Origin of the sequence: Flagellimonas iocasae, assembly GCF_042682725.1 — a bacterium.
In the GTDB taxonomy this organism is placed as follows: Bacteria; Bacteroidota; Bacteroidia; order Flavobacteriales; family Flavobacteriaceae; genus Flagellimonas; species Flagellimonas iocasae.
In genome coordinates this window covers 519,044-576,714 of sequence record NZ_JBHUHU010000005.1, presented here as the reverse complement: position 1 = coordinate 576,714, position 57,671 = coordinate 519,044, and the positions used below count along the sequence as shown (strand labels likewise).

Genomic DNA, 57,671 nt, shown 5'->3' with positions numbered 1-57,671 from the left:
GTATTGACCATAAAGCGATCCTTAAAGAAACCCAGTTCCAGACCTCCTTCCAACTTTTGGTTCTCTTCCCAGCCGAACTGCGGATTGAAGATACCTGTGGGCTGCACGGTGGTGACCCCATCATAATCATTTCCTGTGACCGTATAGGTATCCAAGAACCGATAGTCCCCGATGTTATCGCTTCCCGTGGTTCCATAACTGCCCCTTAGCTTTCCGAAGCTCAGCCAGGATCCTTCCCCAAAAATGGGTTCTTCGGAAAACAGCCATGCTACGCCAACAGCCCCAAAATTTCCGAACTGCCTGCCTGGCCCGAATCTGGAGGAACCGTCCCTTCGACCGGTCACGTTTAGGATATACCGGTCTTGGAATTTCAGGTTAATACGACCGAAAAAGGCGTTGTACTTATATTCGCCATAAGTATCGGAAATGACCTCGATCCCACTGGCAGCTGCCATGTTCTCGATTAATCCGTTATTGGGAAATCCAATCCCCCGTAACACCAATTGTTGGGTAGTTTCCTCTTGGAAGGTGGTGCCCAAAAGCACATCCATGGAAAACACGCTCCAATCTTTTTTCCAGTTCAGTTGGGGCTCCATGATCCATGACTCCCTTTGAGAGGCATTGGTATTCAAATTGGAATAGCTTTGGGGGGTGAGACCAAGGCCTGGGTTCCGTGCAGAACTGGGCATGGTCCTGTAGGTGTCCAACTGATAATTGGTGTACCCCAAACTGGACCTGAACTCTAGATTGGGCATTAGCTGATAAGATAAAACAACATTGGAAACTAAAGTGTTGGATAAGGCCACATACCGTTCGTCCAATGCGGCCAAGGGGTTGTCCCAAGTATTGTTCTCCCAATTGATGTTTCCCTCATCGTCAAAAAGTCGAGGGGCATTAGGTTCCAAGGTGTAGGCTTCGGTTGTAAAATCGGTCGCTGGCAGCGTATTGTCTTCGAGGGTATATCCGATGGAAAAATTCAACGTAAAACGTCCATTTTCCGAGCGATGTGACACGTTACTGTGCATATTGGCCCTTTGGTAATTGCTGTCCCCGGGAAAGACCGTGGTCTCTTTCAAAAAGGTCCCACTGACCAAGAACTGGGTACGATCACTGCCCCCGGATACTGACAATTGCGCATTGTTACGATAGGAGGTGCCTCCGATCAGTTCCCTTTGCCAATCGGTATAGCGACTGTTGTCCCAGGATTTGATATCGGGCCAGACAAAATCGAAGTCTGGGTTTTCCAAAAAGGCGCCGAATCCATCATTGATAATGCCTTCCCGTCTTGTTTCCAGATATTGCTGAGTGTTCATAAGCTCCAGAAAATTGGATACCTTACCAAAGGTTGTGGTTAGGTGTGCATCAAACCGTGTTTTTCCAGCTCTTCCTTTTTTGGTGGTGATCAATACCACTCCATTGGCCCCTCGGGAGCCATAGATGGCCGTAGCATCCGCATCCTTCAATACCTCAATGCTTTCAATGTCATTGGGATTGATGGCGTTGAGTGGACTGATGTTCCCGCCAACAATCTGGTTGGATACCTGTGAGGAACCCAAGGATTGGGAACCAAAGGGCACTCCATCCACAATAAATAAGGGTTCTGTGGTACCACTAAGAAAGTTACGACCCCGTACTTCAACGGTGAATCCGCCCCCAGGTACTCCGGTATTCTGGACAATGTTGACCCCAGATAGTTGTCCTTGCATGGCTGCTAAGGGATTGCCCACGGGCTGTTTTTCCATCACAGAGGCCTTGACGGTGGCAATGTTTCCGGTACGTTCCTTTTCGGAAACCGTATAATAGCCAGCATTGAGCACCACTTCCCCTAACTGGGTGATATCTTCCTCCATTTGGACATTAATGATATTTCTTCCATCGATGGGCACTTCCAAGGTCCTAAAGCCTACAATGGAAAAGACCAATAGGCCATTTGAACCAGCTTGAATGCTATAGGCCCCGTCCATATCGGAAATGGTTCCTCGGTTGGTGGATGGTACCACGACATTGACCCCGCCCAAGGGTAGACCATTCATATCGGTAATGGTACCTGATATGGTGCTCTGTGGTGGGGCAATTGTTGCCCCGGCCACCAGCTTTTGGTGGAGTAGTGGAGCTAATAGGAGATATAAGAACAGGAACAGTTTGGTCCTGTTTAGGTGTATTGATGAGTTCTTCATTGTTTTGAGTTCTTTTGATGAAAGTGTTTGTTAACACTGCATTGCCCTGTGGCAATCATTAAATAGCCACGGGTTTTTAGCCACACTGCCCAAAAAGTCAGGATAAAGCAGTAACTTCCTTGAGGGCATTAAGGTTCGGACATAGGCCACCCAGTCCAAGTAGCAAAGGCAATTGGAAATAGGATTCCTAGATGTAAAATGACTAAGATTTCGTGATTGGGCCGGTTGCCCTTAAAATGAATGTGTAAGCTATGGGACAGAAGATATCGTGAACCGGAAAAAGTGTTTCGTGTATCCCTTAACTATCGTCAAGAATGAATCAAATGGGGTTCTTGGGCTTTTTCTTAAAGAGAATGTCAAATAGGGTCAGGCCCATTCTAGAATTGGAACTGACCGATGATGAAATCTCTGCTAAAAAAACAAGCCTTTTGTTTCCCATAAACCATTGGTTGGACGATGCCTCGAAAAGCAAAAGAAATCAAACGCTAAGAAAAAGTTGAAGAAAAAACCAATCACCAAAAAAGGCGCGGAACTCAACTTATCTGATAGAGGTACTGGTATACCGTGCAACGATAAGCGAGCCCACGCCCGGGTCGTGAGCTGTCTACTTATTGTCTCGTTGCAAAAATTACCAGTTTTCTATCAGAGACTCTAAGCGAAAGCTTCAAATATTTTCTAAACGAAGAATCGCAAAAATAATCCTTTAACAAAGAAGGATGTTCAAATATATTCAAAACATTTCAACGACACAAACGTCGTTGATGAAATTTTAATTTATAGCGTCTTTTGGTGTAATGATTGAGGAAGAAGACATTTTACATTTTACCACTTCTATAGAAATGGTCCTAAAGGAGCTTCGTATGGAGAAAGGTGTTTCTCAGGGTAAGCCAACTGGATTATCTCAATCAGATGTTAATATTGAATTTGCCAACAAATACAAGATTACAATAAACATGGGGCGGATAGAATCAAAGCCCAGTTTTGGGGTAACAAAACTTTTTCTATTATGTGACTATTTTGATATTTCTATACCTCAATTTTTTGAAAGGGTCTTGGATAAAAAAAAAGTAGATATAGTCTCTTTTTTAAAAGATAAAGAATCGAAAAGAATAAAAAAATCAAAATTTAATAAGAAGGATTAAACATGTTTTAAAAAGATCTTAGTTTAATTAAAATCATTTGGAAAGTTCGTTGTTTTTTCTGGCTAATATTCAGCAACTATAAAAAATTTTCCTGCCTACACATTAGTTGGAATCATTTATTTTAATGATTAGATTATTGAAAAGTTTGCTGTTCTTTTGCTGAAATTGTAAAATTTGATTTTGAGAGTTTGCGGATAACTTTATAGGTAAGTTCTTCTGGTAGTTTTTCTCAAATTCTGGTAATTGGGTAACCAAATCTCTTAATCCTAGTTGATATGGATTCATGAAATGTTGATTAATTTTATATTTAGCATTAGTCACGTTCAATAAATCATTTAGTTTAATATTCATTAGCTTAAACCAAGGCGGAATCGATTGAGGTTTAAGTTCATTCTTATACAATTTATTGAGAATGCTTTGATACTCAACCCTGATGTCTTTGATTTCATTGATTAAGTGATCCTTGAGAACCCTTTTGTTGGTCAATTTATTTTGAACTGTTCTAACAATCCAAATAGCCAATAAAGAATTAATTAAAATAGATATAATTTCTATCCAGTCGCCAGTTTCCATTTTTTCAACGAGTTTAATAAAAGAATGGTGTAATGCCATCATCTTGAAACCATTATAATCTTGTTGTTATCCCACCTATACCATTGTTCATGTTTCCCTGTTTTTTTTGGAGCCTCTTTTTTTACACGTCGATTTTCCCATTGAGGATATGTTTCAGTTTTCAATTTATGAATCCAATCCGGTTCCTCATCAGATTTAATATTTAAAATTTGTTTTACCTTGTCCAAGGAAAAATCGTAAACTAAATTTCCAATTGCTTCATCTAAAAAAGATGGGGCATAACCAGCTGTGAAATCTAAGTCTATGAGTAAACTCTCATTTTTTTCAAGAGCTTCATAGAATTTTTTGTTCAAAATCTTATGGTAGAATTCTTCTCCTGAGTCATCACTGACACTACAATGTCTTAGACCAGGGTATTCAGAAAAATCCAATACTTTAACAGTTATCATATTAACCTTTGTTTAATGATTCGGCAGTTACAACCCACCTATATAACGTTCCTTGAAATTCTTTACCACCATTCATTACTTTGGATAAAGTATCATCGTCATAATGAAGGATAACTTGATTCGTCAGGACTTTCAAATTTTTTAATAACCCAATGTCAAAACCATTTTTAATCGCAGGTAGTCCTTTGTTTCGATTCTCTTTTTGTGAACTCGAACCATATTTTTTAATGAATGCACCTTTTAAAATTTCATCATCCGATTTTCCTTGAAAAAAATCTTTAAATTTTGCTTTAAATTTTCGGTTAAGTGATTTGATTATACCTTTGCCAACATCAGTAATGGTAAAAATAACTCTATCATCCTCGTATTTTATACCTAATAGCCATTGGCGGTTTTTCGTGCCTCCCCATTCAATTGAATTACCACAAATCTCTAACAATATCGTTCTTAGTTTTTTACAATGTTTTCTTTGGCCTGTTAAATGTTCGTTAACCTTCGATACTGTATTACTTATTCTGATATTATCATGTTTTGTAAGCTTTTTGGTCCCTTTTTCAATAAATAGTAACTCGGATCGAATGGATTTTTCGTATGGATTTCCAGAACTATCGTACATTGAGTTTAATAAACCGGAATCAATAATATCTTTTTTGCATTTCTCATCTTTTGGAAAGTTACCTCTTATATGAATACCTTTGGATTTTAAATCTCCAATAATAGCAAGTAGTACGCATGTAGTGCTATAGTCAATTTCCGTAACATCTGACAAAGAGATTCCAACAAAACATCTTTTCCCTTCCTTACTAATATTATTTTCCCTTCTTAATTTCTTAAAAAAATCAATACAATCCTCGGTTTTTTTCATTAAGCACAAGTTTGAAGGGGCATTAATTGGAGGGCGATCTATATATTCTATTACATTGTTGTTATATATTGTTGTTCTTGGCCTCCTATTTAGATCATAAGGCTTTCTGTTTTTGTTAAGTCGCTTTTGCTTCCTAATTCTTTTTTGGGTGTATTTTTTTTGTTTTTTGGATTGGTAAAGCTTCTTCATTTAAAAATATTCTCCGGAATTCAAATGATTTCTCTCAATTGAAAGTAAGAAAGTTATATGAAATTATGTTAATGAAATTTAATATAAATAGGACTTTAAATATTACAGTGTGTTGGGTTTTCATCTAAATTCAAAGTGTAAAATTTTGTTCAAAGAACTTTGTTAGTGTCAAATGGACTTCGCAAACTCCTATATGGAAGGGTTATTTGTTAATTTTTCCATATCGTCCGAAAATTTACTGTCCAATACCTAGGCATAGATTAGAGTGGTCTCCAAAGAAAGTAGGTCCCAGCATTTTGCTCACAGACTTATTCCGTACCCCCATTAGAAAGTGTTGCCTTAGAGGCAAAAGTATGTCTAGTCAAGTGGTTGTCAATGTCTTTATTGTCCTGCATTCCGATCTAATTTCCTTCAAATAGGAACTGGTGCGCTGATTGGCATCGAACTATAACTTTTCAACTCTGTCTATACTTTGATTGTCTAAAACTTCCTTCAACGCAGCCATATCTTCACCAACCTTCCTATCAATTATCTTGGCATAATGCTGAGTGGTACGAAGGTTTTTATGTCCCAGCATTTGCCCTACGGTTTCAATGGAAACACCATTGGAAAGCGTTACCGTAGTGGCAAAAGTATGTCGGGCCAAATGGGTGGTCAAATTCTTTTTAATCCCGCAGAGATCTGCAATTTCCTTTAAATAGGCGTTGGACTTTTGATTGCTCAGTACGGGTAAAACACAGTCTCCATTGATAACTTTAGGGTGTTCTTTATATTTTTCGATAATTGCCAATGCTGTTGGGAGTAGGGGAATGCCCAATCTGGATTTGGTCTTTGTCCGTTTGGATTTTATCCAAAGGCTTCCATCAATATGTGTTACTATGTTGTCTGGATGTAGTTTCTGAACATCAATATACGAGAGGCCAGTATAACAGCAGAATACGAACATATCCCGTACAACATTGAGGCGTTCGCCCCTAATTTTCTTGTCTACCAGAGTCTGTAATTCCTCTTTGGAAAGGAATTCCCTTTCCACAGTTTTGAATTTTACTTTGTAGTTGTAGAAGGGGTCTTTACTAATCCATTCGTGGGCAACTGCCATTCGAATGATCTTCTTGAAATTGTTGATGTATTTCAAAGCCGAGTTATGGTTACATTCTTTGGTTGTTTTTAAGAAGTATTCAAATCCTTTAATGAATTTTAAATCCACATCTCGGACCGGGATATCTGATTTTCTCAGTTCAGTTTTGATAAATTCGGCGACATGATTTCTGGTGGTATGGTATCGCTTATAGGTTCCAAGGGCAAATTCAATGTCAATCAGTTTCTTCATTTGTTGGTTATGCTCATCAAAGAGCTCTAAGAGCATTTTTACTCTTTTGTCGTTGCCTAAAAACTTATCCTTTACATCATGCACTGTGAAAAATTCTCCTTCTTCTACTAACTCATGGTGAATCTTATTAATCTTATGGCGTACAGTAGCCATGAATCGATTCAATTCTTCTGCTTCAATTCCCTTTCCTTTCAATTTGTTCATTCTAGAATCCCATTTTTCAGGGTCGATCTTTCTATGAAGGCTAATTGCAGAGCGTTGGCCATTTACCGTCAATCTTAGGTATAGTCCAGCTTTTTCGTTCTTGTCGAGGCGTTTGTCTTTAAGGTAAAATAAGACTGCAAAGGAATTTGACATATTTTGGGTATCGATTTATGTCAATAAAGGTATAAAAAATAACTCATTGGAGTTTTGTAAATTATTAAAAAAGAATTAATTACAGAGAAATCGATACCTTTTTTTAATTTTTAAAATGGGTATCGATTTGGTGCCTTTAAAATTGATTTCAATTGAATTTAAATGAAACCAAATAAAATAAAAAAACCTGTAAATCAGTAATTTACAGGTTCATTGTTTTGTTTTGACGGTGTTTTAGTGGAGCCGGAGGGATTCGAACCCTCGTCCAAACAAGCAATAACCATGCTTTCTACATGCTTAGTATCTGCTTAGTTTTCGATGCACACCTGACCAGATACGGCCCAATATGCACTTAGCTTTTTTAGGTTTTAGAGGTGTCGCCAAAGCGAGCGGGCACCCTTGTGTTGACTTTTTTGGTGCCCCTAAAAAGGTCGCCGTCAACAAGGGCTACCAAGGGACATCTCGCTTCCCTACCTTGTAGGGACGAGGCTAATCCTACTATAATTCAGATTATGCGGCAAGAGCGTAATTATTATCGCCAATTAAAAGTTTGAAACATGAGATTAACGAGCTGTATCCCAGCGCTCGGCATGCTTACATCGCCATTGGTCTTGCTGTCAAAACCGGTCGGCCCCATAAATCAAAGAACTTAGCCTGCACTGAGCGCCCGCCAGAACTTAAGTCGGGCTGGCAGTCGAAGTGTGGGCGTTTCCCCCGAATGCTCGGGCTATCGGCCGTACAAGGTACTTGCCTCTATCCCTAACGCGGTCGGCAAAGGTAACCATATCCATCAAAAGATAAAAAGTTTGCGCCATCTGCCCAATACCCTTATTTTGGTCAACAATTATACCAAATCGGTTTTATGAAATTCGGAATCATCAGGGAGCGTAAAAACCCGCCAGACCGCAGAGTGGTGCTATCTCCGGCGGAATGTCAAAATGTCCATTCCACATTTCCCAAAGCGGAAATTTTGGTCGAGACTTCCCCTATTCGGGTATTTTCAGATGAAGAATACCAAGAGAAAGGCATTCCAGTAGTGGAAAACGTGGAAAATTGTGATGTGCTCCTCGGGGTAAAAGAAGTCCCTATCGATGCGCTCATTCCCAATAAGAAATACTTCTTCTTTTCCCATACCATAAAAAAGCAACCCTATAATCGTGACTTGTTGCGAGCCATTTTGGCCAAAAATATTGAGCTATACGACCATGAAGTGATAACAGCTTCCAATGGGCAACGCTTGGTGGCCTTTGGTCGTTATGCAGGAATTGTAGGCGCCTATAATGGCATGCGAACCTATGGCCTAAAATATGACCTTTTCCAATTGCCCAAAGCTGAAGCATTGAAAGACCAGCAAGCTTTGATTGCCGAGCTAAGAAAGATACAATTGCCCAATATCAAGATTCTCCTTACAGGAAAGGGTAGGGTAGGCAATGGGGCCAAAGAAATGTTGGATGCCATGGGATTGAAAAAAGTAAATGTGGCTGACTATTTAAAAGAGAAATTTTCCGAACCGGTCTATTGCCAAATTGATGCCTCCGAATACAACAAACGAAGGGACGGGGTTCGCGGGAACAAAGCCGATTTTTTTCAGAACCCACACGAGTACAAATCCAACTTTTTTCGTTTTGCCCAAGTGACGGATTTTTACATAGCCGGACATTTTTATGGAGATGGAGCCCCGTATCTGTACACCCGGGAAGATGCCAAACAACCTGATTTCAAAATAAAGGTAGTTGCGGATATCAGTTGCGATATAGACGGCCCGGTTGCGACGACCATTAGACCCTCTACCATTGCCGACCCTATTTATGGTTATGATCCGGTCACTGAACAAGAAACAGATTATAAAAAAAGCAATGCCATTGCGGTCATGGCCGTGGACAATCTTCCGTGTGAATTGCCTCGTGATGCCAGTATTGGGTTTGGTGAAGCTTTCACAAAATATGTGATCCCAGCCTTTTTCAATAAGGACGAAGATGGCATATTGGAACGAGCCCGAATGACAAAAAATGGTAAGTTGACCAAACGTTTTGCCTACTTGCAACCCTATGTAAATGGGGATGAATAGCTCAAATAACCGATGTGGATAACTTAAATGTTATCAACAGGTTATTTTTAGTATATTGTTCATCCTATTCTTGTTGCAAGTGAAATTCAATTGGGTAATTTCTGGAGAAAATGACCAAGCCGTCCAAAAGGCCTGCATTGATATGGAATATCGATTACGCCCTAAAATCACCAAGTTTCTTCTTAAAAAATTGGACAGTGATTTCAGTGGTGATTTTTCAATTTTCCATTTTGACGTGGATGTGAAAAACCATTGGGTCTGGATATCAAATAAAACACCCCAACGTTTTATCGAGAAAATCAAGGCTGATTTCGACCAAGAAATCAATGGAGGGTCAACCTTGTTCTCGGTAGCTTAACCCTATTCTTCCAACTTAAGATTCCAAGTAACAATAGGATGTTCTTTTGGAGCAATGTAGGCTCCCAAAGCTTTAAGTTTGATGGGTAAGTCTATCGCCTTTTCCAAAACCTTTATTTTCAATGTCTTTGTCCCTTGAGCAGGAACCGTAAAAACGGGAGAGCTGGAATAGAAAGTGAACGGCATTTGATTTTCAAAAATCAAATCACTACTGGTTACATTCTTTAAGGTGACTTCCAAAATGGTAGTATTGTCTATGTACTTGGCTTTTTTAAATTTGATTGAGGCATTAAGCAAAGGCAATAGATTTTCTTCTTTTCCTACCAAAAGTGAATTGAAAACGGCCACCGTACGTCCAGCGAACAAGGCTTCTTTCAAAGAAGCCTCGGTTTTTTCTTTGGCAAAAACTAATGTGATAGGGCGGTCATGCCCATGCTCAACATAATCCCAATCAATAAGTCCGTGAATATCACTGGTGCCCATAATGGTCAAATTGTTTTCCAAGGCAATCGCCAAAGATTCTTCGGCATAATCTCCAGTATTAATGACCTCGATACCATGCAATTCTCCATTTTTGATGCGTTCTTTTTGAAAATCACTTAGAATTGGTGTCCCTTTGGGTGATTGTGCGTACCATGCGGGATGGTTCCAGAAGATAAAACCACCTTGTTTTTTTGCTTCGGCAAATGTGGTTTCGGCTTTGTCATTCAAAAGCTTATTGGCGTCTTGGATAAAAACAGCATTGTTGTGGCCAATAGGTTCTCCTCGGGTAATTTCAGAACCATGTACAATTAAAAGTTCATGGTCTTTGGCTTCGGCAAGGGCCAAATTAAAAGAACGGTTCCGATCAGGGTGGGGGATATCTGCCGCGTGGGGCTGATATTCCAAATGTTCCGTAAGTGATATCACATCCAAATTATCCCGTAATGCCTCCATAACTCGAATGGTAGGCCAGACATTTCCATCCGAAAAAACAGTATGCTGGTGTAGATCGGTCTTTAGGGTTTTATATCCAGGGACATCGGGAAATGCTATGGTTCTGGAACTTGTATGCGAATGTTCCTGGGCAAAAATGAGGCTAGGGACAAAAAACAGGAGGAGAAACGGTTGGAATTTCATGGTTGCGGTTTTTTCAAATGTATGAAACCCGCCAAAACGGTTGATTAAGAAAAGGTAAACCTTAAAAGAAGTTACTGCCCCAGATTGCCCGGGGCAGTATTATAGGTTTAAATCTCCTGCGGTCCAGACCAATCAATTTTTCTTGAAGTAAACATGATGGTGGATAGAATTACGAATAATCCAATGCTTCCCACCAAAAGGGCGTAATCTTCAAGTTGAATGATGACAAAAATAAAGGAATACAATCCCAACATAGAACCCAAAATCAACAAGGTGAATTTGGTGTTTTTTAGAATAGATCTGGAGTAAATTGTTATCAGTGTTACTACCGAAATTCCCGAAACCAGATAGGCGAACAGGTAATTTTTATGTTCGGAGATTGAAATCAACAGCGTATAGAACAACACCAAGGCCAGCCCGATCATTAAATATTGAAAGGGATGAATGGCAATTTTACTGCTGATTTGAATCAGGAGGAATACCAAAAGAGTAAGTCCTATGATCATAAAACCATATTTACTGGTGCGCTCTGTTTTTTGGTAGTCATCCACGGGAACCAGAAAAGCGGTTCCGAAGGCAAACTCGGATAGGTCTGGGAGTTGGTCAAAAAAAGTTTGCCCAAATCGCCTATTGGTTTCCAAAACTTTCCATTTAGCCGAAAACCCTTGGTCGGTAATTTCCTTTCCTTCTGTATCCGGCAGGTAATTGCCGTTAAAACTGGGGGAGTGCCAGTTGGATTGCATGGAGACCAATGTTTCCTTGCCAATAGGGATAAACTGCAGCGTATTGCTGCCATTAATGGTAAGGTTAGATTGAAAATCCATGGGGCTATTTTGTATTTCCTCAAGGTTTTCAATAAAACCGGACTCCAAGGTATTCATGTAATTGTTGTCAAATTTAGGATTGAGTACATAGTCTTCCCCACCAAGATTAACGTTCACGGTGTTTCGGATACCTTTAAGATTACTTACTTGAAAAAGAACCGTGGCCTTTTCCCATAAAATATCTTCATCCGCAACCTCTTTTTCCGAAAAATCAGGATTTGTAAAGACTCCTTGAACTTTGGATTCAGAGCTAAAGACAACAGATTCATAAATACCTCTTTCCAAAGACTGGGTTGTGGTCTTTGATTGAATATTTAATTTCTTTGGAAAGAAATAGGCATCTCGCCGAACGGCTTTTTTCGTTTTTAGATACGTTTTGGTCTCTTCGTTGAAAACGGTCTCTTCCATATATTCCTGATATGGAATCTTGAGTATGGGTCCATTTATGATGACCGGGCCACCCCATTTGGAATTGATTTCCTGCACTACTTCGTATTGTCTAGCCTCTCGCTCCCGAATCAAATCCTTGATGAATGCCAAAGGGATTAATAAAATCAAGATTAAAAATCCGACCGTGATCATTTTTACTGAGATGGAATTCCGTAGCCAGTTTCCGAATTTTTGTTTTTGTATTGACATAGTATTTTATTTTAAAGTACTTTGAAATTCAAAGTGAATGGATAAAAAAATTATTCTTGGGATTTAATAAGATGCTCCAGGGCATCAATATGTTTTTTGAAGGCTTGTTTTCCACTTTGGGTGATCGCGTACCTTGTATTTGGTTTTTTTCCAATAAATGACTTCTGAATCGTAATGTATTTGGCTTTTTCCAAGGTTTTGGAATGACTGGATAGATTTCCGTCGGTAACATCCAAGAGCTCCTTGAGTTGGTTAAAGTCAACCTCGTCATTGACCATGAGAATGGACATAATGCCCAAACGTATTCGATGGTCGAACAACTTGTTTATGTTATCAATAAGCCCCATGTTATGCTTTTCGTTCCTTCAAATGCATCATGCTTCCGTAGATGATGTGCAAAATACCGAAACCTACTACCCAAAACCAAAATCCATACCCAGGAAAAGCAGCACAAATAAGTCCCAATATGATTTGGGCATATCCCAGATATTTTACATTTCCAATGGTATATTTTGAGGCATTGACCAACGCCAGACCGTAGAAAATGAGCATTAGGGAAGCGGTGAGTCCGTACTGTTGGCTCGTTAGTTTAATGAGGATATAAATACCTCCGGTGACTAGGGGCACAAAAAAATTCACCAAAAGCCGTTTTGTGGTCTCATCCCAAATTTTCTCGTCGTTTTTTTTCGCTTTTTGTGTGGTGAGCATGTAAGCCGTTACAAAACTGAGCACGGCTACGGCAATAAGGATGGCAACCAAAACTTTAAAGTTCCAGCTGTGCAGGGTGATATATTCATTGGGTTCTGGGCGAAGAAAAAAGTAGGCGACACTGGCACCTGTAATGGCATATACTCCGGCTAATATTCCCGAAAGACCACTTAGCGAGATAAAACGGGAAGAACGATTCATCAAATCTTTGATTTGGGAAATATCGTCCAAGTATTTTTTTGAATCCATTTTAAAGTACTTTGAAATTCAAAGTTAAATTATTTTTCGAATCAACCTAACTTTTTTCGTGCAAATGGATTTATTTTAGGGGTATCTATGAATCCGGCTGAAGAATACATCCTAAATCAGAGAGAACCTTTTAGGAGCATATTGTTGCACCTGAGAGCTGTCATCGAAGCGGTTGTTCCCAAGGTGGATATGAAATACAAATGGGGCATTCCATGTTTTTATGAGGGAAAACAACCTCTCTGCTATTTAAATGTTTCCCAAAAAAAGGGATATGTGGATATCGCTTTTTGGAGTTCGGCGCATTTGACCGTTCATTTGGACAAGATGACCACCGAGAATAGAAAAGTGGTCAAATCACTGCGCTATCGCACTTTGGAAGAAATTGACGATGCCGTACTTGTTGATGTGTTAAAGGAGGCTTACTCATTTCGGGACAAAGGGTTTTACAAACATTAGCCGTTGGTAGGAGCGAGTTCACTCCGAGTCGTTTTAAGCTTGAAGAAAGCTATCCAGAGAGAAACCAGACCCAAAATCAACCAGAGCAAATCCACCAAAAGAATGTGTTGGTATCCATTTTGATAAGCGACCCACACCCAATTGCCGGTTGCAACGCCGTTGGCGATTGGCACCAATAATCCCAAAATACCTCCCGAGATCAAGGTCCATTTGTTGGTGAAGGCAATATCCTTTTTAAGGATAAAGAACACTGTGGTCACCAACCAAATCGGGAAATAGGTTTGGTATAGGAAGGACATGTTCACAATTGGGGCAAACTTTACGATGATAAATTCCAAAGCGGTAACAGGAAGCAGTGTTAAGCAGATAGCCATATACCAATTAGCCACCTGCTGATTGAACTTTCGGCGCTTTTCCGGAATGTTTTTCTTATCCCGAGCCACCAACCATATCATGATACCTGAAAGGATTACAAAACAGGAAACCAATCCAAGGATGAAGGAAATCACACGAAGACCATAACCCGCATAATCTCCAAAATGAAGGCGAAACATCATATTTTTTACCCCATCCAAATATGATGTGTTGGTAACGGGTACTTTCTCTTGGGCAATGGAGCCATCGGCAATTTTGTAGATGCGGTAGCCCAAACCGTTAAGTTTGGTGTCATAACCCATGTAACCACTTATGGCAGCATGCATATTTTTATCACCGTAGTTAAAAATATGGGTCTCGGTTACCCGAAAATCGCCCCATTCTTTTTTGGTTTGATTGATCAATTCATCAAGATGGATGTCGGTTTTCAATTTTTGGTTTTGGAATTCGTAAACCGGATGATTGTACTCCAAATCTTCATATAATTCATTTGCATCGCCCTCGTACAATCCCATAACCAATGGAAATACCAAGATGCCTTTCAACAAAAAGAAAGCCCCGGTAACGGCATACACAAATTGGAACGGAAACCCAATCACACCAAGTGCGGTATGGGCATCGGTCCACATGGTTTTGAGTTTAGCCCAAGGTCTGAAGGTGTAAAAATTGGAAACAATCTTATCCCAATGCACCAAAATTCCAGTGAAAATGGCAAACAGGAAAAAGAAGGCCACCAATCCCGCCAAAGTCCGTCCGTAGGGGTAGGGGATTTGGTCCAAAAAATGGAGGCGGTACAAAAATTCACCCAGATTATAATTGCTCGCGTAGTCCTTAGTTTTGGTCTTGGCTTCAGGGTCCAAATAGAAAAAGACGGGAGCTTTGTCGGCTTCAACCGCCAAGGAATCTTGCGAAGCACCCAAATTCACAGAAATACTCCGCTCGTTATAATAATGGCGTAGTTCCACATCCCGTCCGTACAGGTTGTATTCCTTGGAAAGATTGTTGAGGTAACTGTCCACACTGCCTGGTAAAGCGTCTTCCTGACTAACGGAATGCCCACGTTGCCAATTGGCAATTTCATCCCTGAAAAAGGAAAAGGAGCCTGTAAAGAAAATTACATAAAGTGCAACGCTGATCACAATACCGCTAACGGTATGCGTATGGAACAAAATATTGTAGATGCGGTTTCCCATGGTTTAAACAAGTGGGTTGATTTGGTTTCCAAAATAATAGATGACACCGAGGAACAGACTTGCCAAAAGATAAATACCCCAAACCTTCCACCCGTTTTTGCCCAAAAAGGCAACGACCATCAAAGCGGCCCAAAGAACAAAGGCTGAAAAGGTGCTGGTGATGATGACCGCGACATGATTGAACCAGCTGGCCAAAGCCATGTGAAACATCACGGCAACAATAAGTCCGCCCAAAATGGCAGCGGTTATCTTCGCAAATCGTTGCGAGGGGGATGGTGTCAAATATTTTTTGTTGGCTGGCATAGGCTAAAACAAGAGGGTTTCAAAAACGATTGAACATAAAAAGAGAATGCCCAAAAAACGGTAGTTCAACAACTGTAAAGGGGTCAAGAGGATCACCAAACTGGCAACCGTCATCAAAAGGATGGAAAAGGTGAACGTACCCGAACCAAGACCCCAGTAAAAACAGCTAAGCCCCAATGATAAAATCATTAGGGCCAAACTGATGTATTGAGCCGTTTTTTTATGTTCACCTGTCCATTTCTCCAAGCCCAGACCTCCTATAGTGGCCATTTTTTTGGATGTGCCATAGAGCAGGTAAAAGGCAATAAAGGTGAGCAATGAAATTACGGTGACCATGGGTTACGGTTTTATGCAATAGGTGGCGCAATGCCAAATGAATTGATAGTCTTCACCCTTGTAGGTGCCGGGAATCTCTTCCTTGGTCGTGGTCTCCACAATATATTTGGTCTCCCATGGAAGGGCAAAGGAAACTTCTCCATTTTCATCGGTGTACAAGGTTTTGGCCCATAGGTCAGCAACATAGACTTTAAGCTCGTTTTCAGCGATTGGCTTACCCTTATAAAGTACCTGGAGTTTTACTTCGTCACCATTATTTTCCAATTGTTTTACGACGATTCCTTCTGGATTTGCCGTTTTTGTATCGCCATCGGTTCCCACCTGAACTTTGGCAGTGGAATGATAATGTGTCTTGAAAATTCCAAAATCGTATTGGGTGTAATCGATGACATCAATCTCATTGTTGTTCAAAGCGATGGTATACACGCCATCCTGTGATGGGGTAAAGCTGGCCAGATAGTGGTCTTCGTGGGCTTCCGTATTCAACTGGGTTTTTGTGCCATCCGGAGCAATTACCCAAAGGGTAAACTTGGAAACCAATGGAAAAGCTTCGCCTTCCACTTTTTCAATCACACCGTAGGTGTACTCTCCATAATGTACACGGATTTCCTGTGCTTGGCCCAAGGTCCCTTTACCGTCGGTCTCTATCCACAGATAGTGAGCTGAGGCCGACAGAACGGGCAACGTGATGAGCAATAAGGTTACAATTAGTTTTTTCATCTTTATTTTCTTAGAATTTATAAGTGAAATTGGCAGAAAGACTTCTCAAATTCTGTGGGCTGATAGTTGACCATCCTTTGTAGTAGTCTTTGTTCGCAATGTTGTCCAACTTCAGCGTGATTCTATAATTTCCACCATCGTAGAATGTGGAAGCATTCAAAATGGTGTACTCATCAATGGTGAAGGTTCCGTTGGTCCTGTTGAAAATTTTGTTATCGCTGGCGTAGTTACCTCCAAATCCCAGTCCGAAGTTTTCCAAAGTTCCCTGCGTAAATCGGTAGCTGGCCCAAACATTAGCCAAGTTCATTGGACCAGCGCTCTCGGGTCTAAAACCGGTGAAGCTGGCGTCACCTTCTACCAATTGGCTGTCGTTATAGCTATATCCTGCAACGATGTTCAATCCGTCAACAGGGGAAGCGATAATGTTGGCTTCAAAACCTTTACTGTTCTGTTCACCGTCTTGGGTATAGAAATAGTTGTTGGCATCCGTATCGATTCGCTGTGCCATGTCACTAACGGTGATATCGTAGTAGCTCAACGTAGCCGAAAGTTTATCGTTGAACAAGTTCAACTTGGTACCGACTTCAAACTGGTTGGCATGTTCTGGGTTCAATGCTCTAACCGAAGTATTTCCATTGGTTAATTCTGTTACTGGAGCCACATTGCTGAACCCGTCCATGTAGTTGGCAAACAACGATACTTTGTTCAATATAGGCTGATACACCAATCCAAATTTTGGAGAAAATGCGGTCTGATTGTAGCCGTCATTTGAAAAACGGTCCACACGCAAACTGGCCATTGCAGACAATTCTGGTAATAGATTGATGACATTGGAAGCATAGGCGCTGAAAATCTCTTGCTGTGCTTCGCTAAATTGTGCGCCAGGGTTAGCCAAAGTTGCGATTCCAGCGTCAGCACCATCCTGGGTCAAGACTCCAGAATCGTACAAACCGGTTCCGCTTGGAGTCCCATAGTAAGCATGAAGGGCGGGTACCACAGCTTGGAATTCATCAGTATTGCTGCCCACATAGACGAAACCTTGATTTCCGTAGCCTGTGCTGTTGTTTATGGTTCTGGTTTTAAGGTAATCCAACCCTACTACCAAACGGTTACGCATGGTTCCAATATTAAAATCTCCGATAAAGTTTTGTTGAATATCGGTTCCCAAGGTTTCGGAGTTTTGGTTGCTGGTGTATCGAGCCAAGATGATTCCGTCTTCAAGTGGTTCTCCAGATAGACCTTCTACGGTTGAGGTTACCTCGTATAAATATGAGTAGTAGCCATCAGATTTTGCATTAGATCTAGAAATTACGGTTTGGGAAGTCCAAGAATCACTTAAAATATAGTTCATCTGACCTTGAAGGCTGTACGTTGGTGTGTCAATGTATAAATCGTTGCTCGTATACGAACGTTTAAAATCGTAACCCAATTCATCCAAATTGGTCACACGAAGTGGCGAACCACGATCTACGAACAACATGGTCTGGTTGGTGCTTCTACCGTTGTAGAATTCGGTGTTGATGTTGAAGGATAGTTTATCGTTTGCTTGAAATGCCAATGATGGTGCAAAGAAGAACGATTTTCTAAACCCAGCGTCTTGGTAGCTGTTTTGGGTGTGATATGAAGTGTTCACACGAAGTGCAATATTGTTCTGGTTGCCTAAGGTGGTGTTCACATCGGCAGTTACACGGTTCAATCCGTAGCTGCCCGAAGTATAGGAGATATTTCCTCCAAAACCATAGAATGGCTTTTTGGTGTTGATGTTGATCAAGCCACCATAGGAAATCAAACTACTGCCATACAACGTTCCAGATGGGCCTTTAATGACTTCGATGGATTCAATATTTGCTGGGTCTGGACTACCGTTTGTCAAACCGGGCAATCCATTGATCATGGTAGGCTGCACAGCGAAGCCACGTAGTGAGAAATATCCAGCGCCATCGCTACCTCTACCTGTAGATTCCCAAAGCTTGTCGATGCCAGGGGCATTTTTAAGGGCATCATCAAAATTGGTCACCACTTGGTCCTGCAACAATTCAGTGGAGATGGAATTGTACACCTGAGGGTTTTCGATGTCCTTTAGAGGCATTTTGGAAACATAGACACTTGCCTTTCTAGCATATTTGTTGATTTGTTCACCTTCAACAACCACTTCATTAAGTTGCTCTTGACGTTCAACCAACACTGTTGTTGGAACATTGGTGGTTTGATTCGCATAAAGGGTAATGGTTTTGTTCTGCGTACCGTAGCCAACCATAGAAAATGTAAGTGTGTATGAACCAGGGGCAAGGTTTGTTATTTCATAGTTCCCCGAATTATCCGAAGTTGCACCAAGACTGGTGTTTGACAATGCAATGTTAACATTGCTGAGGGGAGTATTGTTTTGGTCGGTGACCCTTCCTTTTAAATTTCCGGTTTGCGCTTGTGAAGTAAAGAAAACCGCTAAGCTGAGGATGAGTAATATATTCTTCATTTTGTTATTTGTAATTGGTCTAAATAAATTTCGATTGCAAATGTATGTCCCAACACGTAATCAGGCAAAGAATATTTAGACTAATTAAAAACAATTTTGAAGATTTTTGTCAACCTTCTGAAATTGAGAAAATTACAGGGAAGTAAAATTTGAATTTATCGACTTATAGGGAGTTGATGGTCTTTCGGATAGCGGTTAAATCCGTCAATAATTTCTCCAACAAACTTAAATCCAACATGTTGGCGCCATCACTTTTTGCATTCGCTGGGTCAAAATGGGTCTCCATAAAAAGTCCATCAACACCAGCAGCGATTCCAGCTCGTGCCATGGTCCCAATCAATGCAGGACGACCTCCGGTCACCCCAGAAGATTGGTTGGGCTGTTGCAAGGAGTGGGTAACATCCAGAACCACAGGAGCATATTGCTTCATGGTAGGAATACCTCGAAAGTCCACAATCATGTCCTGATAACCAAACATTGTGCCTCTATCGGTAATGATGGCTTGTTCGTTGCCGGTTTCGGTGACTTTGGTCACGGCATGCTTCATACTTTCCGGACTCATGAACTGTCCTTTCTTCAAGTTGACGACCTTTCCGGTTTCGGCTGCGGCTACCACCAAATCGGTTTGGCGTACCAAAAAGGCAGGGATTTGAAGTACATCCACATATTCGGCAGCCATCGTGGCATCAGAAATTTCATGGATGTCTGTTACGGTAGGAACTTTGAAAGTTTCGGAAACCTTTCGCAATATCTTCAATGCTTTTTCATCCCCAATCCCAGTGAAGGAATCAATGCGACTGCGATTTGCCTTTTTAAAACTTCCTTTAAAAACATAAGGAATCTCAAGTTTATCCGTGATGGAAACTACTTTTTCGGCAATCCGCATGGCCATTTCCTCGCCTTCTATGGCACAAGGACCGGCCAAAAGGAAAAAATTATTGCTTTCTACATGTTTTATCTGAGGAATGGCTTCTAGTCGCATCAACTTAAATTTTCCACAAAAATACTATTTTGATGATGTATATGTTATACTAGTACCAAATTTACCTACTATGCGCTCTTTCCTTGTTTTGGCGATGTTATGTTTTGGCACGTTCGTCCATTCCCAATATGGCAAAAACTGTGAGATTCGCCAGATAAAGCTCAACATCTTCAATCCGGGGTTAGAGTACGAAATGGGTATAGGGGTCAACAGCACATTGGACTTTAGGGTAGCTTGGCAAGTGGCGTTGGAGCCGGCAAGCACAGAACCCTATGATAATTTGGATTTCTTTCCGGCCATTACGGCCCAATATCGATACTACCACAATTTCAATGGCCGCTACCACCGAAGAAGGTCCATTTATGGAAATTCTGGAAACTATATTGCCCCTACAGTGGCGATGTTCTCTCCTGGAGAACGAATTGTGGAGGGGCAATTGGTGGATGGTGTGCATGGGTATGGTGGTCTGGTCTATGGCATTCAGCGGAGTTATAATTCAGGCTTAAGCTTTTCCATTGATGCCGGCGCCGGATACTACGCAGGACCGTTCAAAGGAACTATTCTTCCCGTAGTGAACCTTAGTATCGGTTGGATTATTAGCGAAAAACGATGGTGTGTAGGTCTTTAGGTTTTGAAACCCCTCAAAATCAATAAGATAAAAATAACATTTCCTTGTGTGTGCGAGAAGAAAATAGCAGTATCTTTGCGGGCTTAAAAATCAGGTTATGTCCAAGATTAAAAACATTGCTATCATTGCCCACGTTGACCACGGGAAGACCACCTTGGTTGATAAAATCATGTACCACTGCCAGTTGTTCCGAGATAACGAGAACAAGGGCGATTTAATTTTGGACAACAACGACCTGGAACGGGAGCGAGGAATCACCATTGTTTCCAAGAACGTTTCCGTGGTCTACAAAGACACCAAAATCAATATTATTGATACCCCTGGGCACGCCGATTTCGGTGGAGAGGTAGAGCGTGTTCTAAACATGGCCGATGGGGTTTTGTTGTTGGTGGATGCTTTTGAAGGCCCTATGCCACAAACCCGTTTTGTATTGCAAAAAGCCATCGATTTGGGCTTGAAACCCTGCGTGGTCATCAATAAAGTGGATAAGGAAAACTGTACCCCAGAGGAAGTACACGAAAAAGTGTTCGATTTGATGTTTGAATTGGGTGCGGAAGAATGGCAGTTGGATTTCCCTACCGTTTATGGTTCTGCCAAGCAGAATTGGATGAGCGAGGATTGGCAAAAACCAACCAGCAATATTGAGCCACTTTTGGATATGGTGTTGGAGCATGTTCCTGAGTTTAAACCTGAGCAAGGTTCCACCCAGATGTTGATCACTTCTTTGGATTTTTCATCTTTTACGGGTCGAATCGCCATTGGTCGTTTGCAACGTGGAACGCTGAAGGAAGGTCAACCCATTTCATTGGTAAAAAGAGACGGTAGAGTTGTAAAATCCAGAATCAAGGAGTTGTACACTTTTGAAGGATTGGGTCGAATCAAGGTTGAGGAAGTAAGAACAGGTGATATCTGCGCTATTGTAGGTGTTGAAGGTTTTGAAATTGGTGATACGGTTGCCGATTTTGAAAATCCTGAAAAATTGAAGACCATCGCCATTGATGAACCCACCATGAGCATGTTGTTCACTATCAACGACAGCCCATTTTTTGGAAAAGATGGAAAATTTGTGACTTCAAGGCACATTAAAGAACGTTTGGAGAAGGAGTTGGAGAAAAACTTGGCCCTTCGGGTGAATGAAACCAATAGTGCCGATAAATTCATGGTTTTTGGTCGTGGAGTATTGCACCTTTCCGTTTTGATTGAGACGATGCGTCGCGAAGGATACGAACTTCAAATTGGTCAGCCCCAGGTAATCATTAAAGAGATTGATGGAGTAAAATGTGAGCCTGTGGAACACCTAACCATTGATTTGCCTGAGGAAGTTTCTGGAAGGGCAGTGGAAATGGTGTCCATCCGAAAAGGGGAGATGACCAGTATGGAGTCCAAAGGTTCCCGTATGATTTGTGAATTCATCATTCCATCACGTGGAATCATCGGATTGCGTAACCAATTGCTTACCGCTACTGCTGGTGAGGCCATAATGTCGCACCGATTTTTGGAATATCAACCCTTGAAAGGTGAAATTGCACAGCGCCAGAATGGTTCCTTGGTTTCCATGGAAAACGGAACAGCGATTCCTTACTCCATTGATAAATTGCAAGAGCGAGGTAAGTTTTTTATTGATCCGGGAGAGGATATCTATGAAGGACAGGTAATCGGTGAAAACTCGCGTGGGGATGATATGGCGGTGAATGTGACCAAGACCAAAAAACTGTCAAACGTTCGTTCTTCAGGTGCTGACGAGAAGGCCAAAATTGTACCGGCCATCAAATTTTCATTGGAAGAAGCCTTGGAATACATCCAAAAAGATGAGTACGTTGAGGTAACACCGAATCACTTGCGACTACGTAAAATTTACTTGAAGGAAGTAGATCGTAAGCGAAACAAGATAGACTAGAAGAAAAAACGGGGAGCAAAATGCTCCCCGTTTTTTTTCTTTAAAAGTTTTTATTGACTAAAATGGCCGTGGTGTTGCTCACGAAGACAGGCCACGGCTGCACCTATAATTCCTGCGTGGTTCATCAGTTCCGCTTTGATTACGTGGGTTTCAATGTCGATATGGTGGCTGAATTCCTCCCAATCTTTTGAGGTACCCCCGCCGATGATGATTAAATCTGGAGAAACGATGAGCTCCACCAATTGAAGAAATTTATTGAAGCGCTTGCCCCATTTTTTATAGCTCAGACCTTCGCGCTCCTTGGCCGAAGCAGCGGCCCATTTTTCTATCTTCTTGTATTTTTTGTAGGGAATCTGGCCCAACTCAAAATTGGGAATCAGTTTGCCATTATAAAAAGCGCCACTTCCCAGACCGGTACCAATCGTGATCATGATCACAAGTCCATTTTTACCTTTTCCCGCACCATAATTCATGGAAGCATAGCCTGCGGCATCAGCATCATTGAGTACGGTAAATTCCTGTCCTGTTTTTTCGGTGAACAACTCATCAATATTGACACCAACCCAACTTGGATGAAGATTTCCGGGAGAAAGACAAACCCCATTTTTAACGATGGAAGGAAAACCACAGCCTACGGGGCCTTTGTAGTTAAAATGTTCCACAATTTCGGCCACCACTTGGGCCATTTCATCGGGTTTTCTGGATTTTGGGGTTGGGATTCGATAGCGTTCCGTCAACATTTCACCAGTTTCAGCATTGACCAAAGCACCTTTTATGCCCGATCCGCCAATATCAATTCCAAGAATATCCATACAGGAAAGAGATTTATTTAGGCAAAGAAACGAAAAGTTTTGCGCATCACAGAGTTGCGAGGTAAATCATTCAATTTTATGGGTAAAGGACAAAGGGTGCAAGGGTAACATGTCCATGGGTGCGCTCTTGGTTCTTGAACTTTCACTTGGGTTTGATAAGCCTGCCTGCCGCAGACAGGAATTTCGTTAATAGGAACGAATGCTCATATTTGAATTTATCAAATGCTTCATAAAAATGATGCTTGTAAATTGGACATTGTTAATTGTGTATTGTCCAATGGTATCACATCGCCTTTTGGATGACCTCAAACATTTTACTGTCATCACATTTTAAGGTCTTGTGCGGATATTTTAAAATGAGAGCGTAATCGTGGGTGGCCATTACAATGGTGCGTCCATTTTGGTTGATATCCTGCAATACCTTCATGACTTCCACGCTGGTCTGAGGATCTAAATTCCCGGTGGGCTCGTCAGCGAGAATAAGTTCAGGGTCGTTCAAAAGCGCACGTGCAATGGCAATACGTTGTTGTTCACCTCCTGAGAGTTCATGGGGGAACTTAAACCCTTTGGTTTTCATGCCCACCTTGGTCAATACCTCCTCTATTTTGGAATCCATTTTGGAATCATCTGTCCATCCGGTGGCCTTGAGCACAAACCGAAGGTTGTTATTGACGTTTCGGTCTGGCAGCAATTTAAAATCTTGGAAGACGATGCCTAGTTTCCTGCGTAAAAAAGGGATGTCTTTTTCTTGGAGTTGTTTCAAGTCAAAATCAGCCACCGAGGCATCGCCCTGTTTGAGTGGGATATCGGCATAGAGCGTTTTCATGAAGCTACTTTTTCCACTGCCGGTCTTTCCAATGACATAGACAAATTCTCCCTTCTTCACTTCCAGATTGACATCCTTTAAAACAAGGTTATCATTTTGAAATACGGCAACATCCTGTAATTTTACGATGGTCTCGGGCATAATATCACTTTGAGTGAATAAAAGTACTAAGTTCTGGAATTATGTATGATTTTATTAGCATAATTATAAGATCTTAGTTTTTAAATATACTTTGGCTCAAATTTTGACGTTATGGTAAAAGTCAGTCGAGAACAGCGTAGAACACTATGAATCGAAAAAACCTCCTTTTGTTTCCCATTATTTTGGGAACTTTTTTTGTGCTTTCCGCACAGGAAACCAAGATATATACCCACGAAAATAAAGCGTATCAAGATGCCCTGGCCCTGTACAATAATGAACAGTACCAAGCGGCCCAGACCATTTTTGAAAAGGTAAAATCTTCCACCACGGATTACGAAACCGAAGCCAACAGCGCGTACTATGCCGCCAATGCCGCCATTCGGTTAAACCAGCGTGGTGCCGATAAAATGATGGAGGATTTTGTGGACCGATATCCTACCTCCACCAAACGAAATTCCGCTTTTTTGGATGTGGCCGATTATTATTTTGAGACCGGAAAATACCCATATGCCCTAAAATGGTATAAGAAGGTGGATGAGTCCTCCATGTCCTATGCTGATCAACAGCGTTTTAATTTCAATAATGGGTACGCACTTTACGCATCCAAGCAACCCAAGGATGCCGAGCGGTATTTGAACAAGGTAAGCACATCTCAAAAATATGGTTCGCAGGCCAAATATTATTTGGGTTATATCGCCTACGAACAAGATGATTATGACCAAGCCAGTGCTCGTTTCGACCAAATTACCGACCCCAATCTACTCAATGAAAAGCTTTCGTACTATCAGGCCGACTTGAATTTTAAATTGGGCAATTTTGAGGAAGCTATCGCCATGGCAGAAAAGCAAATGGCAAAGTCAGACCGTAACGAACAATCCGAACTCAACAAAATCATTGGTGAAAGCTATTTCAACCTAGAACAGTACGACAAGGCCATCCCGTATTTGGAAAAATACCGAGGGAAACGTGGCCGAATGAACAATACGGATTACTATCTGTTGGGGTACAGCCATTACAAACAGGGCGATTACCAAGCGGCCATCCAGCAATTCAACAAAATTATTGGGGAGACCAACAGCGTTTCTCAAAACGCCTACTACCATTTGGCGGAGTGCTATTTAAAATTGGATAAGAAATCCGAAGCGCTCAATGCGTTCCGAAATGCTTCACAAATGGACTTCAGCCCAGAAATCCAAAAAGATGCTTGGCTAAACTATGCCCGATTGAGCTATGAAATTGGGAATGCCTACGAACCTGTTCCGCAGGTTTTGACTTCCTATCTGGAAAAATATCCAAGAGATCAGTACCAAATGGAAATCCAGGAACTTTTGGTGGATTCCTACATCACCTCGAAAAATTTTGAGGGCGCCATGAAGCTTTTGGAGGAGAATAAAAACTATGCCAGCAAGGAAACCTATCAAAAAGTAGCCTACTACCGAGGCATTGAATTGTTTATTGATGGCGATTATGAAGCGGCGGTGGAGCGTTTTTCCAAATCGTTGAAAAGCGCAGAGAACAAATCTTTTGAAGCAAGAACACTCTATTGGAAAGGCGAGGCGGAGTATCGCTTGAACCGATTCGAAGAGGCCTTAGTGGATTTTGTGCAGTTCCAGAAGCTTCCAGCGGCACGCTCCATGTCAGAATACGAGGAGTTGGACTACAATTTGGGCTATTGTTATTTTAAGTTGAAGGATTACAACAACGCTATCGCCTATTTCAAAAATGTGGTCAATTCCAGTGCTTTGGATGCACAGCGCAAGAATGATGGCTATCTGCGATTGGGTGACAGTTATTTTGTGACCAGCAAATACCAATTGGCCATGCGGGCCTATGATGAATCGTCCAAAATGAATGGTCCGGAGCGTGATTATGCCGCCTTCCAAAAAACATTATGTAGTGGTTTTTTGGGAAATAGTTCCGCAAAAATTGAAGGTTTAAACGAGTTTTTAACGATGTACCCCACTTCATCACTACGTGATGATGCACTATTTGAATTGGGGAACTCACTCATAACAGCCAATCAAGAAGCAAGGGGATTGCAAACCTATGACCGTTTGATTGAGGAATACCCAACAAGCAAATTTGCACCGCGAGGTATGTTGCGCCAAGGACTGGTGCACTACAACGCAAGCAGAAATAGCCAAGCTTTGGACAAGTTGAAGTTGGTGGTGCAAAAATATCCCAATACCCAAGAGGCGAAACAAGCAGTGGCAACCGCCAAATTGGTCTATGTGGATGAAGGCCGGGTAAGCGAATATGCCGCTTGGGCCCGAAACTTGGATTTCGTGGAAGTCACCGATACTGAACTGGATAATGCCAGTTTTGAATCCGCAGATCGCAAATATGTGGAAGGAAAAACCGATGCGGCCATTAAGGGATACGAAGATTATCTTAAAGAATTCCCGAATGGATTGCATGCACAGAATGCCAATTTCTCACTCGCTCAGCTTTATTTTTCAAAAGGGGAAAAGGATAAGGCCCTGCCCAAATATCAAGCTGTGGCCAATGGGGGTACTGGGGAATACACTGAGCAGGCGTTGACGCGTGTTTGTGAAATCTATGTAGAAAAACAAGATTACCAAAGTGCCATTCCCTACTTGAAAAAATTGGAAAGCACGGCGGATATTTCGGAAAACCGGACGTTTGCCCAATCCAACCTCATGAAAGGATTTTATGGTCAAAAAGATTACAGTCAGACCATAGCCTACGCCGAAAAAGTTTTAAAAGCACCGAAGATTGATGACCGCATTAAAAGTGATGCCCAGATCATGATTGCGCGTTCTGCGATTGCGACCAACAATGAAGCGTTGGCAAAAACAGCCTATCAGGATGTAAAGAAGATTGCCACTGGAGAACTTGCTGCAGAGGCTTGGTATTACGATGCGTATTTTAAAAATCAAGATGGAAATTACGAAGCGTCCAATGTGGCAGTCCAAAAATTGGCGAAGGATTATTCGGCCTATAAAGAGTGGGGTGGAAAAGGACTGATAATTATGGCCAAGAACTTCTACAATTTGGGTGATGCCTTCCAAGCTACCTATATTTTGGAAAGTGTGACCAAAAACTTTTCTGAGTTTGATGAGATTGCAACAGAGGCAAAAGAGGAATTGGCACGAATAAAGGCCAAGGAGGCGGAGAGCAATTCATCGGTTAGCCCTGATGAAAACTAAATCGAGACACAGCATGCAAAAGAGAACCTATATATTTTCAACACTTTTTTTGAGCCTTTTCGGAGCCCTTGTAGCACAGGAAACCGACAACATTGGGACTGAAACGGTAACGGTGGTAAAACCGTATTCCCCTACCGTTTCGGATGCCTTTAAGATTAAATCGGCACCCAGTCTCAATGACTCCATTGTACTTCAAAAAAAGGATATCAACTACAGCATATTTTCCGTACCGGTGGCGTCTACTTTTACCCCGGCCAAGGGAAAAGCTTCGGGTGTGGAAAAGACCCCACCACCTACTTTGTACAATTCGTATGCTTCGGTTGGGTTGGGCAATTACAATAATGCCTTGGTGGATTTTTATACCAGTCGCGAATTCAATAGAGGGGAGGATTTGTTGGATTTTGGACTAACACACCATTCATCACGAGGCGATATAGATTCAACACCTTTAGATACCGAATTCTACAACACCAAATTGGATGCTTCGTATGCCAAAAAGGACCGTTACATGGATTGGGGTGCCAGTATTGGGCTTCAACACCAGTTATACAATTGGTATGGGATTGAAAATGGTGAATTTGCCGAAACTACCGTGGCAGATATGGATGAGAAGCAGAATTACTTCAATGCTGAAGCCAAGGCCCATTTGAATATGGAAGATTCCTTCTTTAAAAAAGGAAATATTTTGTTGCGTCGTTTTTGGGATGCTACGGAATCGGCAGAGAATAGGGTAGTGGTGAACCCCACTATTGAACTTCCCATTACCGAAGAACTGATTACCATTGGTGTAAAGTTGGACTATGTGGGTGGAAACTTTAAAAATGCTTCGCTTAACAATACGGTCAACGCTGGTGAAATCAATTACAGCCTTTTTCAAGCGGGTGTGAACCCTAGCTTGTTGATTCTTCGGGATGATTTGACCGTGAATCTGGGAGCCAATTTTGTCTTTGGAATGGACACTGAAAATAGTGACAGCAACTTTTACATCTACCCGGCCATAACCGCTTCATACCGACTCTTGGATGAAAATGTCATTGCTTATGGTGGTATTGAGGGAGATCTCCATCAAAATTCATATCACGATTTTGTGGATGAAAACCCATACGTTTCCCCAACCTTGACAATTGCACCTACCGACCAACAATATATTGGCTATGTGGGATTGAAGGGTCAGTTGCTATCCAATGTTGGATACAATATTAAAGGTTCCTACACGGCAGAAAACATGAAACCGTTGTTCTTTTTGAATCCGGAAAACACCTTTAGGGATGATGAGAAGAGCTATTTTTACGGAAACTCCTTTCAAGTTTTTTATGATGATGTAAAAACCTTGGGCATTTTTGGGGAATTGAATGTGGATGTCAACCGCAACTTTACCTTGGGCATCAACGCCGAATTCTACGATTACGATACGGAAACTGACAATCCAGCTTGGAATTTACCTTCCATAAAAGGTTCTGTTTTTATGGATTATCAAATCAATGACCAATGGTATATGGGTGCTAACCTATTCTATGTGGGTGAGCGTGATGATTTATTGGCTTTGGCCGAGCAAAATGCCACACCTTCCGAATTTCCAGCTTCCATTGTTACCTTGGATGGCTATTTTGATGCCAATGCGCATGTGGGGTATCACTTCAACCAACAACTCTCCATTTTTGTGAAAGCAAGTAACATCGCCAACAGCGATTATCAACGTTGGGCCAATTTTAGGGTGCAAGGTTTTCAAGCTTTAGCGGGGGTTTCTTATAAGTTTGACTTCTAAATCCTGTAGGAGAATACGCAATAAAATGTTAAAAAGGGCGTTTTAAATCCCCTGCCCGTATATTTCTTTTGACATATAGGGGTGGTTCCAAATGAATTGGAAATCATGTTGTTGCGATTCTTTCACATAGTGCCCGCTCTGGTATTCACCTTGTTGTGTACAACACTGCAATCCCAAAATTTGGTTCAAAATGGGGGGTTTGAGGACTATTTGCACTGTCCCGATAAAATGAGCAATCTAAACAAGGATGCCAAGTATTGGAGCGCACCGAGTTTGGGAACTACCGATTACTTTAATGAATGCAGTAAGACCAAGTTGGGCATCCCCATGAACTTTAAGGGAAAACAAGAAGCTTTTGAAGGTTCGGCCTACGCGGGACTGTACTTGTTTGCTCCGGATGATTATCGGGAATACATTCAGGTATCGTTGAAAGAAACTTTGGAGAAAGGGCATAGATACCGATTGATGCTTTACATTAGCCTTGCCGAAAAATCAGATGGGGCGGTTCGTGATTTTGGCAGTGTTTTTTCGGAAAAACCGTTGTCCATTCACACAAAAAGACAGCTCTCCCATGCGTCGTTGTCCTCCCAAAGTGTTCAGACTACCCATATGAAACAATTTCCAGAAAATGGTTTCCACGACAACAAGGAAAAATGGATGCAGTTGAGTTTGGATATTGTAGCGAAGGGTTTTGAAAACTACTTGATTCTGGGCAATTTTATGAGCAATGCCGCCACACGTTATATGGATTTTAAGGACGCATCTCCCCGGACCGAGGGCTATTCATACTACTATATTGATGATATTTCCTTGACCTATTTGGGACCCGAGTACAAACCCAATGAAGTGTATGTGCTGGACCATGTCAATTTTAATTTTGATAAGTTCGACTTGCAGCCCAAGGCCAAACAAAGTCTTCAGGATGTTTACGACTACCTCAAGAAGAATCCTAACCTAAAGGTTGCTATCAGTGGACATACCGATGATTTGGGCTCAGACGAGTACAACGATGTGCTTTCCAAGGAAAGAGCAGGTTCCGTGGCCAGGTATCTCATCAAATTGGGATTGGAGAAAAATCGAATCACTTCAAAAGGATATGGAGACAAAGTACCTCTGGATAGTGCCCAAACCGATCAGGCCCGAAGGAAAAACCGCAGGGTGGAGTTTGTAATGACCGAGTTTGAGGATGATAATGAGTAATGCGGTGAGCCGCAACTATTGCCTTTCCAAAAGTTTTCTTAGTTCCTCATCGTACTGCAGCACAATTTCTCCCGCACTTCCACCACTTAAAACAAAGAAAGATTCGGTTTTGTACCCTTGGGAGCTAATATTTATTTTCCAGTGGAAATTCTTTTCGTTCTCAATGGAGAAATTGCCATCAAAGTCTGTGTAGGCAACTTCGTTTGTCTCATTGATTTCAACAGCGGCCAAATAAATGGGGAGGCCCAATTCATCAATGATTTTTCCAGTAACTACATTCTGGCCCATTCCAAAAAGAGGGAATGAGAATAGTGCCAGCATAAAGATTACTATTCGCATTACAGAAAGATTTGGACTATAGTAACGTTTCTTATCCCTATTTAGTATGAAGAAAATTGGAATGAAATGTTGAGAGCCTTGGTTGTAAAAATCAGAGGCACAGCAATATAAATTATAAATGTGCGTTCTTAAGCATGACGGGAACCTAAGCTAAACACAGTTTATAATGGGGTACCGTATAGTATTATTCAGCATCAGTTTGCTAGTGTCCATGACACTTTCCGCGCAAAACTTGATTTTAAATCCAGGATTTGAGAATTATAGTAGCTGTCCAAACAGCATAACGAGCATGGATGTTCTTCTTGAGGACGTTACAGTGCCAACATCCAGTTCCGGGGATTATTTCCACGAATGTGGTTCAGAGGACTTTGGTGTTCCCACCAACTTTAAAGGGACCCAAAAAGCATCGGAAGGTTCCGGTTATGTAGGGCTTTATTTCTATGCCCTTAACGATTATCGGGAGTACATTCAGTTGAACACCTCCAAAAAACTACGTGAAAAACATCCGTATAAAATTTCGTTGCAGGTGAGTTTGGCCGAAACTTCCAAGTTGGCCATGAAAACCATGTCAATCATGTTGATGAACAAAAAAATAAAGGTTCCCAATAGTTCGGTGCTCACGGCTTCTCGATTGGACTTGGAGAATGATGTTCAATTTCATGAGGTGAAATTAAAGGCTGATAATTCTATCTCCGATAAAGAAGGCTGGGTTACGCTATCGGCAGAATTCGATGCTAAAGGGTTTGAGACACAAATCATTTTGGGGAATTTCCAGACCAACGAAGCCACCCAACTTTTACAATCCGATAAAAGTCCCTTATCCGGCGATTTTTCATACTACTTCGTTGATAATTTCATCTTGGAAGAATTACCTAGAGTGAATTACGAAGAAGATAAGATTTACGTTTTGGAGCACAACCCATTTGAACCCAAAGGGTATGAGTTGGATGCCAAAGCCATTGCCGACATTCAAAAAATCTTTAAGTTCCTCAAAGAAAATGCTGAGGTGCAAATGAAGATTACAGGACATTCCGATAATATTGGCACTACAGAGTACCACAAATTTATCTCTTCTCTTAGAGCAAGAGCGGTTGCACTCCATCTAAAAAAGTTGGGCATAGCGGATGGCCGAATTGTTTGGGAAGGGGTTGGGGATACCAAGCCTTTAAAGAGCAATAAGTCCAAAGCAAATGGTTTTGAAGACGGTAGGATAGAGTTCGTGATGACCAAGTTTGAGGATCAATAAGTTGCCCATTCCCCCGCATTTTCTATTTTTGAGGAAACCAGCTCTCCATGAAAAAGTTTCTTCTCTTTTGTTCTGTTGCGTTCTTCTTGTCCTGTAATACCAAGGAGGAAGTAGACCTTATCGTTTATAATGCCAATATTTATACAGTTGACGAAGATTTTTCCAAGGCTACGGGCATGGCCGTTAAAGATGGGAAAATTATCGCTGTGGGCGAAACAGACTTTATTCAAAAAAAATACACCGCTAAAGAAGAACTGGACACCGAAGGAAAAACCATCGTACCGGGATTAATAGACGCCCACTGTCATTTTTACGGCTTGGGATTGAATCAACAGATAGTGGATTTGGTGGGAACCACCAGTTTTGATGAAATTCTGGAGAAAGTGGTCGCTTTTCAAAAAGAGCGTCCTTCCAATTTCATTATGGGTAGTGGTTGGGATCAAAATGATTGGGAAGAAAAGGAATTTCCCACCAAGGACAAACTGGATGAATTGTTTCCGGATACCCCAGTTGCCTTGGAACGTATTGATGGTCATGCCCTGGTGGTGAATCAAAAAGCATTGGATTTGGCTGGAATTACGGATGAAACAACGGTTGAAGGTGGGGAAATCGTTAAAAAGGACGGCAAAATCACGGGTGTACTGGTAGACAATCCCATGGGAATGATTTATGCCGTGATGCCTCAACCTAGTAAGGAAACCCAAATTCAGGCCCTAAAAGATGCCGAAAAGCTATGTTTGGATTATGGCTTGACCACGGTTAATGATGCAGGATTGGACAGGGCTACCATCGAACTCATTGACAGCTTGCAACAAGCCGGTGAATTGTCCATCCGCATCTATGCCATGGTGAGCAATTCCCCTGAAAATCTGGATTATTTTCTGAATAAAGGCATCATTAAAACTGAGGGACTCGATGTCCGCTCCGTAAAGGTGTATGGCGATGGTGCTTTGGGCTCTAGAGGTGCAGCGCTTCGAGCACCGTATTCCGACCAACCCGGTCACTTTGGTGCTATGGTTACTCGAGTGGACCAGATTGGGGCTTTGGCAGAACGTATTGCGGCTTCGGATTACCAAATGAATACCCATGCCATTGGCGATTCGGCCAATATTGTGGTGCTACGGGCCTATCAAAAAGCGTTGGAAGGAAAAAAAGACCGTAGGTGGAAGGTGGAACATGCCCAAGTGATTTCCCAACCCGACTTTGATTATTTTGAAGCGGGAATCATCCCTTCCGTACAGCCTACCCATGCTACTAGTGATATGTACTGGGCCGAAGACCGTTTGGGTCCTGAGCGGGTCAAAGGAGCCTATGCATACAAACAATTGTTGGACAAAGCAGGTCTTGTGGCTTTGGGAACGGATTTTCCAGTAGAAAAGGTGAGTCCATTCTTGACATTCTATGCCGCAGTGGCACGCCAAGATTTGGAAAATTATCCTGAAGGTGGTTACCAAATGGAGAATGCCCTTTCCAGGGAGGAAACCTTAAAAGGAATGACCATCTGGGCAGCCTATTCCAATTTTGAAGAGCATGAAAAAGGAAGCATTGAACCCGGAAAATTTGCGGATTTTGTCATTTTGAGTGATGACATCATGATCATGCCCATAAATGGTGTTCCAAACCTAAAAGCGGAACAGGTTTTTGTGGGGGGTGTTTCCATGAAATAAAAAAAGCGGACACAAGGCCCGCTTTTAAATAGTATAAAAAGTTTTTCCTTAGAAAGTCATCGGTAAGGTAGCTCTTGCGGTACCCCATCCCATCACCAAATCTCCACTGTCATCAAAAGCAATTGAAAAAGCTTCTAATTCCTCGTCATCGGTGCTGGCTTTGGCAGTAACTCGGGCTACATCGGCAGCGCTGTCATAAGAGTAAGCGCCCCATTGGTGCAAATTACTGTTCAAAATAACGGTCCATTCATCTTCACCAGGAATAGTGAACAAAGAATACGTACCCGCTTTAATAGATTGTCCCCCAACAGTGGCATCTTTATAAAAGGTGATTTCGGTGGCTTCATTGGCTCCGGTTCTCCAAACTTTTCCTTTAGGTGCCAATTCATCCAAACTACGACCTTTTAACTGTGGTCTGCTATAGATGATTCTAGCAGCTTTGTCCATTTCACGTGAACTGGATGGATAATACGCAATATCGGCTGGACTCTTGTCCAAACCACTGAATTTCTGTGCGGTGGCTTCAGTCGTGAAAACCATAGCAAGGGTTAAAAAAGCAAATAAGAATACATTTTTCATGATTGTGATTTTAGTTGTTTTCAAAACTAGGGTGTTATTAAATGGTGTTTTTATAAAAAGACGTTAAAATTTATGAACCTTACAAAACGATCAATTTTAAGTCGATGTTCCGGTATTCAATTACGATGTGACATATAAATTCATATAATAATTTCATATTATAATAAATTTTTATTTAAAGCTTTTATTTAAAAAGTGTATGGTCAATATTTGCATGAAAATTGTTATTAAAAAATTTTGATATGTGTGGAATTGTATGCGCGTTTGATGTAAAGGAAAGCACGGAAGTGTTGCGCCCCCAATTGTTGGAAATGTCCAAGAAAGTTAGACACAGAGGTCCAGATTGGAGTGGTATTTATTCAGACGATAAGGCCATTTTGGCCCATGAAAGATTAGCTATTGTTGATCCTGCTTCAGGAAAACAGCCGTTGTTCAGTGCGGACGGCAAATTAGTGTTGGCAGCTAATGGCGAAATATATAACCATCAAGAACTCAGAAAGCAATTTGAGGGTAAATACGATTTTAAAACCCAATCTGACTGTGAGGTGATTTTGGCGCTTTACCAAGAAAAGGGACCTGACTTCATTGATGAAATGAACGGAATTTTTGGGTTTGCCATCTATGATAGTGAAAAGGACGAATATTTTATAGCCCGAGACCACATGGGAATCATTCCCCTTTATATCGGTTGGGATAAAAACGGAACGTTCTATGTTGCTTCCGAATTGAAAGCATTGGAAGGTACCTGTTCCAAAATTGAATTGTTCCCTCCGGGACACTACTTGCATAGCTCTACAGGGGAATTTGTAAGATGGTACGAGCGGGATTGGATGGAGTATGATGCCGTGAAGGAAAACGAAACCAGTATCCAGGCCATTAAAGATGCCTTGGAAGCTGCCGTGCACCGTCAATTGATGTCCGATGTGCCTTATGGTGTGTTGCTATCCGGAGGATTGGATTCTTCGGTAACCTCAGCCATAGCAAAAAGATATTCCCAAAAAAGAATTGAATCTGGTGATACCACCGATGCGTGGTGGCCACAATTGCATTCATTCTCTGTGGGATTGGAAGGATCTCCTGACTTAGCTGCGGCCCAAAAGGTTGCGAAACATATCGGAACCATCCATCATGAAATTAAATTCACCATCCAAGAAGGGTTGGATGCTATCAAAGATGTTATCTACAACTTGGAAACCTATGATATCACTACCATTCGAGCTTCCACTCCAATGTACTTGATGGCCCGTGTCATCAAATCCATGGGGATTAAAATGGTACTTTCCGGCGAGGGAGCTGATGAATTGTTCGGGGGATATCTATACTTCCACAAGGCACCAAGCCCAAAAGATTTCCATGAAGAAACCGTGCGAAAACTGAGTAAGTTGCATATGTACGATTGTCTTCGAGCCAACAAATCACTAGCTGCATGGGGTATTGAAGGTCGGGTTCCATTTTTGGACAAAGAGTTTATGGACGTAGCCATGAGCATCAACCCAAAAGATAAGATGATCAATGGTGAGCGCATGGAAAAATGGGTGGTCCGTAAGGCTTTTGAATCCTATTTGCCCGAAAGTGTGGCTTGGAGACAGAAAGAACAGTTTTCCGATGGTGTGGGATACAGTTGGATTGATACCCTGAAAGCTATGGTTGCTGAGGAAATATCGGATGAGCAATTGGCCAACGCACACTTTAAATTTCCAATACAGACTCCAACATCCAAGGAAGAATACTACTACCGTTCCATCTTTGAAAGTCATTTCCCATCAGATGCCGCTGCTTTGAGCGTTCCGCAAGAACCTTCAGTGGCTTGTAGCACCAAAATTGCTTTGGAGTGGGATGAGGCCTTCAAAAACATGAACGATCCTTCTGGAAGAGCGGTTGCTAAGGTACACACCGATGCCTACGAGAAATAACCAACCCATCATACGGAAATGTAGTAAGAAGATGCTGTTTTGTTTCATTTTCAATTAGTCGGAAAAGCCCCTTGCACAAGGGGCTTTTTGCATTTCATCGATGGTAATCCACGCCCTGCTCAAAAAGGGTCGTTTTCCACAGGTTTTTGTTGATAACTTAGGGTGCCCAGAAGGGTGCAACGGCCTAATTTCGAGGGGTATTCTTTATATTTGTAAGATTTGAAAAATTCAAGGCAAATACGAAGAATATATGAGCGAAGAAGCGAATAAGAAAATGTACTCAGCGGACAGTATCCAGGCCCTAGAAGGCATGGAACACGTGCGCATGAGGCCTTCCATGTACATTGGGGATGTTGGGGTGCGCGGATTGCACCATTTGGTTTATGAAGTAGTGGATAACTCCATTGATGAGGCCATGGGTGGTCACTGCGATTCCATTGAAGTTATTATTAACGAGGACAATTCCATCACCACAAAAGATAATGGACGGGGTATTCCTGTTGATCTTCACAAAAAAGAAGGTGTTTCCGCTCTTGAAGTGGTCATGACCAAAATTGGGGCCGGTGGTAAATTTGACAAAGATTCCTATAAAGTTTCCGGTGGTCTTCATGGTGTTGGGGTTTCTGTAGTAAACGCTCTTTCTGTTCATCTAAAAGCAACGGTTTACCGGGATGGAAAGATTTGGGAGCAGGAATATGAACGTGGAAAAACCCTTTATCCTGTCAAAAGTGTTGGGGAAAGCAAAGAGACCGGTACCATTGTCACCTTTATGCCGGATGATACCATCTTCACACAAACCACAGAATACAGTTATGAGACCTTGTCCAATAGAATGCGCGAGCTTTCCTATTTGAACAAAGGCGTAACCATAACGCTTACCGATAAGCGCAACAAAGACGAAAAAGGAGAGTTTATTTCAGAAACTTTCCATTCTGAAGAAGGTCTTAAGGAATTTATCAAATTCTTGGATGGAAACCGAGAACCGCTTACCCAAAGCGTCATTGCAATGGAAGGGGAGAAAAATGGAATTCCTGTGGAAGTGGCCATGGTGTACAATACCGGCTATACCGAAAACCTTCATTCCTACGTAAACAATATCAACACGCATGAAGGAGGTACCCACCTTTCCGGATTTAGAAGGGGATTGACCACAACCTTGAAAAAGTATGCCGATAATTCCGGTATGTTGGATAAGTTGAAGTTCGAGATTTCTGGAGATGATTTCCGGGAAGGACTTACTGCTATCGTTTCGGTAAAAGTAGCCGAACCACAGTTTGAAGGTCAGACCAAGACCAAATTGGGGAACCGGGAAGTGACCAGCGCGGTTAGCCAAGCCGTATCTGAGATGTTGACCGATTATTTGGAAGAACACCCAGAGGATGCCAAACTAATTGTTGAAAAAGTAAAATTGGCCGCTCAAGCCAGACATGCCGCTGCCAAAGCGCGTGAAATGGTACAGCGTAAAAACCCAATGAGTGTTGGGGGGCTGCCCGGAAAATTGTCAGATTGCTCCGAACAAGACCCCACCAAATGCGAAGTTTTCTTGGTTGAGGGTGATTCCGCGGGTGGAACTGCAAAACAAGGGCGTGATAGAAACTTTCAGGCCATTCTACCACTTCGTGGTAAAATCTTGAACGTGGAAAAAGCCATGCAGCATAAGGTTTTTGAAAACGAGGAAATCAAGAACATTTATACCGCTTTAGGGGTTACCATCGGAACAGAAGAAGACAGCAAAGCTTTGAATTTGGATAAGCTTCGGTATCATAAAGTGGTCATCATGTGTGATGCGGATGTGGATGGTAGCCACATTGAAACTTTGATTCTTACCTTCTTCTTTCGTTATATGAGGGAGTTGATTGAAGGGGGACACGTTTACATCGCTACGCCACCACTTTATTTGGTGAAAAAAGGAGCAAAAAGAAGATATGCTTGGAACGATAAGGAGCGTGATGCTATCATCGCTGAAATGAGCGGAGGAGCAAGCATCCAACGTTACAAAGGTCTCGGTGAGATGAATGCAGAGCAATTGTGGGACACCACTATGAACCCCGAATTCAGGACGTTGCGTCAGGTAAGCATTGATAATGCTACCGAATCAGACCGAATCTTCTCCATGTTGATGGGTGACGAAGTGCCACCAAGACGTGAATTTATCGAGAAAAATGCCGTCTATGCCAACATAGATGTATAGATAACAGTCTTTTCACAACAAAAACTCGCTCTTACAGGGCGAGTTTTTTAGTTTTAGGAAAAATTTTACAAAATGAAACGGATTATTTTGTTGGTCGCACTCAGTGTTGTGACCTTTTCCAAAGCTCAAGATTTAAACGACCTCTTCGTTTCTGGTGTCAATGATGCCGAACGTTTTGCCAATGCCTATTTGGCTCCCGTATCAGAAGCCTCAATTTACAGTATGTCCAATGGATGGTACAATACCGCCGATGCCAAACCATTGGGTGGTTTTGAAATTTCAATCATTGGAAACATCACAGGCTTTAAAAACAAGGATGACAAGAAAGCATTTATTTTGGACCCCAATGACTATGAAAACTTGGATTTTGTGAATAATCCAGGTCAGGCTAGACCTGTTTCTACCGCCTTGGGTGATATTGAAGGTATTACAGTTTTCGTTGAAGATGAGAATGGGCTGTTCAGAGAAGAATTTGAACTGCCTACAGGATTGGCAGCCGAAGATTTCAACTTTATTCCATCCGGTTACATTCAAGGAAGTGTGGGATTGGTAAAAGGCCTTGAAGTAAAAGCGCGCTTTTTGCCCAAAATCAAGTTTGATGATGATGCCAAAATCGGACTTTTTGGTGCTGGTATCCAGTATGATTTTACCAAAATGCTTCCAGCGGATAAATTATTGCCCGTTGCCATTTCTGCGGTTATTGGCTATACCGGACTTACAGGGGAATATGATTTTACCGATTCCAATGTAATTGATGGAGCAGACCAACGCATCGATGCAAGTTTTAAGACTTGGAATTTCAGTGCGGTGGTGTCTACCCGCAAAATCCCTGTAATCAACTTCTACGGAGGATTGGGTTATATCACTGGTAAATCAGATATCGACCTATTGGGTACATATACAGTTACTTCTGGACCTTTTCAAACGACCTACACAGACCCGTTCAGCGTGTCTAAAAAGGCGAGTGGGGTAACCGCCAATTTGGGAACAAAAATTAAACTGGGCTTCTTTAGGCTCAATGCAGATTATAACTTTTCGGAGTTCAGCACCTTCACCTTTGGTGTCAACTTCGGATTCAGATAATACCAAACCAATTAACCAACCATTAAAAAGGCCCCAACCGTCGTTGGGGCCTTCTATTTTCATATAAGTAGTCTTCCTGTCTATTCCCTGGTGGCGAAGACCGAACCGTTCTCCAGGGCTAAAATTTCTGGGTTACTGCTTTGTTCCAAACTAACGCTGATATCCTCAACTTGCGGATCACCATAAATGATGGTATAGACCCCATTTTCTTGGGACCATTTAAAATCAGTGTAAAAAACTAGTTTGGAGTTGGAATAACTTTGGTACCTGCCCAAATATACATCGTTGAAAATCCATTCTTCCCGAGCTGACTCGGCACTCTTACCGTTTACTGTTGAAGATTCAGTTTTGGCCCAGACGCCCAAAATGGGATCGTTGTTCTCTGGGATACGGCTACAGTTGCTTATGGCGATAATGCCAATAATGGACAACAATGAAAAGAGCTTTTTCATAGGTCAAGTAGGTTAAATTTGGGACTAATAAAACGTGGGTTTGTAAGAAATTATTGCCAAAGCATTCCAAAAGATATCATGGAAATGAAATTCTTCGATGAACTGCACATTTTGTTAACAACCTTAGAGATTCGTTGGAATTGTGTTACTAGTCAAAATCCGAACGTAAAACTGTTAGAAGTCAGTAGTATTCTGAGCTAAATGCCGTATTTTTGAGCGATTAAAATTTAAACCTATACAAATGAAAGTTACCGTAGTTGGAGCAGGCGCAGTTGGAGCAAGCTGTGCAGAGTATATAGCAATAAAGGATTTTGCAGCTGAAGTTGTTTTGTTGGACATTAAGGAAGGATACGCAGAAGGAAAAGCCATGGATTTAATGCAAACGGCCTCTCTAAATGGTTTTGACACCAAAATCACCGGAAGTACCAACGATTATTCCAAGACGGCCAATAGTGATATTGTGGTAATTACTTCAGGGATTCCACGTAAACCAGGAATGACCCGTGAGGAACTTATAGGAATCAATGCGGGAATCGTAAAGACCGTAGCCACGAATCTTTTGGAGCATTCACCCAACGCAACGGTTATTGTGGTGAGCAACCCTATGGATACCATGACCTATTTGGTGCACAAAGCCACAGGTTTGCCACGAAACAAAATTATAGGAATGGGTGGTGCTTTGGACAGTGCCCGTTTTAAATATAGATTGGCTGAGGCTTTGGATGCACCCATTTCTGACGTGGACGGAATGGTTATCGGAGGACACAGTGATACCGGTATGGTTCCGTTGATTGCCCATGCTACCCGAAACAGTATTAAGGTTTCCGAATTTCTTTCCGAAGAAAAAATGCAGTGGGTGGTTGAAGAAACCAAAGTTGGCGGTGCTACCTTAACCAAATTATTGGGAACCAGTGCTTGGTATGCTCCTGGAGCAGCCGTTTCTGGATTGGTTCAGGCCATTGCATGCGACCAAAAGAAAATGTTCCCATGTTCCACCCTTTTGGAAGGGGAGTACGACCTTGATGATATCTGTATCGGGGTACCTGTGATTTTAGGTAAAAACGGTATCGAAAAAATCGTTGAAATTGAATTGACCGATGCCGAAAAGGCCAAAATGCAGGAAAGTGCCGAAGGGGTGAAAAAGACTAATGGCCTCCTCGACGTTTAATTTCAAGTAAACCAAAATTAGAATTGTCATTTCGAGCTGGCTTCCTGAGCGCCCTGCCGGGCGGGCAGGAAGTCGAAGGAAAAGGGACTAACCCAATACATGAAATTGGGAATTTTTCACCCCATAGTTCGAAATGACAATTTTGTTTTAGGGTATCCAGTTATTACCTAATGTCTTTTATCTTTTTTCTATCCTCTTTCGTCTTGGTTCTAGCTCTTGAACTTGATTTTTTGGATTTGTTGATTGGGTTATTGATTTATTGTCTCTCTTTTTGGCTCTTGAACTTTATGCATTAGATTTCTCTATCAATGCTTTGCATCTCATGTCGAAATGACTGTCTACCTGTTTATGTCATTTCGAGCGTATGCGAGAAATCTATTTTTAGTATTTGAATTGTCGGATGGTTGGATTTTTAGCCGATTCGATTATTGGAAACTGTTTATTGGTGATTGTTCAATCGTACTTGAGCATTGTAAAGACACACCCCTAGCCCCTCTCAAGAGGGGAATTTTCTTTGGCGTCACTCAGGCCCATCACAAGAGGAAAGGATTTTGGAATTTGGTAATTGATCATTGAACGCTGTTTATTGATTTTTTCAAACAGATTTCTCAATCGATGCTTTGCATCTCATGTCGAAATGACTTTTTGGAATTAGTTCATTGTTGCTTATTCATTGTATGGACACACCCCCAGCCCCTCTCTAGAGGGGAACTTTCTGTGGTATCACTCCAGCCCCTCTCTGGATGGAAGTTGAAAATCCCTTCTTGAGAAGGGAAAGATTTCGGTATGGCGAAATCAGGGTTGTGTTAAGAAACCTCCTCAAGTGTGACACACCCCTAACCCCTCTCAAGAGGGGAATTTTCTGTGGCGTCACTCAGGCCCATCACAAGAGGAAAGGATTTTGGAATTTGGTAATTGATCATTGAACGCTGCTTATTGATTTTTTCAAACAGATTTCTCAATCGATGCTTTGCATCTCATTTCGAAATGACTTTTTGGAATTAGTTCATTGTTGCTTATTCATTGTATGGACACACCCCTAGCCCCTCTCGAGAGGGGAGCTAAAAAAAACACCGAGAGGGCCAATTGGACTCCCCCCGGTGCTTCACATGGGTCTGTGTTTAGGTTTTAACTTACCTAATTAAATGGGTTCCTTATAGCTTATGGACATTCTGGATCTTCACTATCTCCGACAAAATTCCAGTCTGCCGATACATCTAATACTGCTCTTATTTCACCTGCTTCACAATAGTGAAGTCCTTCAGCCCCTATAGTAACATTATATTGGGCCTCTTTTTCACCAGATATCCAACCAATTAAAGTGCTATCATAATTTGCCGTAGAAAGTGCGGTGCCGTCCAACATGTTTTCCATATTGGTAACGGATGCAATGTTCCAATCCCCAAGGCTTTGGTCAAATGCCGTGGCATTCTCGAACATAGAGGACATATCGGTCACGTTGCTGACATCCCAAGTGCTTAGATCCTGATTAAAGAATATAGCTCCTTTGAACATACTGGACATGTTGGTGACACTGATTGTGTTCCATGCCATGGGATGATTAACACCGCTGTTCTCAAAGGCATGGGACATATTGGTGACATTGGAGGTATCCCAATTGCTAAAATCCGTGTTTGGATTGCTGCCCAGACCAAAAGTATTGGCGAACATATTGGCCATGTTCGTTACCTCGGAAACGTTGGGGAAATCCGTAGCGTAAATATCTAAATCATTGCAACCGGAAAAAGCACTTAACATACTCTTCCAGACATTGGTGCCCCATTGCTCTATGGTCAACAACTTACTTGGTGTGCTACCGCCCACACTCATTTTTATGGCCGGGAAACTGCCCTTTATAGCCACAGTATACGTTCCTTCAGTTTCATAGGTGTGTGCTAGGTTTACCGTAGCGGGCTCAAAATAACTTTCCAAAGTACCATCTCCCCAATCAATTTGAAAATCATAATCTTTCACTAGGCTGATTTCCAAACCGATCACAATTTCCTCTTCATCCGCGGTGGTCATCCATGTGGTGATAAAAGAGGCAGGGTCATCGGCCAAGCCTTCATCCACATTGGTCACGGTTATGGTAATGGTAACCGTTACGGTGTTCTCCCCGTCAGAGACATCAACGGAAAGGGTATGCTCGGTAGATGTTTCAAAATCCAGATTCTTGCCCGAGATCAAGCTCACTGCCCCGTCCTGGTCAACCTCGAACAGACCACTCGCATCTGTATTGATACTGAATTCCAAGGTTGCGTTTTCCGGATCTACGGCGGCAATGGTGACGATGATGTCCGTATCGGCTATGTTCTCGGCGGCTTCGGGCTCCAAGGTCAAGGATTCCACTTCAGGAGCCTCGTCCACATCGGTTACGTTTATGGTGATGTCCGTTGTGGCCGTACCACCGTTGTTATCGGAAACGCTGACGCTCAAGTTGTACACAGGGGTGGTCTCAAAATCGAGGAACTCCCCCTCTGCCAAGCCTATCACGCCTGTAGCGGAAATCATAAAATGCCCACTGTTGGTCCCGCTGAGCGCGTAGGTAAGTACATCTTGATCGGCATCCGTGGCATTGATGGTCCCGACCGGAACATCAATGGCCAAGGTCTCCACAACACTGAATACAGGGTCAGGGTTGTTGATCACGGGAGCTGTGTTGTTGGCCTGCGACTGGGTCACCGTAAATTTGGGCCCAATCGCAATTTTCCCGCCTACGGTGACACTAACATCTCCGGTAGTGGCCCCTTGCGGCACCGAAGTGGTGATCTTGGTGGCCGTGGCCACGGATACTGATGCAGTGGTGGTACCGATTTTAACCGTGTTTTGGGTCTTTGTGGTGCTGAAGTTGGTGCCTAGAATGTCGAAAGTCGTTCCTACAGGTCCCGAAGTTTTTGATAAACTGGTTATGGTAGGTTTGTCTGGAGCTGAAGGGCCATCGTCCTTGCTACAAGAAATCATAAGGCCCAATGAGAAAAGGGCCAGGAATAACAATTTTTTTGGTATCATACTATTAAAATTTAAGGGTTAAGCCTGCAAGTTGCCATTAGTCAGGAACTTTTAGTGTGGTCAATTGATGGATGGTGTTTTTGGGTTGATGTATACTGTTTTAGAAGTTAGAAGTTAGAAGTCAGAAGTCAGAAGTCAGGAGTTGGAGGGTTGGAATTTGGAATTTGGTGTTGGGTGTTTGGTGTTGGTTATTTGGAATGAGTTGATTCGTTTATTCACCTTTTCCTCTTTCGCCTAGGTTCTTGATGCTTGGCTCTTGCCCTTGTTTTTTGGAGTTTGGTATATGTTGATTCGGTTATTGAGCTTGACACTTGCTCTTGAACTTGCACTTGTTTTTGGAATTTAAGGTTTGGAGTTTGTGCACTAAATTGGAGGTAATTACGGGATTGGTGTTTTCAGTTTAGAACCCAACGGTTGACTGTAAATACAAATACATCAATTTCTATTGGCAAATCTTAAGGGAAATGATATATTTGCACGCTGTTTAAGAAAACTTCTAAAAATTTAATAATCAATGCAAAATAAAGGACTAATAAGGCTTTTCGCTATCCTTTTTGGCTTGGTGAGTATCTATCAGCTATCCTTTACTTTCATAACAAGTAAGTTGGAGAATGATGCTGAGGCTTACGCAGTTAGCCAAATTTCGGAGGCAGAGGAAGATTATGTGGCTAAGCGTGAAGCTTTAGAGGCGTCGTATTTAGATTCTATCAGCGATAACTCCGTTTTAGGATTTACCAGCTATGAAGATGCCAAGACAAAAGAGTTGAACAAGGGGCTCGACCTTAAGGGGGGAATCAACGTTACCCTTCAGATTTCTGTAAAGGACATCCTAAAAGGACTTGCCAACAACTCCAAAAACCCCGTTTTCAACAAAGCGTTGGCCGATGCCGACAATGCTTCCAAAAGTAGCGACAACACCTACTTGGAGTTGTTCTTTGAAGCATTCGACAATATCAAAGGAGACACCAAATTGGCTTCCCCTGATATTTTTGCCAACAAAGGATTAAGTGACGACATTAATTTTCAAATGTCTGATGATGAGGTGAAGCCCATCATCCGAAGAAAAATTGATGAGTCCATTGTTTCTGCATTTGAGGTACTACGTGAGCGTATCGATGGCTTTGGGGTAACCCAGCCCAACATTCAGCGTGAAGGAAATTCTGGTCGTATTTTGGTGGAGCTTCCCGGTGCCCGCGATATTGCCCGTGCTCAGGAATTGTTGTCCAGTACTGCCCAATTGGAGTTCTGGGAAACATACTCGCAGGGTAACCAAAGTTTGGGAGCATTTTTTGTAAATGCCAATGAACGACTTAAAGAAATTTTGGAACCTACTGAAAACCAAGAGGATGAGCTTACTAAGCCCGAGTCTGAAATAGATTCGCTTTTGTCTGATGTTGCTCAAGACTCTTTGGATATGGCTCCAGATACCAATCCGTTGTTGGGTAAATTGATTCCCGCCAACCCTGGTAGCCATGCCATAGCCCGTGCTTTGGTAACCGATACTGCTGAAATTGGAGGGTATTTAAGACGACCTGAAATCAAGAGATTGTTGCCAAATGATGTGCAGTTCACCAAATTTTTATGGGAAAGACCTGCTCAAGATATTGAGGTTGTCGAGCTTTATGCACTAAAATCCAATAGGGACGGTACTCCAAGAATTAGTGGTGATGTTGTTTCTGATGCACAAGATACATTTGACCAGTTCAACAAACCCGCTGTTAGCATGACCATGAATACTCGTGGTGCCAAAGAATGGGAAGAATTGACGGGTGATGCTTACAACAACCAAACAGGTATTGCCATTGTTTTGGATAATAAGGTATACACTGCTCCTGGAGTTTCTTCAGGTCCTATTTCCGGTGGACGTTCTGAAATTACCGGAACCTTTACCGTAAACGAAACCAAGGATATCGCCAACGTATTGCGTGCTGGTAAACTACCTGCATCTGCTGAGATTATCCAATCTGAAGTGGTAGGTCCATCTTTGGGTCAAGAGGCTATCGATAGTGGATTCATGTCCTTTGTGATTGCCATGGCTTTTGTATTGCTATGGATGATTTTCTACTACGGAAGAGCTGGAGTTTTTGCTGATATCGCTTTGGTGTTCAACATTCTTTTGATTTTTGGTGTGTTGACCAGCTTAGGAGCGGTATTGACACTTCCTGGTATTGCAGGTATCGTGTTGACCATTGGTATGTCGGTGGATGCGAACGTGCTTATTTTTGAAAGGGTAAAAGAAGAATTGGCCCGTGGAAAAGGAAAGGCCCAAGCCATTGCCGATGGTTTTGGAAATGCATTGTCTTCCATTTTGGATGCGAACATTACCACAGGTTTGACTGCGATTATCCTTTTCATCTTCGGTTCAGGACCGATTAAAGGATTTGCAACTACACTTTTGATTGGTATCGTAACATCATTGTTCACAGCGATTTTTGTGACTCGTTTGATGATTGATACGTATACAGCCAAAAAAGGTAGAAGACTAGATTTCACTACCGCTATTACCAAAAACCTGTTCAGCAAAGTGAACTTTGACTTCTTGGTAAAGCGTAAGATTGCTTATATCTTTTCTGGTATTTTGGTAGCAGTGAGCGTATTCTCCTTGTTGACCACCGGTCTTAATCAAGGGGTTGACTTTATCGGAGGACGTACGTATCAAATTCGTTTTGAAAAAGCGGTGAATCCTTCAGAAATTACTGCTGAATTGAACGATGTATTTGGTAGCGGCACCAATGTGAAAACCTTTGGTGATGCCAATCAGATTAAAGTTACCACTCCTTATAAAGTAGATGAAGAAGGTATTGAGGTGGACACTGAAATTCAAAATAAATTATATACATCACTTCAAAAATATTTGCCAGATGGTACCTCTTTCGAAGATTTCACTGTAGGTGCATCTGAAAAATCAATAGGAATATTGCAATCCGTTAAAGTGGGTCCAACCATTGCGGATGACATTAAAAACAACGCATTTTTGGCAATTTTGGGCTCATTGGCCGTTGTGTTCCTTTATATCTTATTGCGATTTAGAAAATGGCAGTTCTCTTTGGGTGCCGTTGTTGCGGTTTTCCACGACGTAATGATCGTGTTGGGGATTTTCTCCTTAACCGGTAGCATCATGCCGTTCAACATGGAGATTGACCAAGCTTTCATCGCAGCCATATTAACGGTTATCGGTTACTCGCTGAACGATACCGTGGTAGTGTTTGACCGTATTCGGGAGATTGTGGGTCTTAAAGGCTGGAAAGCCGGTGAGAATATCAATGAGGCTTTGAACAGCACATTGAGCCGTACCTTGAATACATCGTTGACCACTTTGATAGTTTTGTTGGCCATCTTCGTCTTCGGAGGAGAGAGCCTTAGAGGGTTTATGTTCGCCATGATTATTGGTGTGGTTGTGGGTACCTATTCTTCGGTATTCATTGCAACGCCCATCATGTTCGATGCCCTCAAGAACAAAGTTGCTCCTGCAGATAAGGCGTAACATAGTTTTAGATTACACCGTTAAAGGCCGTTCTAGCAGGATAGAACGGCCTTTTTTTTTGAACCGAAGATGAGGATTGGTAAAATGGAAATCTTTAGTTACCGGTAATTATTCCGGTAGAACCATTTTCCGATGGAATCAACTCGAAAATAAATTGTGGATTAAGGTTGGGCTCTGCTCTGTGGGAAACAAAAAGGATGGCCGAATCGCTTTCTTTTGCAATTTTGTTGACCAATGCCACAAACAAAGCGGCACTTTTATCATCCAAACCTGCTGTGGGCTCATCCAAAATAACCAATGGAGGGTGCTTTACCATGGCTCTTGCGGTCATGACCAATCGTTTTTCTCCGCGGGTAAGCTCATTAAAATGGGTGTCACGTTTATCGTAAAGCCCCAATAATTTTAGCCATTGTCCGGCCAATCGTTTTTCCGTTTCCGTAGGAAGTACATAAAGACCAATGGAGTCATGGAGCCCGGATATGATCATATTTTCCAGCGTATGATATCCTCTAAACCTATCCGTTATGGAAGGGGTAAAGTAGCCTATTTTTTGCTTGAGGTCCCAAACGCTCTCACCAGTACCTTTCTTTTGTCCGAACAAGGTCAAATCCTCACCATACCCTTTGTGGCTATCGCCGGTGATCATGGACAGCATTGTAGTTTTTCCACTGCCGTTAGGGCCAATCAATTGCCAAAATTCCCCTTGCTTTACAGACCAGCTGATGTTGTTCAATACTTGCCGTCCATCAAAACTTACCGATACATTCGTGAAATTCACCAATTCTTGGTGTTCTTCTTTTATGGGGTTGATGGGAGGAGGAATGGCTTCGGCAAACTGTAGGCAGTCATGACCGTTCGCTTCCCAAAAAGCTTCTGTAGAGGGATAGGATTCCAATTCGGTCCCATTCAATTTGAAGAAGTCGGTGGTCACAGGAAGAATATCATCCAATCTACTTGCAAACTGTACCAAGGTCCTCGAGGCGGAAATAGCACATAATTGGTCCTTCAAACTAGCTTGGGTAGCCACATCCAGATTGTCAAAAGGGTTGATGAGTACCAAAAAATCCGGCTCTTGTTGTAATAAATAACTCAGTAGAGCCTTCTTTTGCTCCCCACTACTCATGGTTTTGAGTGGTTGATTGCTGTCCTTGGTCAGAATTTTAATATCATGACGCTCTTCCTCATCCATAAATCGCTCAATCTCTGACCGAGAAAAAAGAAGTCCGGTTTTGTTTTCAAGAACTTCAAGTTCAGTTATGGAATTATTGTTCAACAACTTAGTCACCAAATCTTGGGTTTTGGACGTGTTGTCGGTAAGAATAGCGTAGTTTTTGGGTTGGTTCATGCGAAGAAAAATATCCCCAAAATTACGATTATCCTTTGGTAACTCTAAAAATATGGACGGGATTATCCTTGTAACTGGTGGTTTTGTCCAAGTGCATCCCATTTTTTAGGGCCACTTTTTGGGACGGAACATTGTCCACATGGATGATGGAAATCAAGGATTCTGAGAATTTATTTTGGAAAGCATATTCCTTGCATTTCTGGGCTGCTTCAAAAGCAAAGCCTTTGAGCCAGAATTTTGGCAAAACGGAGTATCCTATTTCCAATTCTTCCACATCATCAACTATTTGGACCAAAAGACCGCAAATACCGACCAGTTCGCCTGTTTCTTTTAAAATGAGGGCATTCATGCCGCCCAAATCATTTTCATAACGCTCAAAGATTCGGTCGAATTGGGTTTGGCATGCCTCAACAGGGTCGGAGGGGAGTCCATCCCAAAATTGGGTGGATTTGGGATTATGGTAAAATGACAACCACGCTTCAAAATCAAATGGCGTAATCCTTCGGAACAGCAAACGCTCCGAACTTTCGTTTTCCAAAAGGTATTTTGACATCTAGTTACGGGTAAAGGAAATACTGTCGCCTACTTGCAGTCCTATCTGGTCAGACAGGCCAGCATTGACCTCAAGCACATATTTGACAGGGACATTGGATGGCAGGCTACTTTCATCATACGGTTGCGCATTTTTCTGAAAGCTTGCAATTTTTTGGTTCCCATCAATATAAATGATGTCCAATGGAAACTCCGTATTCTTCATATAGAAGGAATGCATGGCTTCCGTAGGAAAAATAAATAGCATCGCCTGATTTTCTTCCATGGATGACCGATACATCAGCCCTGTTTGGGTTTCATACTCCGTATCAGCGATTTCAATATCAAAATTGGAAATAATGGAATCTGTTCCAACTTTTAGGATGGATAAATCACCTTCTTTTTTAAAGGTGACCATTTCCGTCTTGATTTCGCGTTTGGATTCCGTTTTGCAGGCCAGGAAACCAAAAAACGAAATGAAAACAAGGATAAAAATTTTCCGCATGTTATTATGCTTTTGACTTTGTTGGTCGGAACATAAAGTACAATCCAATGATGATCATTGGGATGCTCAACCATTGCCCTGTGGAGAGCAAGCCCAAGGATTCCTCAAACCCACCTTGACTTTTCTTGAAGAACTCCACTACAAATCGAACTACAAAAAGGAGCACCATGAACAGACCAAATAGGTAGCCAGTTTTGTCCTTTTTGTCCGTTTTCCAATACAAAAGATACAGTGTGATGAAGACAAACACATAACAGATGGCTTCGTACAATTGCGCAGGATGTCGAAAAGGAATGGATTCCAAAATAGCTGAAAAATCAGGGTTGTGTTCTATGGCTTTATAGGCGGCATTTTCCGTTGATTCTTTGGTGAGTGCCATGGCTTTATAGCCGGGCATGTCATCCGAATCCCGGATAAATCGAGTGGCCAAGAAATAGGATTCTTCCACTGTTTTTCCATTGATTTCGGAGTTGAAAAAGTTTCCCAAACGCACAAAACAGGCTCCAATAGCAGATGGAATCACCAAGCGGTCCAACAACCATAGCATGTTGATGTCTTTCCATTTTCTAGTGTACAACCACATTCCAATGATGGCGGCAATGGTTGCACCGTGACTAGCGAGTCCTGTAAAACCCGTGAATTCATAACCGTTGATAATTCCAAATAGGGATTCATTTGCGTTTTCCCGGATAGGCAGCAGTATTTCCACCAAATGATTTTGATAGTATTCCCAATCGTAAAAGAAAACATGTCCCAAACGTGCACCGAGCATAATGGAGACCACGGTATAGATGAAGAGGGAATCCAATTTTTCCATGGACTTTTTCTCATTCTGGAAGATTTTCTTCATAATGAACCAACCCACTACAAAAGCGGCAATCCAAAGCAGATTGTAATATTTTATCTGAATAAAACCCAATTTAAAAAGGGTGCCTTCTGGGTTCCAGTTAAAGCCAAGGAAATACATTGATATAAATTTTGGTCTAATATAACTACTTTGAGCGGTTGGTCGGGTGGATTGTTTGATTTTTGGTTACTCTTAACCTTTTTCAAATCATGTAGCACACTGATTTTGAACTTGACTCTTGAACTTAAGCTTATCAAGGAACAGGGTCGTACCCACTGCCACCCCAAGGATTACAACTCGCGATTCGCTTTATGGAAAGCCAACCACCTTTAAAAAGACCGTGTTTTTTTAAAGCTTCCAAAGTATAGGCGGAGCAGGTAGGGGAATATCTGCACGTAGCGGGAAGATAAGGTGAAATCAAGAGCTGGTAAGCTCGAACCAAAAAAACGAATGGAGCAATAAGGATGCGCTTCATGTTGGGAAAATAGTGGTTACAAGGTATAAAAAAGCCCCGACTTGAATCGGGGCCTTTATTACACTTCTTTGGATGCCAAACGAACGGGCGATAATTCCTCCCGCTCGTCATCAGTAAACATCCGTGATTTTATGACAAAGCGGATACCCATTGGAATTTCCAAACTGAAACTGGACCCACGACCGGTTGTGATGTCCACAGTCAACTGTGTGTGTTTCCAATACTCGAATTGGTCCTTACTCATGTAAAAGTCGCAACCATGAATGGTACCTAACCATACATCATTCTCATTGAGCATGAGTTCCCCTTTGGGGAAACACATGGGGGAGGAGCCATCACAGCATCCACCGCTTTGGTGGAACATCAATTCTCCATGTCGCTCCCTGAGTTGGTCAATGATTTTTATGGCTCGGTCCGAAACCAAAACGCGCTTTGTCATAGCTCTTGATTTTAGAAAAAGCCCATGGCTTTTTTGTCGTAGGAAATCAACATATTCTTGGTCTGTCTGTAGTGGTTGAGCATCATTTTGTGGGTTTCTCTACCAATACCAGACTTTTTATAGCCACCAAATGGTGCGTGGGCTGGATACGTATGGTAGCAATTTACCCAAACACGTCCCGCCTGAATCTGTCTTGAAATTTTGTAGGCTTGATGCATATTCCGTGTCCAAACTCCAGCGCCTAGACCGTACAAGGTGTCATTGGCAATTTCAAGGGCTTCGGCCTCATCTTTAAAGGTAGTGACGCAGACCACGGGTCCAAAAATTTCCTCTTGGAAGACGCGCATTTTGTTGTTTCCTTTTAGGATGGTAGGTTGAATGTAGTAACCACCTTCAAGACCTTCGTTGTAGGCAGCCTCACCTCCAGCCAAAACTTCGCAGCCTTCTTCTTTACCAATTTGGATGTAGTTGAGGATTTTCTCGTACTGGTCATTGGAAGCTTGGGCGCCCATCATGGTTTCTGGATCCAAAGGATGCCCCAATTTAATGGCATTGGTGCGTTCCACTACGCGTTCAATGAACTTGTCAAAAATACTTTCCTGTACCAAAATTCGGGATGGGCAGGTACACACTTCACCTTGATTTAGGGCAAACATGGCCGCACCTTCCAAACATTTATCAAAGAACTCATCATCGGCCTCCATCACGCTTTCAAAAAACACATTGGGGGATTTACCACCCAACTCCAACGTAACGGGAGTGATGTTTTTGGATGCGTATTGCATGATCAATTGTCCCGTAGTGGTTTCTCCAGTAAAGGCCACTTTGTTGATGCGAGGACTGGAGGCCAAAGGTTTTCCGGCTTCAACACCAAATCCATTTACGATATTGAGTACGCCCGCGGGGAGAATGTTTTCAATCAATTCCATAAATACCAAAATACCCACAGGGGTCTGCTCCGCAGGTTTTAGCACAACGCAATTTCCTGCTGCCAGGGCTGGTGCCACTTTCCAAGCGGCCATCAACAATGGAAAGTTCCAGGGAATGATTTGACCGACGACACCTAGCGGTTCAAGGACGTTCATGGAAACGGTATTGGAATCCAGCTCACTTACAGAACCTTCTTCTGCCCGAATAACCCCTGCAAAATAGCGGAAGTGATCAATGGCCAAGGGAAGGTCGGCAGCTCGCGTTTCACGTAACGGTTTTCCATTGTCCCAAGTTTCAGCGCGGGCCAAGGTTTCCAAATTGTTTTCCATGATATCAGCAATCTTCAATAAGAGGTTACTGCGATAGGTGGCGGCGGAATTGTTCCATTCCGGTGCGGCTTTCCATGCGGCATCAATGGCTTTGTCGATGTCCTCCGCAGTGGAACGGGCCACTTTGGTGAAAGCTTGACCATCAACCGGGGAAATGTTTTCAAAATATTCTCCATTGGTGGGGGCAGTCCATTTTCCGCCTATAAAGTTCTCATACTGGTTCTTGAACGAGGGCTTTTGCAAAACACTGCGTTCTGTTGTTTGTACATTGCTCATAATGCTTAATTTTATGTGTTACTGATAATTTTTATGCGATGGACCGGTTTGTCCAAGTAGCTGATTCTAAAAGTATTGATTTTGCTACCCGAGCATCTGACGTATCCTATTAAGATAGTGAACAATCCTATTTGTTTTTATATTTTTAACAAATAATCATGCCTTATTTTTTATATTTAATAAGTATTTAGGAGTTATTTTAATAAGTATTTATTGATATGCAGCTTTCCGAAAAGTTCTTCAAAGAACGCAAGCTTCAAAATTTAGTGGAAAATCAGACTTCGTACACGCTGAACAATGCGGCTATGCACGTATTTGAGACACACTTGCAGGCTGATCGGGTAATGCTTCAGTTTGACCAGCCCGTTTTGGCCTCTATGCTAATTGGCAAGAAAATAATGCATCTACGGGACAAGAAAGCCTTTGATTTTCTTCCGGGCGAATCCTTGATTTTACCTTCAAAGGAAATGATGTGTATCGATTTTCCCGAAGCAAATCATGATAACCCTACACGCTGTTTGGCCATGGCCATTTCGGAAGAGAAAATTAATAAGGTGATTCGGGTAATGAATGAAACCATTCCCAAACACGACGGTTCAGAGTGGGCCTTTATGGATTACAACTTCCATTTTACGAATGATGCGAGTATTTATGGAATAATTCAGCGGTTGTTGTATTTGTTTACCGAAAACCATCCGTCCAAAGATTTCTTTGTGGATAATATGCTTCAGGAACTCATTGTGCGAATTCTGCAGGGAAATTCTAGGAAGACGTTGGAGGAGAATGCTTCAAAATTGTCAACCAACAACCGATTGGCCAATGCCATTGAATACATTGCCACGCATTTGCATGAACCCCTTACCGTAGGTGAACTCAGCAAAAAAGTTTATATGAGTGAGTCCCACTTTTACAAGACATTTAAAGAGGAGTTGGGGGTGACACCGATTGAATACATCAATAGTGAACGGATTAAGTTAGCGGTAAAATTGTTGAAAGACCCCAACCGCAAAATCAAGGAAATTTATTTGGAATGCGGTTTTGAAAACCGTTCCTATTTCAATCGCTTGTTCAAACGAAAAGTGCAGGCATCTCCCGGAGAATACCAATCAAAGTTTACGGATTAAAGAGAATTAATTCAGGCTGAACGTAGTTCCGTCCTTACCATCCTTGAGTTGAATGCCCAAAGCGGTAAGCTCATCCCGAATCTTATCCGAAGTAGCAAAATCCTTATTGGCTCGGGCTTCGTTTCGCAACTGAATCAAAAGTTCCATTACCCCATTCAACGCATTGGAATCATCCTTGACCAAAGACTGGTTTTCAATACCAAGCACATCGTAGACAAAAGCTTTGATGGTATTTTCCAATTCCGTTTTATCCGTCTCAGTGATACTTTCCTTTCCTTCCTTAATCAGGTTGATGTGTTTTACGGCGTCAAAAAGGTGAGCAATGAGGATGGGCGTATTGAAATCATCGTTCATGGCATCATAGCATTTCTGCTTCCATACCGCTACATCAAATTCAGATGTTGAACCGGTTTTTAAGGCATCGAGACTGCCCATGGCTTCCATTAAACGATTGTACCCTTTTTCGGAGGCTTGCAATGCGTCATCACTTAAATCCAAAATGCTGGTGTAATGGGCCTGCATCATAAAAAAGCGCACCACCGCGGGTGAATAGGCCTTACTTAATATGTTGTTATCCCCACTAATAATCTCGTAGGGATAAATATTGTTGCCCGTAGATTTTGACATTTTTTTGCCGTTCAGGGTCAGCATGTTGGCATGCAACCAATATTTCACAGGGGAATGTCCGGTGCTGGCTTCGGCTTGAGCGATTTCACATTCATGGTGCGGAAATTTAAGGTCCATTCCACCACCATGGATGTCAAAAGTTTCCCCTAAATATTTAGTGCTCATTGCGGTACATTCCAAATGCCATCCTGGGAAACCATCTCCCCAAGGCGAAGGCCAACGCATAATGTGCTGGGGTTCGGCCTTCTTCCAAAGTGCAAAATCCTGCGGATTTCGTTTTTCGTCCTGCGCGGTCAAATCACGGGTATTGGCAATCATGTCCTCCAACTTTCTTCCGCTGAGTTTACCGTACTCGTGGTCTTTGTTGAACTTGATCACATCAAAATAAACAGAACCGTTGGCCTCGTAGGCGTATCCTTTTTCAAGAATTTCCTTGATGATTTCTATTTGTTCAATGATATGTCCGGTGGCGGTAGGTTCAATACTCGGAGGTAGTAAATTGAACTGTTGCAATGTATTGTGAAAATCCACGGTGTAGCGTTGCACCACTTCCATGGGTTCAATCTGCTCCAACTTTGCTTTTTTGGCGATTTTGTCCTCACCATCATCTGCATCATTTTCCAAATGGCCGGCATCGGTGATGTTGCGGACATAACGCACTTTAAATCCCAAGTGCTTAAAGTACCTAAAGATCATATCAAACGACATAAAAGTACGGCAGTTGCCCAAATGCACATTGCTGTACACCGTAGGTCCGCAGACGTACATGCCAATATGACCTTCATTTATGGGTTGAAAAATCTCTTTTTTTCCGGTAAGCGAATTGTGTACTCTAAGGGTTTGGTCCTTGTAAAGTTGCATTGAAAAAGGTGGAATTAAAAGTCGGTTTCCAGATTGATGTAGTCCAAAAATTCCCTTCGTACGGCTTCATCCTTGAATTTTCCACCATATTCCGAAGTTACGGTGCTGCTTTCAATATCTCGAATGCCACGGGAATTCACACAGAGGTGCTTTGCATCAATAACACAGGCTACATCTTCGGTCCCCAAAACTTGTTGAAGTTCCTTCACAATTTGGATGTTCAATCGCTCTTGGACCTGCGGACGTTTGGCGTAGTAGTCCACCACTCGGTTCATTTTGGATAGACCAACTACAGTCCCATTTGATATATACGCAATATGTGCCCTTCCAATAATGGGCAACAGGTGATGCTCGCAAGTGGAATAAAGCACAATGTTCTTTTCCACCAACATTTCACCGTACTTATATTTGTTTTGAAAGGTAGATGATTCGGGCTTTCGTTTGGGGTGCAATCCACCAAAAACCTCTTTCACATACATTTTTGCAACCCTTTTTGGGGTGCCCCCTAGACTGTCATCATCCAAATCAAGACCGAGGGTCAACATAATTTCACGGACATTCTTCTGTATACGTTCGATTTTTTCTTCATCGCTCAATACAAACGCATCTTGCCGCATCGGGGTATCCGATGAGGAGCCAACATGGTCGTTGCCCCTTTCCTCATACTGTTCTTCCAAAGCCTGCTCTAATTTCATAGCTGTTTCTTCAAGACAGCAAAGATATACATTAATGTACTATTTAACATCCGCTACAGGGAGTTTGACAACATAAATTATTGTTAAGGCAAGCGCCGTAGTACTTTTATAATGCCCAAACCTACAGTCTTTTATGTTGAAATTGGTTACTAGAACTTTAATCTTCTGCCTCTTCTGGCAATTTTCGCATGCCCAAGTGGAACAAGATTGCGTCAATGCAATTCCCATTTGTAGCAATACCCCGATTAATGGTGGGGCCGATGGTTATGGGATTGACGATTTTAATGGGGCATTTTCCAATGGGTGTTTTGAAAGACAGCTTTCCTCTGGAGTGATTGAAAGTAACTCCGCTTGGTATCATTTTAGGACCGGCGCCTCTGGGCAGCTGGGTTTTAATATTGGCCATAGCAGTGATGAAGACTGGGATTTCGTGTTATACAGGGCTTCGGACTGTGGTAATTTGGGAGAACCCGTTCGCTGTAATTTTTGGGACAATAGTGATGCCAAAAGCTTTTTGGGAGTAGGGGAAGACCCTACGGGAGATATGAATACCATTTACTATGAGGACTGGTTGGAGGTAAGCCCAGGCGAGGATTACTATCTTTTGATCAACAACTTTAGCAACCTTAACTCCGGTTTTTCCATCCAATTTACGGGTAATATATGGGTGACCAACCCTACAGATGCATTGGATTGTTCCATAGTGGATAATCTCCTGGGAGCGCCAATTGCAGCTTGCGAAGGGGAAACAATTACTCTGGATGCGACCAGCACAGGAGCTTTGAGTTATGAATGGTATAGTGATACAGGAAATGGTTTTCAGCTTATTTCTGGAGCCACGGCAGCTTCTTATTCAGTAACCACTTCGGCGCAATACCGAGTGGTGGTCACTACTGCAATGGAAACCATTGTCAGCGATGTGCAAGTCGGATTTAACCCAGTACCAGTCACGGAGAGCTTGGTGGATGAAGTGTTTTGTCACGTTCCTGATATGATTTTTGACTTGGAGGAAAAGAATATAGAAGCCTTGGGTGCGCAAAGTCCGGATGATTTTGTGGTCAGCTACCATGCTACCCAAACCAATGCAAATTTGGGGATCTATCCATTGCTGAAACAGTATCCAAAAGGTCCGGGGCAGGAAACCATTTATGTCAGGACGACCTCATTATTAAACCCTGATTGTTTTGACGCTTCCCAGAGTTTTGTTTTGGATGCCATTGAAACTCCTGAGCT

General features: G+C 42.1%; 48 protein-coding genes and 1 other RNA gene (2 of these 49 running past the window's edge). 18 read left to right on the top strand and 31 right to left on the bottom strand.

The genetic code is table 11. The features are described from left to right. Positions 1 to 2,177 carry the 5' portion of a SusC/RagA family TonB-linked outer membrane protein gene (locus tag ACFSJE_RS16605; RefSeq protein ID WP_379831992.1) on the bottom strand. Its footprint begins 856 nt before the window's first position, so only the first 2,177 of its 3,033 coding nucleotides appear in the window; it begins with the start codon at positions 2,175 to 2,177; its stop codon lies beyond the left edge, outside the window. Positions 2,178 to 2,971: 794 nt separating this feature from the next. On the opposite strand from ACFSJE_RS16605, the gene ACFSJE_RS16600 reads away from it, so the two are divergent. Then, positions 2,972 to 3,319, top strand: a complete 348-nt coding sequence (locus tag ACFSJE_RS16600; protein WP_379831991.1) for a hypothetical protein — start codon at positions 2,972 to 2,974, stop codon at positions 3,317 to 3,319. Positions 3,320 to 3,421: 102 nt separating this feature from the next. On the opposite strand, the gene ACFSJE_RS16595 is transcribed toward ACFSJE_RS16600, so the two are convergent. From ACFSJE_RS16595 to ssrA, 5 genes are all read right to left on the bottom strand, one after another. Further along, complete coding sequence (locus tag ACFSJE_RS16595) at positions 3,422 to 3,934, bottom strand: hypothetical protein (RefSeq protein ID WP_379831990.1); 513 nt, start codon at positions 3,932 to 3,934, stop codon at positions 3,422 to 3,424. Beyond that, positions 3,931 to 4,341 (bottom strand): STAS-like domain-containing protein, encoded by a 411-nt coding sequence (locus ACFSJE_RS16590; RefSeq protein ID WP_379831989.1) that lies wholly within the window; start codon positions 4,339 to 4,341, stop codon positions 3,931 to 3,933. Before ACFSJE_RS16590 ends, ACFSJE_RS16595 begins: the two co-directional genes overlap by 4 nt. Position 4,342: 1 nt before the next feature. Beyond that, a complete protein-coding gene (locus ACFSJE_RS16585) occupies positions 4,343 to 5,395 on the bottom strand; it encodes a hypothetical protein (protein WP_379831988.1) in 1,053 nt (350 codons plus the stop codon). A 445-nt stretch (positions 5,396 to 5,840) separates the two neighbouring features. Continuing rightward, positions 5,841 to 7,082: a site-specific integrase gene (locus ACFSJE_RS16580; protein WP_379831987.1), complete on the bottom strand. Its 1,242-nt coding sequence runs from the start codon at positions 7,080 to 7,082 to the stop codon at positions 5,841 to 5,843. 235 nt (positions 7,083 to 7,317) lie between these two features. Next, positions 7,318 to 7,717: a transfer-messenger RNA gene (gene ssrA / locus ACFSJE_RS16575) on the bottom strand. 227 nt (positions 7,718 to 7,944) lie between these two features. Between ssrA and ACFSJE_RS16570 the strand changes: the two genes are divergently transcribed. Beyond that, positions 7,945 to 9,150: an NAD(P)-dependent oxidoreductase gene (locus ACFSJE_RS16570; RefSeq protein WP_379831986.1), complete on the top strand. Its 1,206-nt coding sequence runs from the start codon at positions 7,945 to 7,947 to the stop codon at positions 9,148 to 9,150. 79 nt (positions 9,151 to 9,229) lie between these two features. Then, positions 9,230 to 9,508 (top strand): hypothetical protein, encoded by a 279-nt coding sequence (locus tag ACFSJE_RS16565; protein WP_379831985.1) that lies wholly within the window; start codon positions 9,230 to 9,232, stop codon positions 9,506 to 9,508. A gap of 2 nt (positions 9,509 to 9,510) precedes the next feature. Here the strand turns inward: ACFSJE_RS16565 and ACFSJE_RS16560 are convergent, their stop codons facing one another. The 4 genes from ACFSJE_RS16560 to ACFSJE_RS16545 all read right to left on the bottom strand — a co-directional run bounded on the left by ACFSJE_RS16560 (position 9,511) and on the right by ACFSJE_RS16545 (position 13,046). Further along, complete coding sequence (locus ACFSJE_RS16560; protein WP_379831984.1) at positions 9,511 to 10,626, bottom strand: Sb-PDE family phosphodiesterase; 1,116 nt, start codon at positions 10,624 to 10,626, stop codon at positions 9,511 to 9,513. A 107-nt stretch (positions 10,627 to 10,733) separates the two neighbouring features. After that, positions 10,734 to 12,089 (bottom strand): cell envelope integrity protein CreD, encoded by a 1,356-nt coding sequence (gene creD, locus ACFSJE_RS16555; protein WP_379831983.1) that lies wholly within the window; start codon positions 12,087 to 12,089, stop codon positions 10,734 to 10,736. Between the two features lie 50 nt (positions 12,090 to 12,139). Next, positions 12,140 to 12,436 carry a winged helix-turn-helix domain-containing protein gene (locus ACFSJE_RS16550; RefSeq protein WP_379831982.1) on the bottom strand — a complete coding sequence of 99 codons (297 nt, stop codon included), beginning with the start codon at positions 12,434 to 12,436 and terminating at the stop codon, positions 12,140 to 12,142. A 1-nt stretch (position 12,437) separates the two neighbouring features. Continuing rightward, positions 12,438 to 13,046, bottom strand: a complete 609-nt coding sequence (locus tag ACFSJE_RS16545) for a hypothetical protein (protein WP_379831981.1) — start codon at positions 13,044 to 13,046, stop codon at positions 12,438 to 12,440. An 87-nt stretch (positions 13,047 to 13,133) separates the two neighbouring features. Between ACFSJE_RS16545 and ACFSJE_RS16540 the strand changes: the two genes are divergently transcribed. After that, entirely contained in the window at positions 13,134 to 13,502 is a 369-nt protein-coding gene (locus tag ACFSJE_RS16540; protein ID WP_379831980.1) for a DUF1801 domain-containing protein, read from the top strand. On the opposite strand, the gene ACFSJE_RS16535 is transcribed toward ACFSJE_RS16540, so the two are convergent. From ACFSJE_RS16535 to kdsA, 6 genes are all read right to left on the bottom strand, one after another. Next, the gene (locus tag ACFSJE_RS16535; RefSeq protein WP_379831979.1) at positions 13,499 to 15,070 is read right to left on the bottom strand and encodes a PepSY-associated TM helix domain-containing protein; all 1,572 of its coding nucleotides are present in this window, start codon (positions 15,068 to 15,070) and stop codon (positions 13,499 to 13,501) included. The two genes, ACFSJE_RS16540 and ACFSJE_RS16535, sit on opposite strands and share 4 nt — an antisense overlap. A 3-nt stretch (positions 15,071 to 15,073) precedes the next feature. Further along, the gene (locus ACFSJE_RS16530; protein ID WP_379831978.1) at positions 15,074 to 15,373 is read right to left on the bottom strand and encodes a hypothetical protein; all 300 of its coding nucleotides are present in this window, start codon (positions 15,371 to 15,373) and stop codon (positions 15,074 to 15,076) included. Between the two features lie 3 nt (positions 15,374 to 15,376). Then, a complete protein-coding gene (locus ACFSJE_RS16525) occupies positions 15,377 to 15,709 on the bottom strand; it encodes a hypothetical protein (RefSeq protein ID WP_379831977.1) in 333 nt (110 codons plus the stop codon). A gap of 3 nt (positions 15,710 to 15,712) precedes the next feature. Beyond that, on the bottom strand, positions 15,713 to 16,429 hold the full coding sequence (locus tag ACFSJE_RS16520; protein ID WP_379831976.1) for a DUF4198 domain-containing protein: 717 nt from the start codon (positions 16,427 to 16,429) through the stop codon (positions 15,713 to 15,715). A gap of 10 nt (positions 16,430 to 16,439) precedes the next feature. Then, positions 16,440 to 18,902 (bottom strand): TonB-dependent siderophore receptor, encoded by a 2,463-nt coding sequence (locus tag ACFSJE_RS16515; RefSeq protein WP_379831975.1) that lies wholly within the window; start codon positions 18,900 to 18,902, stop codon positions 16,440 to 16,442. A 163-nt stretch (positions 18,903 to 19,065) separates the two neighbouring features. After that, positions 19,066 to 19,884 (bottom strand): 3-deoxy-8-phosphooctulonate synthase, encoded by an 819-nt coding sequence (gene kdsA, locus ACFSJE_RS16510; protein ID WP_379831974.1) that lies wholly within the window; start codon positions 19,882 to 19,884, stop codon positions 19,066 to 19,068. 70 nt (positions 19,885 to 19,954) lie between these two features. Between kdsA and ACFSJE_RS16505 the strand changes: the two genes are divergently transcribed. Both ACFSJE_RS16505 and typA read left to right on the top strand, forming a co-directional pair. Next, complete coding sequence (locus ACFSJE_RS16505; protein WP_379831973.1) at positions 19,955 to 20,512, top strand: hypothetical protein; 558 nt, start codon at positions 19,955 to 19,957, stop codon at positions 20,510 to 20,512. A 97-nt stretch (positions 20,513 to 20,609) separates the two neighbouring features. Beyond that, positions 20,610 to 22,409, top strand: a complete 1,800-nt coding sequence (typA, locus tag ACFSJE_RS16500; RefSeq protein ID WP_379831972.1) for a translational GTPase TypA — start codon at positions 20,610 to 20,612, stop codon at positions 22,407 to 22,409. 50 nt (positions 22,410 to 22,459) lie between these two features. Here typA and ppgK read toward each other — a convergent pair whose 3' ends face one another. Both ppgK and ACFSJE_RS16490 read right to left on the bottom strand, forming a co-directional pair. Further along, positions 22,460 to 23,221: a polyphosphate--glucose phosphotransferase gene (gene ppgK / locus ACFSJE_RS16495; protein ID WP_379831971.1), complete on the bottom strand. Its 762-nt coding sequence runs from the start codon at positions 23,219 to 23,221 to the stop codon at positions 22,460 to 22,462. A 283-nt stretch (positions 23,222 to 23,504) separates the two neighbouring features. Then, a complete protein-coding gene (locus ACFSJE_RS16490) occupies positions 23,505 to 24,188 on the bottom strand; it encodes a cell division ATP-binding protein FtsE (RefSeq protein ID WP_379831970.1) in 684 nt (227 codons plus the stop codon). A 146-nt stretch (positions 24,189 to 24,334) separates the two neighbouring features. Between ACFSJE_RS16490 and ACFSJE_RS16485 the strand changes: the two genes are divergently transcribed. From ACFSJE_RS16485 to ACFSJE_RS16475, 3 genes are all read left to right on the top strand, one after another. Beyond that, positions 24,335 to 27,358: a tetratricopeptide repeat protein gene (locus tag ACFSJE_RS16485; RefSeq protein WP_379831969.1), complete on the top strand. Its 3,024-nt coding sequence runs from the start codon at positions 24,335 to 24,337 to the stop codon at positions 27,356 to 27,358. A 13-nt stretch (positions 27,359 to 27,371) separates the two neighbouring features. Further along, positions 27,372 to 29,123 (top strand): TonB-dependent receptor, encoded by a 1,752-nt coding sequence (locus tag ACFSJE_RS16480; protein ID WP_379831968.1) that lies wholly within the window; start codon positions 27,372 to 27,374, stop codon positions 29,121 to 29,123. A gap of 81 nt (positions 29,124 to 29,204) precedes the next feature. Further along, positions 29,205 to 30,323, top strand: coding sequence for an OmpA family protein (locus ACFSJE_RS16475; RefSeq protein WP_379831967.1), 1,119 nt, complete (start codon positions 29,205 to 29,207; stop codon positions 30,321 to 30,323). A 15-nt stretch (positions 30,324 to 30,338) separates the two neighbouring features. Here the strand turns inward: ACFSJE_RS16475 and ACFSJE_RS16470 are convergent, their stop codons facing one another. Beyond that, entirely contained in the window at positions 30,339 to 30,662 is a 324-nt protein-coding gene (locus ACFSJE_RS16470; RefSeq protein ID WP_379831965.1) for a carboxypeptidase-like regulatory domain-containing protein, read from the bottom strand. A 166-nt stretch (positions 30,663 to 30,828) separates the two neighbouring features. Between ACFSJE_RS16470 and ACFSJE_RS16465 the strand changes: the two genes are divergently transcribed. Next, positions 30,829 to 31,908 (top strand): OmpA family protein, encoded by a 1,080-nt coding sequence (locus ACFSJE_RS16465; protein ID WP_379831963.1) that lies wholly within the window; start codon positions 30,829 to 30,831, stop codon positions 31,906 to 31,908. Between the two features lie 47 nt (positions 31,909 to 31,955). Beyond that, entirely contained in the window at positions 31,956 to 33,575 is a 1,620-nt protein-coding gene (locus tag ACFSJE_RS16460) for an amidohydrolase (protein ID WP_379831962.1), read from the top strand. A gap of 48 nt (positions 33,576 to 33,623) precedes the next feature. Here ACFSJE_RS16460 and ACFSJE_RS16455 read toward each other — a convergent pair whose 3' ends face one another. Then, the gene (locus tag ACFSJE_RS16455; RefSeq protein WP_379831961.1) at positions 33,624 to 34,154 is read right to left on the bottom strand and encodes a DUF2911 domain-containing protein; all 531 of its coding nucleotides are present in this window, start codon (positions 34,152 to 34,154) and stop codon (positions 33,624 to 33,626) included. Positions 34,155 to 34,396: 242 nt separating this feature from the next. On the opposite strand from ACFSJE_RS16455, the gene asnB reads away from it, so the two are divergent. From asnB to ACFSJE_RS16440, 3 genes are all read left to right on the top strand, one after another. Beyond that, positions 34,397 to 36,067 carry an asparagine synthase B gene (asnB, locus tag ACFSJE_RS16450; RefSeq protein ID WP_379831960.1) on the top strand — a complete coding sequence of 557 codons (1,671 nt, stop codon included), beginning with the start codon at positions 34,397 to 34,399 and terminating at the stop codon, positions 36,065 to 36,067. A gap of 250 nt (positions 36,068 to 36,317) precedes the next feature. Continuing rightward, entirely contained in the window at positions 36,318 to 38,258 is a 1,941-nt protein-coding gene (gene gyrB, locus ACFSJE_RS16445) for a DNA topoisomerase (ATP-hydrolyzing) subunit B (protein ID WP_379831959.1), read from the top strand. Positions 38,259 to 38,330: 72 nt separating this feature from the next. Next, positions 38,331 to 39,341, top strand: coding sequence for a DUF6588 family protein (locus tag ACFSJE_RS16440; RefSeq protein ID WP_379831958.1), 1,011 nt, complete (start codon positions 38,331 to 38,333; stop codon positions 39,339 to 39,341). A gap of 80 nt (positions 39,342 to 39,421) precedes the next feature. Here ACFSJE_RS16440 and ACFSJE_RS16435 read toward each other — a convergent pair whose 3' ends face one another. Then, positions 39,422 to 39,793 (bottom strand): hypothetical protein, encoded by a 372-nt coding sequence (locus tag ACFSJE_RS16435; protein ID WP_379831957.1) that lies wholly within the window; start codon positions 39,791 to 39,793, stop codon positions 39,422 to 39,424. 241 nt (positions 39,794 to 40,034) lie between these two features. Between ACFSJE_RS16435 and mdh the strand changes: the two genes are divergently transcribed. Beyond that, positions 40,035 to 40,961 carry a malate dehydrogenase gene (gene mdh, locus ACFSJE_RS16430; RefSeq protein ID WP_379831956.1) on the top strand — a complete coding sequence of 309 codons (927 nt, stop codon included), beginning with the start codon at positions 40,035 to 40,037 and terminating at the stop codon, positions 40,959 to 40,961. Positions 40,962 to 42,122: 1,161 nt separating this feature from the next. On the opposite strand, the gene ACFSJE_RS16425 is transcribed toward mdh, so the two are convergent. Next, positions 42,123 to 43,970, bottom strand: coding sequence for a BspA family leucine-rich repeat surface protein (locus tag ACFSJE_RS16425; protein ID WP_379831955.1), 1,848 nt, complete (start codon positions 43,968 to 43,970; stop codon positions 42,123 to 42,125). Positions 43,971 to 44,484: 514 nt separating this feature from the next. Here ACFSJE_RS16425 and secDF point away from each other — a divergent pair. Next, entirely contained in the window at positions 44,485 to 47,454 is a 2,970-nt protein-coding gene (gene secDF, locus ACFSJE_RS16420; protein WP_379831954.1) for a protein translocase subunit SecDF, read from the top strand. A 94-nt stretch (positions 47,455 to 47,548) separates the two neighbouring features. Here secDF and ACFSJE_RS16415 read toward each other — a convergent pair whose 3' ends face one another. The 7 genes from ACFSJE_RS16415 to ACFSJE_RS16385 form a co-directional block, all read right to left on the bottom strand. Beyond that, positions 47,549 to 48,799: an ATP-binding cassette domain-containing protein gene (locus tag ACFSJE_RS16415; RefSeq protein ID WP_379831953.1), complete on the bottom strand. Its 1,251-nt coding sequence runs from the start codon at positions 48,797 to 48,799 to the stop codon at positions 47,549 to 47,551. A gap of 28 nt (positions 48,800 to 48,827) precedes the next feature. Beyond that, positions 48,828 to 49,352 (bottom strand): GNAT family N-acetyltransferase, encoded by a 525-nt coding sequence (locus tag ACFSJE_RS16410; protein WP_379831952.1) that lies wholly within the window; start codon positions 49,350 to 49,352, stop codon positions 48,828 to 48,830. After that, the gene (locus ACFSJE_RS16405) at positions 49,353 to 49,835 is read right to left on the bottom strand and encodes a DUF192 domain-containing protein (RefSeq protein WP_379831951.1); all 483 of its coding nucleotides are present in this window, start codon (positions 49,833 to 49,835) and stop codon (positions 49,353 to 49,355) included. Between the two features lie 4 nt (positions 49,836 to 49,839). Then, complete coding sequence (lgt, locus tag ACFSJE_RS16400) at positions 49,840 to 50,802, bottom strand: prolipoprotein diacylglyceryl transferase (protein ID WP_379831950.1); 963 nt, start codon at positions 50,800 to 50,802, stop codon at positions 49,840 to 49,842. Positions 50,803 to 50,935: 133 nt separating this feature from the next. Then, positions 50,936 to 51,157 (bottom strand): membrane protein insertion efficiency factor YidD, encoded by a 222-nt coding sequence (gene yidD, locus ACFSJE_RS16395; RefSeq protein WP_379831949.1) that lies wholly within the window; start codon positions 51,155 to 51,157, stop codon positions 50,936 to 50,938. 58 nt (positions 51,158 to 51,215) lie between these two features. Next, on the bottom strand, positions 51,216 to 51,596 hold the full coding sequence (locus tag ACFSJE_RS16390) for a DUF779 domain-containing protein (RefSeq protein WP_379831948.1): 381 nt from the start codon (positions 51,594 to 51,596) through the stop codon (positions 51,216 to 51,218). 11 nt (positions 51,597 to 51,607) lie between these two features. Continuing rightward, positions 51,608 to 53,131 (bottom strand): aldehyde dehydrogenase family protein, encoded by a 1,524-nt coding sequence (locus ACFSJE_RS16385; RefSeq protein WP_379831947.1) that lies wholly within the window; start codon positions 53,129 to 53,131, stop codon positions 51,608 to 51,610. Between the two features lie 218 nt (positions 53,132 to 53,349). Here ACFSJE_RS16385 and ACFSJE_RS16380 point away from each other — a divergent pair, with 218 nt between their 5' ends. After that, positions 53,350 to 54,255: an AraC family transcriptional regulator gene (locus tag ACFSJE_RS16380; protein WP_379831946.1), complete on the top strand. Its 906-nt coding sequence runs from the start codon at positions 53,350 to 53,352 to the stop codon at positions 54,253 to 54,255. A 6-nt stretch (positions 54,256 to 54,261) separates the two neighbouring features. Here the strand turns inward: ACFSJE_RS16380 and cysS are convergent, their stop codons facing one another. Beyond that, positions 54,262 to 55,743 (bottom strand): cysteine--tRNA ligase, encoded by a 1,482-nt coding sequence (cysS, locus tag ACFSJE_RS16375; protein ID WP_379831945.1) that lies wholly within the window; start codon positions 55,741 to 55,743, stop codon positions 54,262 to 54,264. 14 nt (positions 55,744 to 55,757) lie between these two features. After that, positions 55,758 to 56,438: a GTP cyclohydrolase I FolE gene (gene folE / locus ACFSJE_RS16370; RefSeq protein ID WP_379831944.1), complete on the bottom strand. Its 681-nt coding sequence runs from the start codon at positions 56,436 to 56,438 to the stop codon at positions 55,758 to 55,760. A 133-nt stretch (positions 56,439 to 56,571) separates the two neighbouring features. Between folE and ACFSJE_RS16365 the strand changes: the two genes are divergently transcribed. After that, positions 56,572 to 57,671 carry the 5' portion of a T9SS type B sorting domain-containing protein gene (locus tag ACFSJE_RS16365; RefSeq protein WP_379831943.1) on the top strand. It continues 715 nt past the right edge of the window, so 1,100 of the gene's 1,815 nt are visible here — the first part of the coding sequence; it begins with the start codon at positions 56,572 to 56,574; the stop codon falls past the right edge of the window.

Bases quoted from the DNA above. Each gene is read 5' to 3' on its own strand.
- cysS (WP_379831945.1), bottom strand. From the start codon at position 55,743: ATGCAACTTTACAAGGACCAAACCCTTAGAGTACACAATTCGCTTACC.
- ACFSJE_RS16390 (WP_379831948.1), bottom strand. From the start codon at position 51,596: ATGACAAAGCGCGTTTTGGTTTCGGACCGAGCCATAAAAATCATTGAC.
- ppgK (WP_379831971.1), bottom strand. From the start codon at position 23,221: ATGGATATTCTTGGAATTGATATTGGCGGATCGGGCATAAAAGGTGCT.
- ACFSJE_RS16485 (WP_379831969.1), top strand. From the start codon at position 24,335: ATGAATCGAAAAAACCTCCTTTTGTTTCCCATTATTTTGGGAACTTTT.
- ACFSJE_RS16465 (WP_379831963.1), top strand. From the start codon at position 30,829: ATGGGGTACCGTATAGTATTATTCAGCATCAGTTTGCTAGTGTCCATG.
- ACFSJE_RS16550 (WP_379831982.1), bottom strand. From the start codon at position 12,436: ATGGGGCTTATTGATAACATAAACAAGTTGTTCGACCATCGAATACGT.
- lgt (WP_379831950.1), bottom strand. From the start codon at position 50,802: ATGTATTTCCTTGGCTTTAACTGGAACCCAGAAGGCACCCTTTTTAAA.
- ACFSJE_RS16440 (WP_379831958.1), top strand. From the start codon at position 38,331: ATGAAACGGATTATTTTGTTGGTCGCACTCAGTGTTGTGACCTTTTCC.
- kdsA (WP_379831974.1), bottom strand. From the start codon at position 19,884: ATGCGACTAGAAGCCATTCCTCAGATAAAACATGTAGAAAGCAATAAT.
- yidD (WP_379831949.1), bottom strand. From the start codon at position 51,157: ATGAAGCGCATCCTTATTGCTCCATTCGTTTTTTTGGTTCGAGCTTAC.
- secDF (WP_379831954.1), top strand. From the start codon at position 44,485: ATGCAAAATAAAGGACTAATAAGGCTTTTCGCTATCCTTTTTGGCTTG.
- ACFSJE_RS16380 (WP_379831946.1), top strand. From the start codon at position 53,350: ATGCAGCTTTCCGAAAAGTTCTTCAAAGAACGCAAGCTTCAAAATTTA.
- folE (WP_379831944.1), bottom strand. From the start codon at position 56,438: ATGAAATTAGAGCAGGCTTTGGAAGAACAGTATGAGGAAAGGGGCAAC.
- ACFSJE_RS16580 (WP_379831987.1), bottom strand. From the start codon at position 7,082: ATGTCAAATTCCTTTGCAGTCTTATTTTACCTTAAAGACAAACGCCTC.
- ACFSJE_RS16570 (WP_379831986.1), top strand. From the start codon at position 7,945: ATGAAATTCGGAATCATCAGGGAGCGTAAAAACCCGCCAGACCGCAGA.
- ACFSJE_RS16595 (WP_379831990.1), bottom strand. From the start codon at position 3,934: ATGATGGCATTACACCATTCTTTTATTAAACTCGTTGAAAAAATGGAA.
- ACFSJE_RS16590 (WP_379831989.1), bottom strand. From the start codon at position 4,341: ATGATAACTGTTAAAGTATTGGATTTTTCTGAATACCCTGGTCTAAGA.
- ACFSJE_RS16490 (WP_379831970.1), bottom strand. From the start codon at position 24,188: ATGCCCGAGACCATCGTAAAATTACAGGATGTTGCCGTATTTCAAAAT.
- typA (WP_379831972.1), top strand. From the start codon at position 20,610: ATGTCCAAGATTAAAAACATTGCTATCATTGCCCACGTTGACCACGGG.
- ACFSJE_RS16505 (WP_379831973.1), top strand. From the start codon at position 19,955: ATGCGCTCTTTCCTTGTTTTGGCGATGTTATGTTTTGGCACGTTCGTC.
- ACFSJE_RS16460 (WP_379831962.1), top strand. From the start codon at position 31,956: ATGAAAAAGTTTCTTCTCTTTTGTTCTGTTGCGTTCTTCTTGTCCTGT.
- ACFSJE_RS16530 (WP_379831978.1), bottom strand. From the start codon at position 15,373: ATGCCAGCCAACAAAAAATATTTGACACCATCCCCCTCGCAACGATTT.
- ACFSJE_RS16540 (WP_379831980.1), top strand. From the start codon at position 13,134: ATGAATCCGGCTGAAGAATACATCCTAAATCAGAGAGAACCTTTTAGG.
- ACFSJE_RS16405 (WP_379831951.1), bottom strand. From the start codon at position 49,835: ATGCGGAAAATTTTTATCCTTGTTTTCATTTCGTTTTTTGGTTTCCTG.
- ACFSJE_RS16385 (WP_379831947.1), bottom strand. From the start codon at position 53,131: ATGAGCAATGTACAAACAACAGAACGCAGTGTTTTGCAAAAGCCCTCG.
- ACFSJE_RS16435 (WP_379831957.1), bottom strand. From the start codon at position 39,793: ATGAAAAAGCTCTTTTCATTGTTGTCCATTATTGGCATTATCGCCATA.
- ACFSJE_RS16520 (WP_379831976.1), bottom strand. From the start codon at position 16,429: ATGAAAAAACTAATTGTAACCTTATTGCTCATCACGTTGCCCGTTCTG.
- mdh (WP_379831956.1), top strand. From the start codon at position 40,035: ATGAAAGTTACCGTAGTTGGAGCAGGCGCAGTTGGAGCAAGCTGTGCA.
- ACFSJE_RS16470 (WP_379831965.1), bottom strand. From the start codon at position 30,662: ATGCGAATAGTAATCTTTATGCTGGCACTATTCTCATTCCCTCTTTTT.
- asnB (WP_379831960.1), top strand. From the start codon at position 34,397: ATGTGTGGAATTGTATGCGCGTTTGATGTAAAGGAAAGCACGGAAGTG.
- ACFSJE_RS16455 (WP_379831961.1), bottom strand. From the start codon at position 34,154: ATGAAAAATGTATTCTTATTTGCTTTTTTAACCCTTGCTATGGTTTTC.
- ACFSJE_RS16560 (WP_379831984.1), bottom strand. From the start codon at position 10,626: ATGAAATTCCAACCGTTTCTCCTCCTGTTTTTTGTCCCTAGCCTCATT.
- creD (WP_379831983.1), bottom strand. From the start codon at position 12,089: ATGTCAATACAAAAACAAAAATTCGGAAACTGGCTACGGAATTCCATC.
- ACFSJE_RS16545 (WP_379831981.1), bottom strand. From the start codon at position 13,046: ATGGATTCAAAAAAATACTTGGACGATATTTCCCAAATCAAAGATTTG.
- ACFSJE_RS16410 (WP_379831952.1), bottom strand. From the start codon at position 49,352: ATGTCAAAATACCTTTTGGAAAACGAAAGTTCGGAGCGTTTGCTGTTC.
- ACFSJE_RS16515 (WP_379831975.1), bottom strand. From the start codon at position 18,902: ATGAAGAATATATTACTCATCCTCAGCTTAGCGGTTTTCTTTACTTCA.
- ACFSJE_RS16525 (WP_379831977.1), bottom strand. From the start codon at position 15,709: ATGGTCACCGTAATTTCATTGCTCACCTTTATTGCCTTTTACCTGCTC.
- ACFSJE_RS16585 (WP_379831988.1), bottom strand. From the start codon at position 5,395: ATGAAGAAGCTTTACCAATCCAAAAAACAAAAAAAATACACCCAAAAA.
- ACFSJE_RS16425 (WP_379831955.1), bottom strand. From the start codon at position 43,970: ATGATACCAAAAAAATTGTTATTCCTGGCCCTTTTCTCATTGGGCCTT.
- ACFSJE_RS16480 (WP_379831968.1), top strand. From the start codon at position 27,372: ATGCAAAAGAGAACCTATATATTTTCAACACTTTTTTTGAGCCTTTTC.
- ACFSJE_RS16415 (WP_379831953.1), bottom strand. From the start codon at position 48,799: ATGAACCAACCCAAAAACTACGCTATTCTTACCGACAACACGTCCAAA.
- ACFSJE_RS16535 (WP_379831979.1), bottom strand. From the start codon at position 15,070: ATGGGAAACCGCATCTACAATATTTTGTTCCATACGCATACCGTTAGC.
- ACFSJE_RS16600 (WP_379831991.1), top strand. From the start codon at position 2,972: ATGATTGAGGAAGAAGACATTTTACATTTTACCACTTCTATAGAAATG.
- gyrB (WP_379831959.1), top strand. From the start codon at position 36,318: ATGAGCGAAGAAGCGAATAAGAAAATGTACTCAGCGGACAGTATCCAG.